Origin of the sequence: Falsiroseomonas sp. E2-1-a20, from assembly GCF_051433195.1 — a bacterium.
Lineage (GTDB): Bacteria > Pseudomonadota > Alphaproteobacteria > Acetobacterales > Acetobacteraceae > Falsiroseomonas.
This window is the reverse complement of sequence record NZ_JBHMFT010000023.1, coordinates 1-54,772: the sequence shown is the minus strand read 5'-3', so window position 1 is coordinate 54,772 and position 54,772 is coordinate 1. Positions and strand designations below refer to the sequence as shown.

Annotated in this window: 54 protein-coding genes (1 of these 54 cut by a window edge); 25 read left to right on the top strand and 29 right to left on the bottom strand. The window is 71.0% G+C overall.

Features of this window, described 5'->3' with window-relative positions:
* A protein-coding gene (locus ACFHPP_RS22545; RefSeq protein WP_437165485.1) for a hypothetical protein crosses the window boundary here: on the bottom strand, window positions 1-137 show its beginning. 187 nt of this gene lie to the left of the window's left edge; 137 of the gene's 324 nt are visible here — the first part of the coding sequence; the start codon lies at window positions 135-137; its stop codon lies beyond the left edge, outside the window.
* A 169-nt stretch (window positions 138-306) separates the two neighbouring features.
* Window positions 307-627, bottom strand: a complete 321-nt coding sequence (locus ACFHPP_RS22540) for a hypothetical protein (protein WP_437165484.1) — start codon at window positions 625-627, stop codon at window positions 307-309.
* Between the two features lie 178 nt (window positions 628-805).
* Here ACFHPP_RS22540 and ACFHPP_RS22535 point away from each other — a divergent pair, with 178 nt between their 5' ends.
* A complete protein-coding gene (locus tag ACFHPP_RS22535) occupies window positions 806-2,773 on the top strand; it encodes a methyl-accepting chemotaxis protein (protein ID WP_437165483.1) in 1,968 nt (655 codons plus the stop codon).
* A gap of 2 nt (window positions 2,774-2,775) precedes the next feature.
* On the opposite strand, the gene ACFHPP_RS22530 is transcribed toward ACFHPP_RS22535, so the two are convergent.
* Entirely contained in the window at window positions 2,776-3,702 is a 927-nt protein-coding gene (locus ACFHPP_RS22530; RefSeq protein WP_437165482.1) for a LysR family transcriptional regulator, read from the bottom strand.
* Window positions 3,703-3,776: 74 nt separating this feature from the next.
* On the opposite strand from ACFHPP_RS22530, the gene ACFHPP_RS22525 reads away from it, so the two are divergent.
* The 4 genes from ACFHPP_RS22525 (at window position 3,777) to ACFHPP_RS22510 (ending at window position 7,846) form a co-directional block, all read left to right on the top strand.
* Window positions 3,777-4,427 (top strand): SDR family NAD(P)-dependent oxidoreductase, encoded by a 651-nt coding sequence (locus tag ACFHPP_RS22525; protein ID WP_437165481.1) that lies wholly within the window; start codon window positions 3,777-3,779, stop codon window positions 4,425-4,427.
* A gap of 13 nt (window positions 4,428-4,440) precedes the next feature.
* A complete protein-coding gene (locus ACFHPP_RS22520) occupies window positions 4,441-5,361 on the top strand; it encodes an MBL fold metallo-hydrolase (RefSeq protein ID WP_437165480.1) in 921 nt (306 codons plus the stop codon).
* Entirely contained in the window at window positions 5,354-6,280 is a 927-nt protein-coding gene (locus ACFHPP_RS22515; RefSeq protein ID WP_437165479.1) for a hypothetical protein, read from the top strand. Before ACFHPP_RS22520 ends, ACFHPP_RS22515 begins: the two co-directional genes overlap by 8 nt.
* Before the next feature lie 63 nt (window positions 6,281-6,343).
* Window positions 6,344-7,846 carry an ABC transporter substrate-binding protein gene (locus tag ACFHPP_RS22510; RefSeq protein WP_437165478.1) on the top strand — a complete coding sequence of 501 codons (1,503 nt, stop codon included), beginning with the start codon at window positions 6,344-6,346 and terminating at the stop codon, window positions 7,844-7,846.
* 59 nt (window positions 7,847-7,905) lie between these two features.
* Here the strand turns inward: ACFHPP_RS22510 and ACFHPP_RS22505 are convergent, their stop codons facing one another.
* Window positions 7,906-8,265: a hypothetical protein gene (locus ACFHPP_RS22505; protein ID WP_437165477.1), complete on the bottom strand. Its 360-nt coding sequence runs from the start codon at window positions 8,263-8,265 to the stop codon at window positions 7,906-7,908.
* Between the two features lie 70 nt (window positions 8,266-8,335).
* Window positions 8,336-8,701, bottom strand: a complete 366-nt coding sequence (locus ACFHPP_RS22500) for a hypothetical protein (RefSeq protein WP_437165476.1) — start codon at window positions 8,699-8,701, stop codon at window positions 8,336-8,338.
* 249 nt (window positions 8,702-8,950) lie between these two features.
* Here ACFHPP_RS22500 and ACFHPP_RS22495 point away from each other — a divergent pair, with 249 nt between their 5' ends.
* The 9 genes from ACFHPP_RS22495 to ACFHPP_RS22455 all read left to right on the top strand — a co-directional run bounded on the left by ACFHPP_RS22495 (window position 8,951) and on the right by ACFHPP_RS22455 (window position 17,598).
* Window positions 8,951-10,216: a glutamate-5-semialdehyde dehydrogenase gene (locus ACFHPP_RS22495; protein ID WP_437165475.1), complete on the top strand. Its 1,266-nt coding sequence runs from the start codon at window positions 8,951-8,953 to the stop codon at window positions 10,214-10,216.
* A 29-nt stretch (window positions 10,217-10,245) separates the two neighbouring features.
* Window positions 10,246-11,100, top strand: a complete 855-nt coding sequence (locus ACFHPP_RS22490) for a 2-keto-4-pentenoate hydratase (RefSeq protein ID WP_437165474.1) — start codon at window positions 10,246-10,248, stop codon at window positions 11,098-11,100.
* Window positions 11,101-11,104: 4 nt separating this feature from the next.
* Window positions 11,105-11,707 carry a nicotinate-nucleotide adenylyltransferase gene (locus ACFHPP_RS22485; protein WP_437165473.1) on the top strand — a complete coding sequence of 201 codons (603 nt, stop codon included), beginning with the start codon at window positions 11,105-11,107 and terminating at the stop codon, window positions 11,705-11,707.
* A gap of 223 nt (window positions 11,708-11,930) precedes the next feature.
* On the top strand, window positions 11,931-12,893 hold the full coding sequence (gene rsfS, locus ACFHPP_RS22480; protein WP_437165472.1) for a ribosome silencing factor: 963 nt from the start codon (window positions 11,931-11,933) through the stop codon (window positions 12,891-12,893).
* On the top strand, window positions 12,877-13,359 hold the full coding sequence (locus ACFHPP_RS22475; protein ID WP_437165471.1) for a 23S rRNA (pseudouridine(1915)-N(3))-methyltransferase RlmH: 483 nt from the start codon (window positions 12,877-12,879) through the stop codon (window positions 13,357-13,359). Before rsfS ends, ACFHPP_RS22475 begins: the two co-directional genes overlap by 17 nt.
* Window positions 13,360-13,390: 31 nt before the next feature.
* Window positions 13,391-14,062: an NnrU family protein gene (locus ACFHPP_RS22470; protein WP_437165470.1), complete on the top strand. Its 672-nt coding sequence runs from the start codon at window positions 13,391-13,393 to the stop codon at window positions 14,060-14,062.
* A 77-nt stretch (window positions 14,063-14,139) separates the two neighbouring features.
* Window positions 14,140-15,000 carry an ion transporter gene (locus ACFHPP_RS22465; protein WP_437165469.1) on the top strand — a complete coding sequence of 287 codons (861 nt, stop codon included), beginning with the start codon at window positions 14,140-14,142 and terminating at the stop codon, window positions 14,998-15,000.
* A 60-nt stretch (window positions 15,001-15,060) separates the two neighbouring features.
* The gene (gene gpmI / locus ACFHPP_RS22460) at window positions 15,061-16,602 is read left to right on the top strand and encodes a 2,3-bisphosphoglycerate-independent phosphoglycerate mutase (protein WP_437165468.1); all 1,542 of its coding nucleotides are present in this window, start codon (window positions 15,061-15,063) and stop codon (window positions 16,600-16,602) included.
* Between the two features lie 399 nt (window positions 16,603-17,001).
* Window positions 17,002-17,598: a putative adhesin gene (locus ACFHPP_RS22455; protein WP_437165467.1), complete on the top strand. Its 597-nt coding sequence runs from the start codon at window positions 17,002-17,004 to the stop codon at window positions 17,596-17,598.
* A gap of 281 nt (window positions 17,599-17,879) precedes the next feature.
* Here the strand turns inward: ACFHPP_RS22455 and ACFHPP_RS22450 are convergent, their stop codons facing one another.
* Together ACFHPP_RS22450 and ACFHPP_RS22445 are read right to left on the bottom strand one after the other, a co-directional pair.
* Window positions 17,880-18,134: a chaperone modulator CbpM gene (locus ACFHPP_RS22450; protein ID WP_437165466.1), complete on the bottom strand. Its 255-nt coding sequence runs from the start codon at window positions 18,132-18,134 to the stop codon at window positions 17,880-17,882.
* The gene (locus tag ACFHPP_RS22445) at window positions 18,131-19,039 is read right to left on the bottom strand and encodes a DnaJ C-terminal domain-containing protein (RefSeq protein ID WP_437165465.1); all 909 of its coding nucleotides are present in this window, start codon (window positions 19,037-19,039) and stop codon (window positions 18,131-18,133) included. The genes ACFHPP_RS22450 and ACFHPP_RS22445 overlap by 4 nt, the downstream gene beginning before the upstream one ends.
* A gap of 132 nt (window positions 19,040-19,171) precedes the next feature.
* Here ACFHPP_RS22445 and ACFHPP_RS22440 point away from each other — a divergent pair, with 132 nt between their 5' ends.
* The 4 genes from ACFHPP_RS22440 to ACFHPP_RS22425 all read left to right on the top strand — a co-directional run bounded on the left by ACFHPP_RS22440 (window position 19,172) and on the right by ACFHPP_RS22425 (window position 23,781).
* Window positions 19,172-20,485, top strand: a complete 1,314-nt coding sequence (locus tag ACFHPP_RS22440; protein WP_437165464.1) for a murein hydrolase activator EnvC family protein — start codon at window positions 19,172-19,174, stop codon at window positions 20,483-20,485.
* A 76-nt stretch (window positions 20,486-20,561) separates the two neighbouring features.
* Window positions 20,562-22,079: a S41 family peptidase gene (locus tag ACFHPP_RS22435; protein ID WP_437165463.1), complete on the top strand. Its 1,518-nt coding sequence runs from the start codon at window positions 20,562-20,564 to the stop codon at window positions 22,077-22,079.
* A gap of 51 nt (window positions 22,080-22,130) precedes the next feature.
* Complete coding sequence (locus ACFHPP_RS22430; RefSeq protein WP_437165462.1) at window positions 22,131-23,270, top strand: divergent polysaccharide deacetylase family protein; 1,140 nt, start codon at window positions 22,131-22,133, stop codon at window positions 23,268-23,270.
* 31 nt (window positions 23,271-23,301) lie between these two features.
* The gene (locus ACFHPP_RS22425; RefSeq protein WP_437165461.1) at window positions 23,302-23,781 is read left to right on the top strand and encodes an RNA pyrophosphohydrolase; all 480 of its coding nucleotides are present in this window, start codon (window positions 23,302-23,304) and stop codon (window positions 23,779-23,781) included.
* A gap of 30 nt (window positions 23,782-23,811) precedes the next feature.
* Here ACFHPP_RS22425 and ACFHPP_RS22420 read toward each other — a convergent pair whose 3' ends face one another.
* The 7 genes from ACFHPP_RS22420 to atpH all read right to left on the bottom strand — a co-directional run bounded on the left by ACFHPP_RS22420 (window position 23,812) and on the right by atpH (window position 30,884).
* Window positions 23,812-24,906, bottom strand: a complete 1,095-nt coding sequence (locus tag ACFHPP_RS22420) for an endo-1,4-beta-xylanase (RefSeq protein ID WP_437165460.1) — start codon at window positions 24,904-24,906, stop codon at window positions 23,812-23,814.
* Between the two features lie 50 nt (window positions 24,907-24,956).
* A complete protein-coding gene (locus tag ACFHPP_RS22415; RefSeq protein ID WP_437165459.1) occupies window positions 24,957-25,820 on the bottom strand; it encodes a ferritin-like domain-containing protein in 864 nt (287 codons plus the stop codon).
* Window positions 25,821-25,896: 76 nt separating this feature from the next.
* Window positions 25,897-26,307 (bottom strand): ATP synthase F1 subunit epsilon, encoded by a 411-nt coding sequence (gene atpC, locus ACFHPP_RS22410; RefSeq protein ID WP_437165458.1) that lies wholly within the window; start codon window positions 26,305-26,307, stop codon window positions 25,897-25,899.
* A 147-nt stretch (window positions 26,308-26,454) separates the two neighbouring features.
* A complete protein-coding gene (atpD, locus tag ACFHPP_RS22405) occupies window positions 26,455-27,885 on the bottom strand; it encodes a F0F1 ATP synthase subunit beta (RefSeq protein WP_437165457.1) in 1,431 nt (476 codons plus the stop codon).
* Between the two features lie 16 nt (window positions 27,886-27,901).
* A complete protein-coding gene (locus ACFHPP_RS22400; protein WP_437165456.1) occupies window positions 27,902-28,789 on the bottom strand; it encodes a F0F1 ATP synthase subunit gamma in 888 nt (295 codons plus the stop codon).
* Between the two features lie 11 nt (window positions 28,790-28,800).
* Window positions 28,801-30,339, bottom strand: coding sequence for a F0F1 ATP synthase subunit alpha (atpA, locus tag ACFHPP_RS22395; RefSeq protein ID WP_437165455.1), 1,539 nt, complete (start codon window positions 30,337-30,339; stop codon window positions 28,801-28,803).
* Entirely contained in the window at window positions 30,339-30,884 is a 546-nt protein-coding gene (gene atpH / locus ACFHPP_RS22390) for an ATP synthase F1 subunit delta (protein WP_437165454.1), read from the bottom strand. The genes atpA and atpH overlap by 1 nt, the downstream gene beginning before the upstream one ends.
* Window positions 30,885-31,123: 239 nt before the next feature.
* Between atpH and ACFHPP_RS22385 the strand changes: the two genes are divergently transcribed.
* Complete coding sequence (locus ACFHPP_RS22385; protein ID WP_437165453.1) at window positions 31,124-32,317, top strand: MFS transporter; 1,194 nt, start codon at window positions 31,124-31,126, stop codon at window positions 32,315-32,317.
* On the opposite strand, the gene ACFHPP_RS22380 is transcribed toward ACFHPP_RS22385, so the two are convergent.
* From ACFHPP_RS22380 to hisC, 3 genes are read right to left on the bottom strand one after another with little or no spacing between them, the layout of a single operon-like run.
* A complete protein-coding gene (locus ACFHPP_RS22380; protein WP_437165452.1) occupies window positions 32,307-32,765 on the bottom strand; it encodes a DUF29 family protein in 459 nt (152 codons plus the stop codon). The genes ACFHPP_RS22385 and ACFHPP_RS22380 overlap by 11 nt on opposite strands.
* A gap of 57 nt (window positions 32,766-32,822) precedes the next feature.
* A complete protein-coding gene (locus tag ACFHPP_RS22375) occupies window positions 32,823-33,710 on the bottom strand; it encodes a prephenate/arogenate dehydrogenase family protein (protein WP_437165451.1) in 888 nt (295 codons plus the stop codon).
* Window positions 33,703-34,788, bottom strand: a complete 1,086-nt coding sequence (gene hisC / locus ACFHPP_RS22370) for a histidinol-phosphate transaminase (RefSeq protein WP_437165450.1) — start codon at window positions 34,786-34,788, stop codon at window positions 33,703-33,705. The genes ACFHPP_RS22375 and hisC overlap by 8 nt, the downstream gene beginning before the upstream one ends.
* A gap of 158 nt (window positions 34,789-34,946) precedes the next feature.
* Between hisC and metX the strand changes: the two genes are divergently transcribed.
* Window positions 34,947-36,086, top strand: a complete 1,140-nt coding sequence (gene metX / locus ACFHPP_RS22365) for a homoserine O-acetyltransferase MetX (protein WP_437165449.1) — start codon at window positions 34,947-34,949, stop codon at window positions 36,084-36,086.
* 16 nt (window positions 36,087-36,102) lie between these two features.
* Here metX and ACFHPP_RS22360 read toward each other — a convergent pair whose 3' ends face one another.
* Entirely contained in the window at window positions 36,103-37,158 is a 1,056-nt protein-coding gene (locus ACFHPP_RS22360; protein ID WP_437165510.1) for an acyltransferase family protein, read from the bottom strand.
* Between the two features lie 300 nt (window positions 37,159-37,458).
* Between ACFHPP_RS22360 and ACFHPP_RS22355 the strand changes: the two genes are divergently transcribed.
* Window positions 37,459-38,490, top strand: coding sequence for an ABC transporter substrate-binding protein (locus tag ACFHPP_RS22355; protein WP_437165448.1), 1,032 nt, complete (start codon window positions 37,459-37,461; stop codon window positions 38,488-38,490).
* 117 nt (window positions 38,491-38,607) lie between these two features.
* On the opposite strand, the gene ACFHPP_RS22350 is transcribed toward ACFHPP_RS22355, so the two are convergent.
* Both ACFHPP_RS22350 and ACFHPP_RS22345 read right to left on the bottom strand, forming a co-directional pair.
* Entirely contained in the window at window positions 38,608-38,739 is a 132-nt protein-coding gene (locus tag ACFHPP_RS22350) for a hypothetical protein (protein WP_430672195.1), read from the bottom strand.
* 32 nt (window positions 38,740-38,771) lie between these two features.
* Entirely contained in the window at window positions 38,772-39,092 is a 321-nt protein-coding gene (locus ACFHPP_RS22345) for a DUF1488 family protein (RefSeq protein WP_437165447.1), read from the bottom strand.
* A gap of 381 nt (window positions 39,093-39,473) precedes the next feature.
* Between ACFHPP_RS22345 and ACFHPP_RS22340 the strand changes: the two genes are divergently transcribed.
* Complete coding sequence (locus ACFHPP_RS22340) at window positions 39,474-41,807, top strand: ATP-binding protein (protein ID WP_437165446.1); 2,334 nt, start codon at window positions 39,474-39,476, stop codon at window positions 41,805-41,807.
* Here ACFHPP_RS22340 and ACFHPP_RS22335 read toward each other — a convergent pair.
* Window positions 41,759-42,952 carry a glycosyltransferase family 4 protein gene (locus tag ACFHPP_RS22335; protein ID WP_437165445.1) on the bottom strand — a complete coding sequence of 398 codons (1,194 nt, stop codon included), beginning with the start codon at window positions 42,950-42,952 and terminating at the stop codon, window positions 41,759-41,761. The two genes, ACFHPP_RS22340 and ACFHPP_RS22335, sit on opposite strands and share 49 nt — an antisense overlap.
* Window positions 42,953-43,113: 161 nt before the next feature.
* On the opposite strand from ACFHPP_RS22335, the gene ACFHPP_RS22330 reads away from it, so the two are divergent.
* Both ACFHPP_RS22330 and ACFHPP_RS22325 read left to right on the top strand, forming a co-directional pair.
* The gene (locus ACFHPP_RS22330; protein WP_437165444.1) at window positions 43,114-44,499 is read left to right on the top strand and encodes a leucyl aminopeptidase family protein; all 1,386 of its coding nucleotides are present in this window, start codon (window positions 43,114-43,116) and stop codon (window positions 44,497-44,499) included.
* 179 nt (window positions 44,500-44,678) lie between these two features.
* Entirely contained in the window at window positions 44,679-45,065 is a 387-nt protein-coding gene (locus ACFHPP_RS22325) for a MarR family transcriptional regulator (protein WP_430672200.1), read from the top strand.
* Between the two features lie 2 nt (window positions 45,066-45,067).
* Here the strand turns inward: ACFHPP_RS22325 and ACFHPP_RS22320 are convergent, their stop codons facing one another.
* The 8 genes from ACFHPP_RS22320 to ACFHPP_RS22285 all read right to left on the bottom strand — a co-directional run bounded on the left by ACFHPP_RS22320 (window position 45,068) and on the right by ACFHPP_RS22285 (window position 53,689).
* Window positions 45,068-46,000 (bottom strand): 2-hydroxyacid dehydrogenase, encoded by a 933-nt coding sequence (locus ACFHPP_RS22320; protein ID WP_437165443.1) that lies wholly within the window; start codon window positions 45,998-46,000, stop codon window positions 45,068-45,070.
* Window positions 46,000-46,464 carry a hypothetical protein gene (locus ACFHPP_RS22315; protein ID WP_437165442.1) on the bottom strand — a complete coding sequence of 155 codons (465 nt, stop codon included), beginning with the start codon at window positions 46,462-46,464 and terminating at the stop codon, window positions 46,000-46,002. The genes ACFHPP_RS22320 and ACFHPP_RS22315 overlap by 1 nt, the downstream gene beginning before the upstream one ends.
* Window positions 46,461-48,065 (bottom strand): ABC transporter ATP-binding protein, encoded by a 1,605-nt coding sequence (locus tag ACFHPP_RS22310; protein ID WP_437165441.1) that lies wholly within the window; start codon window positions 48,063-48,065, stop codon window positions 46,461-46,463. The genes ACFHPP_RS22315 and ACFHPP_RS22310 overlap by 4 nt, the downstream gene beginning before the upstream one ends.
* Window positions 48,062-49,099 carry an ABC transporter permease gene (locus ACFHPP_RS22305; RefSeq protein WP_437165440.1) on the bottom strand — a complete coding sequence of 346 codons (1,038 nt, stop codon included), beginning with the start codon at window positions 49,097-49,099 and terminating at the stop codon, window positions 48,062-48,064. The genes ACFHPP_RS22310 and ACFHPP_RS22305 overlap by 4 nt, the downstream gene beginning before the upstream one ends.
* A 10-nt stretch (window positions 49,100-49,109) precedes the next feature.
* Window positions 49,110-50,219 (bottom strand): microcin C ABC transporter permease YejB, encoded by a 1,110-nt coding sequence (locus ACFHPP_RS22300; RefSeq protein WP_430672205.1) that lies wholly within the window; start codon window positions 50,217-50,219, stop codon window positions 49,110-49,112.
* Between the two features lie 255 nt (window positions 50,220-50,474).
* The gene (locus ACFHPP_RS22295) at window positions 50,475-52,331 is read right to left on the bottom strand and encodes an extracellular solute-binding protein (RefSeq protein ID WP_437165439.1); all 1,857 of its coding nucleotides are present in this window, start codon (window positions 52,329-52,331) and stop codon (window positions 50,475-50,477) included.
* A gap of 45 nt (window positions 52,332-52,376) precedes the next feature.
* A complete protein-coding gene (locus ACFHPP_RS22290; protein ID WP_437165509.1) occupies window positions 52,377-53,159 on the bottom strand; it encodes an inositol monophosphatase family protein in 783 nt (260 codons plus the stop codon).
* Window positions 53,156-53,689 carry a c-type cytochrome gene (locus ACFHPP_RS22285; RefSeq protein WP_437165438.1) on the bottom strand — a complete coding sequence of 178 codons (534 nt, stop codon included), beginning with the start codon at window positions 53,687-53,689 and terminating at the stop codon, window positions 53,156-53,158. The genes ACFHPP_RS22290 and ACFHPP_RS22285 overlap by 4 nt, the downstream gene beginning before the upstream one ends.
* 142 nt (window positions 53,690-53,831) lie before the next feature.
* On the opposite strand from ACFHPP_RS22285, the gene ACFHPP_RS22280 reads away from it, so the two are divergent.
* Window positions 53,832-54,695 (top strand): prephenate dehydratase, encoded by an 864-nt coding sequence (locus ACFHPP_RS22280; protein WP_437165437.1) that lies wholly within the window; start codon window positions 53,832-53,834, stop codon window positions 54,693-54,695.
* Window positions 54,696-54,772: the final 77 nt, after the last annotated feature.

Sequence of the window (54,772 nt, the reverse complement as noted above, 5' to 3'; positions counted from 1 at the left end):
ATGTTGTGGTTCGGGTCACGGCCATGCACGACGATGCTGTCGCCGTCCTGCGTGGTGGTGAGCCATTGCGCCGAGGCGCCCTGCGCAAACCCCGTGGCCAGCAGCGCCGCCGCGGCCATCCGTGTGATGTGGTTCATCGGTCTTCTCCTGTCTCGCATCCTGTTGCGGTACGCGTTTGCGTCCGGAGCCGAAGGTAGTCCGGCCGCATTGCGACAGGGTGTCGTGCCCATCGCGGAGGGTTTCGACGGATGGCGCCTCCGCCGACGCGCACGACACGGACGAAAGCAACGAAATGCCGGGCGCGCCTCAGCGCCAGCCGTAGCGATGGCCGCGCGGCGGCGCGTGCCAGTTGCGCCGCTGCGGTGCGGAATAGGCATGGCCGCGGTGGCGCAGCGGCGTCACGTAGCGCGGGGCCACATGGCGCGGGGCCACGTAGCGCGGGGCCACGTAGCGCGGGGCCGGGCGATGGCTTCGCCGATCATCGTAGCGCCGGTCGCGGTACTGCACCGGCGTGGCGTCAAGAGCCATTTCGGCCACGGGCCGCGGCGGGGTGGCGGGCGCGGCACCCACGGTGCCGGAAGCGAGCAGGCCGAGGCTGAAGGCGGCGGCGAGGAAAAGGCGGCGCATGATGTCCTCCTGGGCGTTCAACGCGGCCAGCATGGCGCCGGGCGCAAGGCGCAATCGGGCCGCGATTGCCGCTTTCCCGAGGCAGATTGCTGCGGAAGGTAACGCCGCTTCACCTGCGCTTAAGCGATGACCCGCAAACTGGAGCGACGTGGCGCGCCATCCCCAGCCGGAGCCTGCAATGCCGAATGCCTTCTCCAAGCCGACGCATCGCCTGACGAGCATCCGGAGCAGGCTCGCACTGGGCTACGGCCTGGTGCTTTGCCTGCTGCTCGGCCTTGCTGGCGTGGCGGTACGGGAGGTCAACGCGATCAACGCCAGCCTCGCCGTCGTCGCCGACGTGAACAGCGTGAAGCAGCGCTTCGCCATCAACTTCCGCGGCAGCGTGCATGACCGTGCGATTTCGCTGCGCGACGTCGTGCTGGTCCGCCTGCCGTCCGAACGCGCCGCGGCGCTGGCGGAGATCGAGAAGCTGGCGGCCGACTACGCCGCCAGTGCGCAGCGCCTCGACGCGATGATGGCGACGGGCGCGGAAGTGACGGAGGATGAACGCCGCATCCTCGCCTCCATCAAGCAGACCGAATCCCGCAGCCTGCCGCTCATCGCCCGCGTCGTGGCCCTGCAGGACGCGGGCGATGGCGCCGGCGCGCAGGCGCTGCTGCTGGACCAGGCGCGTCCGGCCTTCGTCGAATGGCTGGCGCGCATCAACCAGTTCATCGACCTGCAGGAGGCCAAGAACGGCATCGTCGCCGCGCAGGCCCGCAGCCTGGCGAGTGGCTTCCAGGCGCTGATCCTCGGGCTCGTCGGCGCCGGCCTGCTGCTCGGCATCGGCATCGCCGCCTGGTCGATGCGGGCCATGGCACCGCTGCGGGCGCTGGAGGCGGTGATGCGGCGCATGGCCACCGGCGATCTTGCCGCGGACATCCCGGGCCAGGGTCGCCGCGACGAGGTCGGCGCGATGGCCGAAGCGGTGCTGGTGTTCCGCGCCCAGGGGCAGGAGGCGCAACGCCTGCGGGTGGAGCAGGAGGCAGGCCGGGAGGCCGCGCAACAGGCCAAGACCGAATCGCTGCGCGGCATGGCCGACCTGGTGGAGGCCGAGACCTTGAAGGCGATGACCCGCATCGTCGAGCAGGCCAGCGGCCTCGCCGCCGATGCCAGCGCCATGGCGGCCGCGGCGGCGCGGGTGGACCAGAATGCCGGCGCGGTCGGCGCCGCCGCCGATGCCTCGCTGGCCGTGGCGGAAACCGTCGCGGTGGCGGCGGAGGAGCTGACGACCTCGATCCGCAACATCTCCGGCCAGGTGCGGGAGGCCGCCGAGGTGGGCCGCGCCGCCGCCACCGACAGCACCAAGACCGAAGCCGTGATCCTCGACCTGTCCGGCGCCGTCGGCCAGATCGGCGACGTCACCCGACTGATCCAGGAAATCGCCGGCAAGACCAACCTGCTGGCGCTGAACGCGACGATCGAGGCGGCGCGCGCCGGCGATGCCGGCAAGGGCTTCGCCGTGGTGGCCGGGGAGGTGAAGGCGCTGGCGACGCAGACCGCCAAGGCGACGCAGGAAATCAGCCAGCACATCGAGGCGGTGAGCCAGCGCACCGCCGCGGCGGTGGAGACGGTGCGCCGCATCGCGCACTCCGTCGCCCGCATGGACCAGCTCGCGGCAACGCTCGCCGATTCGGTCGGCCAGCAGGACCATGCGACCAGCGCCATCGCGCGCAGCATCGCCGACAGCACCCAGGCGACGCGCGACGTCTCCCGCCGCATCGGCCATGTCTCCACCGATGCGCGCGATGCTGGCACGCGCGCCGAGCGCAGCCGCAAGGAGACGGAGGATCTGGCGGCGGAGGCTCGGGGTCTGACGCATCACGTCGTCAGCATCCTGCGGTCCGCCGTGCCGGAGGTGGACCGCCGCGCGGAGCCGCGCCGGCCGATCGAAGGCAAGGCGACGCTGGTGCTCGGCGGCGCCGGCAGCGTCGTGCAACTGCGCGACATCAGCGAGGGTGGCGTGTGTGTCACCGGCGCCATCGCCGCACCGGTCGGCACGCGCGGCAGCCTGCAGATGGAGGGCCAGGCGCCGCGGACGGTGGAAGTCCGCGGGGTGGAGGGCACCAAGCTGCGGCTCGCCTTCGTGCGGGAGGCCGCCGCCTGACCTCAGACGGCGGCCGGGCTGTTGTGCGCGGCGATGCGGTCGCGCAGCCAGATCTGCGCAGCCGCGTTGCTGTCGCGACGATGCCACAGCATGGAGATCTCGAAGCGGCGCGGCGGGAAGGGCAGCGGGCTGACGGTCAGCGCCGCCGCATTGGCGCAGGCCATGCAAAGGCGGCGCGGCAACGTCGCCACCGCCGGTACCTGCTTCAGCAGCATCGGGATGGACAGGAAATGCGCCGTCGCCATCACCACGCGGCGGCGCTGCCCCAGCCGGTCCAGCTCCTCCTCCACCCAGCTCGTGAAGTCGCCATGCAGCGAGGGGACGATCTGCGGCAGGGCGCAGAACTGCTCCAGCACGATGGGCGCGGCGATGCCGAGACGGGCGCCGTCGAAGACGCAGGCCTGCACTTCCTCGTACAGCACGCGCCCCTCATGCCAGCGCCGCCGCTGTGGCAGCAGGCCGAGTGCCAGGTCGATCTGGCCGGCATCCAGCATCGCCGGTGCCGATTGCCGGTCCACCGGCAGCACCGCGATGCCGAGGTCCCAGCCCGCCGCCGCCACCTCCGCGACGAAGCCGCCGAGCAGCACCGCCGCGGCGTAGTCGCCGGCACCGATGGTGAAGACGCGCCGCCCGGCGGCCGGGTCGAAGGCTTGCGCCGCATCGGGTGACAGCGCGCTGGCGGCCAGCACCAGCGCATCGCGCATCGGCTCCGCCAGGCGTTGCGCGCGGGCGGTGGGTTCCATGCGGCCGCCGCTGCGGATGAACAGCGGATCGCCCACAACCTCCCGCAGCCGCGCCAGGCCATGGCTGACGGCGGATTGGCTCAGGCCGAGCAGGACCGCGGCGCGGGAGACGCTGCGGGTTTCCATCACGGCGTCGAACAGCTTCAGCAGGTTGAGGTCGAGCGCCGCACTATGAATCCGGTTCATGTCGATATGCCGAGGACCGCCGTTGCGCCGGATCATCGCGGGCAAACATGCGGCCTCGCAACAGGAACCTTTCCATGTCCGTACCTGCACACCAGCCGCGCTGCGTCGTCATCGGCTTCGGCCCTGGCCTCGGCGCCGCCATCGCCCGCCGCTTCGCGGCAGAAGGTTTTGCCGTCACCGGCCTGGCGCGCGACCCCGCACGCCATGCGGCCTTGGCCGGCCCCGGCGTCAGCCTCGCCGCGGCCGATGCCGGCGATGCTTCGAGCCTCACGGCGGCGCTGGCGGGTGGGGCAGAGGTGCTGGTCTACAACGCCTATCGCGCCAGCATCGCCATGCCCGGCCCCTCCGCCCTGGCGCCCGCCGATCTCGCCGCCGATCTCGCCGTCAACGTCACCGGCGCGCTGGCCGCCGTGCGGGCGGTGCTGCCCGGCATGCGGGCGGCCGGGCGTGGCAGCCTGCTGCTGACCGGCGGCGGCCTGGCGCTGAGCCCGACCAGCTGGCTGCCCGCCGCCTCCCTCGCCGTGGGCAAGGCCGGGCTGCGCAGCCTGGCCCTGACCCTGCATGCGGAGCTGGCGCCGGAAGGCATCCACGCCGCGACCGTCACCGTCGATGGTCCCGTCGCCGCCGGCACGCCATTCGATCCCGACCGTATCGCCGAGACCTTCTGGCAAATGCACCGCGACCCGCCCGGCGCCTTCCGCGCCGAAGTGGTCTTTCGCGGCTGAGGAGGACACGCCCATGCTGACCCGACGCCGCCTCGGCCTCGCCGCCGCAGGCCTCACCTTCCTGCCGCTGTCCCGCGCCGCCGGCTACACGCCCGGACGCGGCCTGGAGGTCGCGAAATACGACCGGCCCGGGGAGGGTTTGGTGAACTCCTTCCTGCTGATCGGCCCACGCTCCGTCGTCATCATCGACGGCCAGCGCACCCTGGTGGAAGCGCGCCAGGTGGTGGCGCTGGCGCGCGGGCTCGACCTGCCGGTGGAGGCGATCTTCCTGAGCCACGAACACCCGGACCATTGCGGCGGGCTGAAGGCCATCACCGACGCCTTCCCGGAGGCCCCGCTGCTGGCCAGCGAGCCGACGCGGGACTGGCTGGCGCGCAACGGCGCCGGAATGATGGCCTTCATGCGCAGCATCTTCGGCGATCGCGCGCCGGACAGCGTGCCGATGCCGACCCGCGTGCTGCGACCGAACGAGCGCATCACCCTCGCCGGCACCGAGTTCACCGTGGACCAGCTCGGCCCCTGCGAGGCGTCGGAAGGCATGACGATGCTGTATTCCGAGGCCGACAGCCTGCTGGTCGCCGCCGACCTGTTCGGCAACCGCGCCACGCCCTGGCTGCTGGACGGCACCACGCGCGGCTGGATTTCCGAGCTCGAGAAGGCCGCGCCGAAATACCAGGGCGTGCGGACCGCCCTGCCCGGCCATGGCGCCGCCGCGCCGGCCGGCGTGCTGATCGCGGAGCAACTCGCCTATCTCCGCGAGTTCCACGCGCTGGTGCGGGCGGAGATGCAGGGCGGCGTGGTGCCGGATGCCGGAAAGGCGCGCATCCGCGCCGCCGTCATGGCGCGCCATCCCGGCGCACCGCGCGTGGCGCCGCAGCCGAACCTGATCGAGCTGAACGTCGATGCCGTGGCGAAGGAGCTGTCCGGTGGCTGAGTTCCTCTCACGCCGAGCCCTGTTCGCAGTGGCTTCCGGCCTGCTGGCGGCCCCACCCGCGCAGGCGCAACAGGCGCCCGAGATCCTGGCGCGCTTTCCCAGCGGCACCTTCCTGGAAAACCTGGTGGTGCGCGGCGATGGCAGCGTGGTCTTCACCAACTACTTCGTCCGCCGCCTTGAGCTGTGGTCACCCGCCACCGGTGCCGCGACCTTCGCCGAGGTTCCGGCGCATCCGGTCAGCCTCGCGGCATTGCCAGGCGGGGCCATGGCCCTGGTGGTGCACGGCGCGCCGTTCAATGGCGGGCCGGCGGCGATGCGCGGCAGCGGCGCCGTGCTGCTGCTGGATGCCGCCGGCGCGATGCAGCGCCGCATCGCCCTGCCCGAGGCCATCTTTCCGAACGGTGCGCTGCTGCTGGCGCCGGACCGCCTGCTGGTGGCGGACAGCGCGCTGGGGCGGGTGTGGCTGGTGGACCTTGCCAATGGTGGCGCCACGGCGTGGCTGGATCATCCGATGCTGCAACCGGTCGCGGGGCGGCCCTATCCGGGCGTCAACGGCCTCAAGCGCCAGGGCGACGCGCTGCTGCTGTCCAACTCCGCACAGCGCCTGCTGCTGCGCCAGGCGATGGCCGGCGACCGGCCTTCCGGCGCGCCGGAATTGCGGGCGCGCATGGACACGGGGGTGGATGATTTCGCCGTCGCCGCCGATGGCACGATCTACGCCGCGACGCATGCGCGTGGCCTGGCACGACTTGCGGCCGGTGCGGATGCACCCGTCACGCTCCCGGCGCCGGGGGTGGAGGGCAGCACGGCGGTGGCGCTGTCGCCGGATGGGCGCGCCCTGTTCGCGCTCGGCACCGGCGGGCTGCTGGAGGGTGGCCAGGGCGAGGCGGTGCTGGCGCGCATCCCGCTGCCGTTTTGAGCATGGCTTGCCACCGCGGCGGAGAGGCGCAGACTTCCGGCTGAACCAGCCGGAGGCCCCGCCATGCGTCATCTTCGCCTCGCCGCCCTCGCCTTGCCGCTGCTCGCCATGCCCGCCCTTGCGCAGACCACGCTGCGCATCGGCATCGGCGCCGACCCCGCCGTGCTGGACCCGGCGCAGTCCGGCAGCTTCGTCGAACGCGTGGTCTTCGCGGCAATGTGCGACAAGCTGGTCGATATCGGACCGGACCTGCAATTCCGCCCGGAACTCGCCACCGCCTGGGAATGGTCGGCGGATGGCCGCGCGCTGACGCTGACGTTGCGGGAGGGTGCGCGCTTCCAGGATGGCGCGCCGATCGATGCCGCGGCGGTCAAGGCGAACCTCGACCGCTACCGCACCGCGCGCGAAAGCCGCCGGCGCAGCGAGCTGCAGCAGGTGTCGGACGTGCAGGCCGTGGATGCACGCACCGTCCGCCTGGTGCTGTCCGAGCCCTTCGCGCCGCTGCTGTCCGTTCTGTCAGACCGCGCCGGCATGATGCTGTCCCCCGCCGTGCTGCCGATGGCGGAGCGCGTGGGCGAAAACCCGGTCTGTTCAGGCCCCTTCCGCCTGACGCGCCGCATCGCGCAGGACCGCATCGAGATGGAGAAATTCGACGGCCACTGGAACGCCGCGAACATCCATGCGGACCGGCTGGTGTTCCAGCCGATCCCGGACAGCAACGTCCGCCTGCTGAACCTGCGCGCCGGCCAGCTCGACCTGATCGAGCGTGTCGCGCCGGTCGATGTGCCGAGCGTGGAGCGCGATGCGCGGCTGCGCCTGGTGGCGGGGGATTCCATCGCCTACCAGACGATGAGCATCAATGTCGGCAACGGCGCGATGGCGCAGCGGCCGCTCGGCCGCGACCCGCGGGTGCGGGAAGCCTTCGAGCGCAGCATCGACCGCGCGATCATCAACCAGGTGGCGCTGGAAGGCCGCTTCAGCGCCAACAACCAGCCGGAAGCGCCCGGCACGCCCTACCATTTCCCCGACCTCGCCCCGCCGCCGCGCGACCCGGCGCGGGCGCAGGCGCTGCTGCGGCAGGCGGGGCATGAGCGCGTGGCCTTCACGCTGAAGGTGCCGAACCAGCCGGTGGAGGCGCAGGTGGCGGAGATCATCCAGGCCATGGCGCGGGAAGGCGGCTTCGACATCAGCATCGAGACGCTGGAATCCGGCGCCATGGTCGCCGCCACGCGCCGCGGCGACTACGAGGCGGCCATCGCCATCTGGTCCGGCCGGCCCGACCCGGACGGCAACATCGCCTTCTGGCTGGCCTCCGACGGATTCCTGAACTGGGGGAAGTACGCCAATCCGCGCCTGGATGCGCTGCTGGCGCAGGCGCGCGCGGTGACGGATGTGGCGCAGCGCCAGGCGCTGTACCGGCAGGCCGCGGAGATCTGGATGGCCGACCGGCCGCACCTGATGCTGTACCACCACCGCTGGTTCTGGGCGATGCGGCGCGGCGTGGAAGGCTTCGTGCCAAGCCCGGACGGCATCATCCGCTTCGCCGGACTGCGGGTGGCGCGCTGAGGGGCGCACCCCCCCTCACCCAACCCTCTCCCCCCAAAGTGGGAGGAGAGGGCTTTTGGTCAGCCGCGGTCGATGCTGTTCGGCAGGGAGGCGGCGTTGGCCGGGGCGTTCAGCGGCACCCAGACGGTGCGCTGGTTCTCGCCATTGCCGACCGTCACGGCGCGGACGCCCGCGCGGCCCGGCTGGACGAAGCCGTCGTCGAAGTGGCGCACATCGGCACCACCGCCGGCCACGTCGCGTGCCACCACGGCACCACCGCCGACGATGTTTTGCGTCGCATCCGGGCCGTAGACGACGGAGGCGTTCTCGCCGCTGCCAACGACGCGGGGGTAGGACGCGCCATCGGCGAAGGCGGGGGCGGCGAGGCCCAGGGCGCCGGTGGCCAGGATGGCGGCGGCGAAGCGATTGAAGCGGGTCATGTGTCGGTTCCTTTGGTTACGGGTTGGTCGTTCAGGTCGTTCAGCTGCCGACGAAGCCGCCGGAATTTGTTCAGCTGCCGGCGAAGCCGCCGGCCTGGGCCAGGGCGGTGTTCGCGGCGTTGGTGTCGGCGGGCACCCAGGCGGTGGCGGCGTTCTCGCCGCTGCCGATGGTCACCGGCAGCAGGCCGGCGCGGGGCTGCTGGGCGAAGCGGGCGTCCAGGTGGCTGATCTGCACGTCGTTGCCGGTGGCCTGCCGCACGGTCACGGCACCACCACCGACGACGTTCTGCTGCGCATCGGGGCCATGCTGTACGGAAGCATTCTCGCCAGTCCCGACCACGCGGGGATAAGCAAAGCCATCGGCCATCGCGGGGGCTGCCAGAAACAAGGCGCCGGCGGCAAATAGCGCGGGGGCAATGCGGTTGAAGCGGGTCATCTGCGTATTCCTTAACTCGTCTCTGCCGATACCAGGCGCTTCGCTGCGACTGCTGTCTGCGTTACGGCCCAGATGGGGGACTGCCTGTCGATTTCCCCATCGCTTCGACGCATCGCGACCATCACCGCAACGGATGACACGCCCGCGTGATGCGGGGTTGCACCCGCGGCGGTGACGCCAGCGGGCGCGCAGCGCTCGCTTCCCTCCCCCGCGGGCGCGCGCTACCTGTCGGGGCGGGAGAATGCCGCCATGACCGCGCTTGCCGACGAAGCCGCCCGCCTGCTCGAGACCGCCGCCCGCGCCGCCCGCCTCGCCGCGCGGGACCTCGCCGTGGCGCCGCGACCGCAGCGGGATGCGGCGCTGCTCGCTGCCGCCGCCGCGCTTCGGGCGCGGGCGGAGGCGGTGCTGGCGGCGAATGCCGAGGACCTCGCCGCCGCACCCGATCTCACCGCCGCCTTCCGCGACCGCCTGGCGCTGACGCCGGCGCGGGTTGAGGCGATGGCCCGCGCGGTGGAGGAGGTGGCGGCGCTGCCCGATCCGGTCGGTCGCGTGCTGTCGGAATGGACGCGGCCGAACGGCCTGGTGATCCGGCGCGTGGCGCAGCCGCTCGGCGTCATCGGCATGATCTACGAAAGCCGCCCGAATGTCGGCGCCGATGCCGCGGCGCTGTGCCTCAAGGCCGGCAGCGCGGTGATCCTGCGCGGCGGCCGTGAATCGCTGCGCAGCGCGCTGGCGATCCATGGCTGCATGGTGGCCGGGCTGCGCGAGGCCGGGCTGCCGGAGGCCGCGGTGCAGGTGGCGCCGACCTCCGACCGCGGCTTCGTCGCGGCCATGCTGCGGGCGGCGGGGCTGATCGACCTGATCATCCCGCGCGGCGGCAAGGGGCTGGTGGAGCGCGTGCAGCAGGAAGCGCGCGTGCCGGTGCTCGCCCATGCCGAGGGTCTCTGCCACACCTACATCCATGCGGCGGCGGACCCCGCCATGGCGCGCGCCATCCTGGCCAATGCCAAGATGCGCCGCACCGGCGTGTGTGGCGCCACCGAGACCCTGCTGATCGACGCTGGCATCGCGCCGACCCTGCTGCCGCTGCTGGTCGCCGATCTGCGCGCGCTCGGCTGCGACTTTCGGGCCGACGACCGGGCGCGCGAAATCCTGCCCGAGCTGCCGCCGGCGACGGAGGCCGATTTCGCCACCGAATGGCTGGATGCGATCCTGTCCGTGAAGGTGGTCGATGGCGTGCAGGACGCGCTGGACCACATCGCCCGCTTCGGCAGCGAGCATACCGAGGCCATCGTCACGCAGGACGAGGCGGTGGCGACGCGGTTCCTCGGCAGCCTCGCCTCCGCGGTCGGCATGTGGAATGCCTCGACGCAGTTCTGCGACGGCGGCGAATTCGGCTTCGGCGCGGAGATCGGCATCGCCACCGGCCGCCTGCATGCGCGCGGGCCGGTCGGGCCGGAACAGCTCTGCACCTTCCGCTACCAGATGATCGGCAGCGGCCAAACCAGACCCTGAGCCACCCGACCCTAGGCAGGACCAGACGCATGAAAGCCGTCATCGCCGCCGCCCTCGCCCTGCTGGCGCTGCCGGCTGCCGCCGCCTGCCCGGAACCGGCGGAGGTCGCGCGATTGGCCGGCGCCATCCTGGATCGCCGCGCGCCACCGCCGCCGGTCCAGGGCATGGACCTGGCCGATGCGGCCTGCGCGCGGGACCGGCTGGTGGCGCTGCTGGCGCAGCCCTGGGGCGATCGCGTCGGCTGGAAGGTCGGCCTCACCACCCCGGCGGCGCAGGCCCGCTTCGGCGTGCCGCACCCACTCGCCGGCGCCATCTTCCACGGTACGCTGCGCGCGCCATCCGGCGCCGAGATCCCGGCCAACTACGGCATCGCGCCCGCCATCGAGAGCGACCTGCTGGTGCGGGTGCGGGACGAGGGCGTGAACGAGGCCGGCGCCGACCACGTCGCGCTGCTGCGCCACCTGGACCAGGTGATCCCCTTCCTCGAATTGCCCGACCTGGTGCATGGCCCGGCCACCGCCTGGTCCGGGCCGCTGCTGCTGTCGATCAATGTCGGCGCGCGGCTCGGCGTGGTGGGGGACCCGATCGCGGTGCAGGCGACGCCGGATTTCGCCGCGGCGCTGGGCACGATGCAGGTGACACTGAACGAAGGCGGGCGGGAGGTTTCGCGTGCGCCCGGAACGGCGCTGCTCGGCCACCCGCTGGCCGCGCTGTCCTGGCTGGTGGCGGATCTGCGCGCACAGGGGCGGCGGCTGCGGGCGGGGGAGTACGTCTCGCTCGGTGGCTTCTCCCCGCCGCTGCCGGTCCGGGCGGGGCAGGATTACGTTGCGACCTATACCGGGCTGGTGGCGGGGCCGGTTTCCGTGAGCGTGCGGATCCGCTGATCCCGTGACTCTCAATCCCTGGGGGGACCGCCGCCGGCGGCGCATCGGGCTGCTCGGCGGCAGCTTCAACCCGGCGCATGCCGGGCATCTGCACGTGGCGCGCTGCGTGCGGCGGGCGCTGCGGCTGGATGAGGTCTGGCTGATGGTCTCGCCCGGCAATCCGCTGAAGCCGGCGCGTGGCATGGCGCCGTTCCGCGAAAGGCTGGCCTCGGCCCGGCGCATCGCGGATGGAAGGCAGATCCGCGCCACGGGGATCGAGGCGGCGCTCGGCACGCGCTACAGCGTGGATACGCTGCGGCAGTTGCGGCGGCGGTTTCCGCGGGCGCGCTTCGTCTTCGTCATCGGCGCGGACAATCTTTGGCAGTTGCCGCGCTGGCAGGGCTGGCGGGACATCGTGGCGCACACGCCCATCGCCGTGCTGCCGCGGCCGGGCTGGACGCGGCCTGCGCTGGCCGGCCAGGCGGCGCATCTTCTGGCGCGGCACCGCAGGCGGCCTGGCGCGTTGCTGGCTGGGCCGGCGCACGGCCATGCGCCGTGGTGCTTCGTGCCGGCGGCGGAACACGCAGCCTCCGCCACCGCGATCCGCGCCGCGATGCAGGCCGGGTGACGGGCCGCCGCCAGGGAGGCGGCGAAACGCGCCGTGCCGTGCTACAGGGTGCCACAAAGACAAACGACAGGAGGCGGTCATCGCCCGCAAGCCAAAGACACCCGAGTCGAAGACCCGGGACACCACGCCGAAACGCCGCGCCACCCCCGCCGCGGCACCCGCGACGCGCGCGGCAGCGAAGCCGAAATCGAAGCCGAAGGCCGAGACCGCGCCAAAGGCTGCGGTGAAGCCGAAGGCCGCGGCCAAGCCGGCTGCGAAGCCGCGCGCTGCCGCCAAGCCGGCTGCCAAGCCCGCCGCGAAGCCTCGCGCCGCCGCGGCACCGGCCGCCAAGCCGCGCGCCGTTGCCAAGCCGGCTGCAAAGCCCGCCGCGAAGCCCCGCGCCGCCGCGGCACCGGCCGCCAAGCCGCGCGCCACCGCCAAGCCGGCTGCAAAGCCCGCCGCGAAACCCCGCGCCGCCGCGGCACCGGCCGCCAAGCCGCGCGCCACCGCCAAGCCGGCCGCCAAGCCCCGTGCCGCAGCAGCACCGGCCGCCAAGGCACTCCGGGCGACCAAGCCCGCGGCGGCGCCGAAGCCGCGCAGCCGCAAGGCGGCGCCGGAGCCCGATACCATCGACGTCGCCGATGCGATCCCCGCCGCGCCGATGCCCAAGGCCCGCAGCCCGCGCAAGCCGAAGGCCGCGCCTGCCACGACGGATGAGGCAGCCCCCGCCGAGGCCCCTCGCCCCACCCGCGCCCCGCGCGCCGAGCGCCAGAAGGTCGAACCCGCCCTGCTGGACCGCCTGGTCGAGGCGGCGCGAGAAAGCCTGGATGCCGACAAGGCCGAGAACATCCTGGTGCTCGACGTCACCGGCCGCGCCGACTACGCCGACCGCCTGGTGATCGCCACCGCCGAGGCCGACCGCCAGATGCAGGCCATGGCCGTGCACCTGGAGGAGGCCTTCGAGAAGGAGGGCCTGAAGCTGCGCCGCGACAACATCCAGGCCTCGCCGGACTGGGTGCTGATCGATGCCGGGGACCTGGTGATCCACCTGTTCAAGCCGGAAGCCCGCAGCCTCTACGCGCTGGAGCGGATGTGGGGCCCGGACAGCCCCGCGGCCACGCCGGATGCGGAGGAAGACCGCACGCCGCTGCCGGATGATGGCAGCGTGCCGGAAGCCGGCATCGAGGAGGATGACGACGACGTCTAGGGAGTTTCGTCTCCTCGCCATCGGCCGGATGAAGCCGGGGCCGGAGCGCGCGCTGTTCGAACAGCATGCAGCGCGCCTCCGCCCGGGTATTTCGGTGACGGAACTGCCGGAAGGCCAGGGCGGCAACCCCGCCGAGATCCGCCGGCGGGAGGGCACCGCCCTGCTCGCCGCGCTGCCGGAGGCGGCCTTCGCGGTCGCCCTCGACCTCGGCGGCGGGGCACCGACGACGGAGGCGCTGGCCGCCCTGGTCCTGAAGTGGGAGGACACGGCCCGACCGATCTGCTTCCTGATCGGCGGGACGGAAGGCCTGGACCCCGCGGTGCTGGCGCGCGTTGATCACCGCCTGTCGCTCGGCCCGCTGACCTGGCCGCATTTCCTGGTGCGCGGCCTGCTGGCGGAGCAATTGTTCCGGGTGCAGGCGATCCGCACCAATCACCCCTATCATCGGGCCTGGCGGCCTGCTTGAATCGTCGGCGAACCCCGTCGGAGCCGCCGCCATGACGCTTCTCATCCTCGCCGCCCTGTTCTGGATCGGCGTGCATGTCGGCCTGTCCGGCACCGCGCTGCGCGGCAAGGCGGTGGCGGCGGTCGGGGAGAAGCGGTTCATGATCGGCTTCTCCGTGACCTCCGTGGTGGCGATCTTCCTGCTGGTCCAGGCCTGGCAGTCGGCGGAGACGACCTTCCTGTGGTCGGCCGGGCCCGGGCTGCGCTGGGTTCTGGCCGTGCTGATGCTGCCGGCCTTCGTGCTGTTCATGGCCAGCCACAAGCGCAACCCCACCGCCGTCGGCGCCAAGGGCCTGGGGGAGGAGCCGCGCGGCATCCAGCGCATCACGCGCCACCCGATGCTGTGGTCCTTCGCGCTGTGGGCCGCGATCCACATCATCGGCAATGGCGACACCGCCAGCCTTTTGTTCTTCGGCGCCTTCCTGGTGACGGCGCTGGCCGGCATGCCCTCCATCGACGCCAAGCTGGCGGCGCGCGACCCGGAGGCCTGGGCGCGCTTTTCGGCGCGCACCAGCATCATCCCCTTCGCCGCCATCGCCGCGGGCCGCAACCGCCTGGCGCCGGGGGAGATCGGCTGGATGCCGCCGGTGGTGGGCCTCGTGATCTGGGCGGCCTTGCTGCACTTCCACCGCGGCATCTTCGGCGTGCCGGCCGTCCTGATGTAACCCCCAGGGCCCTTGAATCGCGGGCCGCGAACCGCCATTCCCTGCGCCGCCTTTTCCTCCCCCAGGGATCCGAGACGATGCAGGAAGTGATGACCCCGGCCGATGCCGGGGACAGCCGGCGGGCGCGCGCCGCGCGGCTGGTGCTGTCGCCGCTGTTCCAGCGGGTGGTGATCGGGCTGATCATCCTGAACGCCATCACCCTGGGGCTGGAGACATCGGACAGCGTCATGGCGCGGTTCGGCGGGCTGCTGGTGGCCGTGGACACCCTGCTGCTGCTGGTCTTCACCGCCGAGATTGGCTTCCGCATCTACGCCTTCCGCGGCCGCTTCTTCCGCGACCCCTGGGGGCTGTTCGACATCATCGTGGTCGCCATCGCCTGGATGCCGGCGACCGGCCCGCTCTCCGTGCTGCGCGCGCTGCGGGTGCTGCGCGTGCTGCGGCTGATCAGCGCCGTGCCCTCGATGCGCCATGTGGTGGAGGCGATGCTGGCCGCGCTGCCCGGCATGGGCAGCATCGTGCTGCTGATGGGGCTGATCTTCTACGTCTTCGGCGTGATGGCCACCAAGCTGTACGGCGATATCCTGCCGGAGCGCTTCGGCTCGCTGGGCCTCACCCTCTACACCCTGTTCCAGATGATGACGCTGGAGAGCTGGTCCGAGGCCAATGTCCGCCCGATCCTGGCGGTGCAGCCGCTGGCCTGGCTGTTCTTCGTGCCCTTCATCCTGATCGCGACCTTCGTGGTGCTGAACCTGTTCATCGGCGTCATCGTCGACAGCATCCAGACCCTGCGCGCCCAGCGCGAGAGCGTCGATGTCGCCGCGACCCAGGCCGCGGCCGACGCGGCGCGCAGCGAACAGCACCTGGACAGCCAGATGCTGCTGGCCGAGATCCGCGCATTGCGGGCGGAGATGGCGGAGTTGCGCGCGGCCCGACGTTGACCCTTCTGGCCTGCGGGCGGTAGGCAGGCCGCACCGCCACAGCCGCCGGATGCCCCGCCCATGCCCGCACCCGCCCACCGCCCCGTCATGCTGGCGATCCTGGACGGCTGGGGCTGGCGGGAGGAGGTGGCGGACAATGCCGTGCAGCAGGCCCATACGCCCCACTTCGATGCGCTGTGGCAGGCCGGCCCGCGCGCCTTCCTGCGCACCTCCGGCCTCGATGTCGGGCTGCCGGAAGGGCAGATGGGCAATTCGGAAGTCGGGCACCTGAACATCGGCGCCGGCCGCGTGGTGATGCAGGACCTGGTCCGCATCGATGCCGCCTGCGCCGATGGCAGCCTCGCCACGCTGCCCAACCTGGTCGCCCTGGTCGAGCGGACGAAGGCGGCCGGCGGCGTGCTGCACCTGATGGGCCTGCTGTCCGAGGGCGGCGTGCACAGCAAGCAGGACCACGCGCTGGCGCTGGCCCGTGTCGCGACGCAGGCCGGGCTGGAGGTGCGCGTGCATGGCTGGACCGATGGCCGCGACGTGGCCCCCACTTCGGCCCCCGAATCGGTGGCACGCTTCGAGGCGGCGCTGCCGGAGGGCGCCCGCATCGCCACGATCTGCGGCCGCTACTTCGCCATGGACCGCGACAATCGCTGGGACCGCGTGCGCCAGGCGCATGACGTGATGGTGGCGGCGAAGGGCGCGCGCCACGCCACGGCGCAGGCGGCCATCACCGCCGGCCACTCAGCCGGCAAGACCGACGAGTTCCTGCATGCCGCCGCCATCGGCGACTATCGCGGCATGAACCACGGCGACGGCGTACTGTGCTTCAATTTCCGCGCCGACCGGGTGCGGGAGATCATGGCCGCCCTGCTCGACCCGTCCTTCTCCGGCTTCGAGGCCGACCCCACCATGCGCTTCGCCGCCTGCGCCGGCATGACGGATTACGGCAGCGCGCTGGCCCCCTTCCTGCCGGCGCTGTTCCCGCCGCAATCCATGCAGGACATCCTGGCCGCCGTGGTCTCCGCCGCCGGGCTGCGCCAGCTGCACATGGCGGAGACCGAGAAGTATCCGCACGTCACCTACTTCCTGAACGGCGGCGAGGAGAGGCCCTATCCCGGGGAGGACCGCATCATGGTCGCCTCCCCCCAGGTCGCCACCTACGACCTGCAGCCGGAGATGTCGGCGCCGGAGCTGACCGACAAATGCGTCGCCGCGATCAACTCGGGCAAATACGACCTGATCGTGCTGAACTTCGCCAATGCCGACATGGTCGGCCATTCCGGCAGCCTGCCGGCCGCCATCAGGGCCTGCGAGGCGGTGGACCAGGGCCTCGGCCGCATCGCCGCGGCCATCGGCGCCGCCGGCGGCCGCCTGCTGGTCACGGCCGACCACGGCAATGCGGAGCTGATGCGCGACCCGGTGACCGGCGGCCCGCACACCGCCCACACCACCAACCCGGTGCCGGTGCTGCTCTTGGGTGCCCCCGCCGGTTCCAGCCTGTCCGACGGACGCCTGGCCGACATCGCGCCGACGCTGCTGGCCCTGCTCGGCGTGGCGCAGCCGGCGGCGATGACCGGGCGCTCGCTGGTTTGCGTGGGCAGACGGCCGTAAGCCAGGCGGAACGCAGGTGTTGCCAGGCCCAACTCACCGGGACACGGAGGTCGTACACGCTGAAGTTGTGAAACCTCCTCAGTTTTTGTTGCGCAGATGCCTCAGCTCCTGCTACAGCAATGATACATAATGTGGAATGAAGAGCGCGACACAACCATAGGTTGCAGTCCGTGCCGGGCTTTGGTGCACCCGGTGATCTGCATCTCCCGAGGGGATTCGAACTGAGCGGGAGGCTCCCTCAGGGCAGCGCCGGCTTCTGATCGTCGGGTAACATCGATAATGAGGAAGATGCAGCCGGGTATCGGGTGTGCAATCGGCAGGAATGATTTGTGCGATCGGGCTGCCGTCGGACTGCTACTCAGAAATTATTCTCATCGCCGGGAATGACAAGGAGGGGCCATGCCAATCGCGCAACTGGGAAGCAAGTGGGAACGTCACTACAAGGCGGGCTCCAGAGCGTCCGAGGCATACCTCGTCTCCCACGGAAGCTACAGCGAAAACGGTTTCACCGACCTCGTTTCGCCGTCCAACATTCATTTCTACGTTTTCCAAAGCCACACCATGTATACCGTGGAAATTCTTCAGATATTTGATTTCAAGGCGCGCATCAAAACCTCGGACGAAGGTATTGTTTCGTGCAAGCGAAAAATCGCGACCTCCATCATGGGCGCGAGGGCGCGATGCTGGAATTATTATCTGGCGCCGTGGGACAAGAAAAACTACGATCAGTTCAAGGATTACTGGATGAGGGGAAGTGGGCCCGATGCCGACCTCATCATCATGGAGCCAACGACCGGATCGCTCGGAGAATCCCTGTTCGGCAGCCATGACTCGAACATGAATGAATTGCTGAGCTGCCTGAACAGTCATGGACTGGCGTATCAGACAATCCATTTTCTCTGTTGCCGCTCCGTGGCAGGCGCCACGCCCAGGGCCGAGCCGGGTTCGACGACACCCCTTTACAAATCCTCGAACCCGTATTGGCCTGGCCTGTAGATGACATTGTAGAAACGGGTCGGGGCGGCACGGCGGGCGTTGATCACCACCTGGGATATCGACCAGACGGACCTGCGGATGATTTGCCGCGCCAACGCCACGGAACCCGTGCGAGCCGCCTCCGCGGCGCGAAGTCCGCCAGCATCCAGAACTGCTGCACGGCACCGACAAAAGTGCCGGAGGTGGTCAGCGCCGAAGGCTTGGCCAGGTGTCGAGGCGTCGCTGCACCCATGCTGGAACGCTTCAATCGTTCCCCACCAGCCAGACGCCGGAATCATGCATCAGACCTCTCCCAGCCGCCGCCGCAGCGCGTAGATCTGGTCCAGCAGCGACAGCACCAGCGGCAGCGCCTCCTCATCCACGGCCAGGTCCTCGCGCAGTTCCAGGATCAGCCGCACCCGCTCCACGTCGATGTCCTGGAAGCGCAGCTCGCCGGCCTCGGCATCGGCGCGGACGTATCCGGCGGCGACCCAGTCGCGCAGCTCCTCCGGCTGCAGGTGCCCGAAGCGGGCGCAGACCAACTCCAGCGTCATCATGGCGCGGCCTCCATCCCCCGGCGCGGGTCCTCCAGGTGTTCCGGCTGCCAGTCGCGCAGGAAGGCCTCCAGCGCCGCATCCGGCCTGCCCACCACAACGCGCAGCGTCAGCAGCAGATCGCCGGCCGGCTTGCCGCCCTGGGCGGGCACGCCCTTGCCCCGCAGGCGGATCTGCCGGCCGGTGTCACTGGCCGGCGGCAGGGTGACGCGCAGCGCGCCGCCGGGCGCCGGCACCGTCACCGCGCCGCCCAGCACCGCCTCCCGCAGCGTCACCGGCAGGTCCATGTGCAGGTCCTGGCCCCCGCGGCGGAGGAAGGGGTGGTCCTCCACCTCCAGCTCGATCACGGCATTGCCGGCCGGGCCACCATTGCGGCCAGGGCCGCCCTGGCCGCGCAGCCGCAAGGATTGGCCCGTCGTGACGCCCGGCGGGATGCGGACGCTGAGGCGGCGCCCATCCGGCAGAACCAGTTCCTCCGTCGCGCCCAGCATCGCGGACAGGAACGGCACGCGCAGCCGGTAGCTTTCGTCACGGCCGGGCCGCGGTGCCGATTCGGCGGCCTGGCGGGCGGCGAACATGTCCGCGAACAGGTCCTCGAAGACACCGGCATCGGTGAAGGGCTCGTAGCGGTGGCCCTGCGCGGCATCCGCATGTCGGCGCCAGCCGCCGGCGGGTGCCGCCTCCTGGCCCTCGGCGTCGATCTCGCCGCGGTCGAAGCGCGCGCGCGTCTCCGGGTCCGACAGGATGGCGTTGGCGGCGGAGGCGGCCTTGAAGCGTGCCTCCGCCTCCGGCTTGCCGGGGTTCAGGTCGGGGTGGTTCTGCCGCGCCAGCTTGCGGTAGGCCCGCTTGATCGCCTCCGGCGTCGCGTCCCGCGGCACGCCCAGGACCTTGTAGGGATCTTCGGCCATTGCGACCCTTCGTGATCTGACGCGGAGATGGTGGGGCCAGGTCGCCGCGCGTGGCAAAGCACCTTGTCGCGCAGTGGGCGCGGGGTTGTCCCGCCGGACTGGCGAGCGCTAAGCAGCAAGGGGGTGCCGCATTTGAGGGGTTCGAGGGATCAGGGGGCCGGCCGGGGTCACGGCCGGGCGCTTCGTCCGCTGGCCACGGCGCTTGCGCTGCTGTCCGTGCTGGCGTTGTCCGCGCCCGCCTCCGCCCAGCCCACCGCGCGCGACCTGCGCGCCGCCGAACAGGCGGCGGAGGAACGCCGCGCCGAGGCCGAGGCCGCCGCCACCCGCGCCCGCAACCTGGCGGAGGAGGAGGTGGCGCTGGCGGCCCGGCGCGTCGAACTCGCCGCCCTGGCGCAGGCGGCGGAGGCCGAGGTGGCGGAGGTATCGGCGCGCCTGGAAGCGGCGCAGGAAGATGGCGCACGGGCGGCGCGGCAGATCGCGGACCGTGCCGCGGCATTGCGGCCCCTGCTGCCGGTGATGCTGCGGCTGTCGCTGTATCCGGCGGAGACGGTGCTGGCGATTCCCGGCGAGCCGGAAGATGCGCTGCGCGGTGCCCTGGTGCTGCGCGGCCTGATCCGCCGCATGGAGGAGGAAGCCGCCGCGCTGCGCCAGGCGCAGACGGAAGCGCAGCAGGCCGAATGGCTGGCGGCGCGCGAAGCCATGGCGCTGGCCGAGGCCGAGGCCGCGGCGCGGGAGGCCGTGGCGGGACTCGAGGCGGAACTGGCCGTGGCTCGCACCCGCCGCGGCGAGGCCGAGGCGGCGGAGGAACGCGCCGCCACCCAGGCCGCCGCCGCCGCGGCACGGGCCGGCGACCTGGCCGATGTGCTGGCCCGCCTGGAGCGGGACCGGGAGCGGCGGGAGGCCCGGGCCCGCGCCAACGCCGCCGCGCGCGCCGCCGAACAGGCGCGCCAGGCAGCGGAGGCGGAGCGGGAACAGCGCCTGGCCGCGGCCCGCCCGGCCCCGCGCCCGTCGGCACCGGACGCACCGGAGCGCCCGGCCGCGGGCCGGCAGGCGGCGGTTCCCGTGCCGTCCGGCGGCCGGGCACTGCCCGTCAGGGGCCGCATCGTGACCAGTTGGGGGCAGGCGGCGCCGGGCGGGCCGCATCGCGGGCTCACCTATGCGGCGGCCGGTGGCGCCCGCGTGGTGTCCCCCTGCAACGGGCGCGCGGTCTATGCCGCGCCTTTTCGATCCTTCGGCCTTCTGTTGATTGTGGATTGCGGAGGGGGCTACCATTTCGTGCTGGCCGGCATGGATCGGCTCGACGCGGCGGCCGGGCAGCGGCTACTGGCGGGAGAGCCGATCGGCGTGCTGGGCGGCGCTGGCGGTTCGGGCGGTTCCCTCTATGTGGAGTTGCGGCGAAACGGGCAGCCGGTGGATCCGCGGCCGTGGTTTGCGGCGCGGGGTTAACCTTCGGGTCATCTCCCGGGGGCATGTTGGTCAGGTCGGCGGCCCCGGGGCCGCGACCCAAGGATCGGGTGGTCGCATGAGCGACGTGTCTGGAAACAAGGATGTCTCTGGAAACAACGGGGACCGGGGCAACAACGGCAGGATGCCGAATGCGGGCCAGGCTGTGCTGATGCAACCGGCGAAGCCCTCCCGCAGGCGCCGGCTCGGCGTCGCGGGTGCGGTCACGGCGGCCTTCCTGGCCGGTGCGGTGGTCGGCCCCATGGTCGCGGTGCCCGGCATGCAGGCCTGGGCGCAGGAAGGCGGCCGCGCCGAGACCTACCGGCTGCTGAACCTGTTCGGCGACGTGTTCGAGCGCATCCGCGCCGAATACGTGGTGCCGGTGACGGATCGCGACGTGATCGAGAGCGCCATCAACGGCATGCTCCAGGGACTCGACCCGCATTCCTCCTACATGAACCCGCGGTCCTTCCGGGACATGCAGGTGCAGACGCGCGGCGAATTCGGCGGCCTCGGCATCGAGGTGACGCAGGAAGGCGGCTACGTGAAGGTGATCAGCCCGATCGACGACACGCCGGCCTCCCGCGCCGGGGTCAAGCCGGGCGACCTCATCACCCATCTGAACGGCCAGTCCACCCAGGGCCTGTCGCTGCAGGACGCGGTGGAACAGATGCGCGGCGAGCGCGGCAGTTCCATCCGCCTGACCATCCGGCGCGAGGGCGAGGCCCGGCCGGTGGAAATCTCCCTGACCCGCGACGTGATCCGCCCGCAGGTGGCGCGCTTCCGGCTGGAAGGCAACGACATCGCCTATATCCGGCTGTCCTCCTTCAACGAGCGCACCGAATCGGCGCTGCGCAATGCCATGACCACCATGCGCAACCAGGCCGGCAACAACCTGCGCGGCCTGGTGCTGGACCTGCGCAACAACCCGGGCGGCCTGCTCGACCAGGCGGTGCAGGTGACGGATGATTTCCTCGACCAGGGGGAGATCGTCTCCACCCGTGCCCGCCGGCCGGAGGATGCGCAGCGCTGGAATGCCCGTCCGGGCGACATCGCCCAGGGTCTGCCCATCGTGGTGCTGGTCAATTCCGGCTCCGCCAGCGCGTCGGAAATCGTCGCCGGCGCCCTGCAGGACCATCGCCGCGCCGTCGTCATGGGCGTGAAGTCGTTCGGCAAGGGCAGCGTGCAGACCGTCATGCCGATCCCCGGCAACGGCGCCATCCGCCTGACCACCGCGCGCTACTACACGCCCTCCGGCCGCTCGATCCAGGCGACCGGGATCGAGCCGGATATCGAGGTGCTGGCCAGCCGTCCGGACCCGAACATCACGGCGCGGGAGCGTGACCGCGAATCCGACCTGCGGCGGTCGCTGCGCAACGACAATGACAGCAGCGTGGACCCGACCCCGCCGCCGCCCCTGCCGGCGCTGAACCTGCCGGCCGGCGTGGTGGACCGCGTGGTGCGCCAGCCCGCCGAGGGCGCCGCGGCCTTCGATCCGACCAAGCCGGAAACCGACCACCAGTTGCAGCAGGCGGTCCAGTTGCTGCGCAACATCGCCGCCGCCCCCGGCACCCCGCAGCGCCGTGCGCAACGCTGACCCTGGCGCATCGCTGAGGGAGACACCGCGTCGGGCCGCGCTGCGCCGGCCGTGACTCGCGGCCGCCGGGCCCTGGGGGCGTTCTGGGCGGTCGTTGTGCTGGCCCTCGTTGCGGGGACCGGCACGCTGCAATGGCTGGGGCCGCCTGATGCAGCCAGCGTCGCGGCGCCAGCGACCCCGGCGGCCGCCGACCCGGCGCCGCCGGCACCCGCCGCGACCGTGGTTGCCGAACCGTTCATCGAAGCCCCGGTGCCAGCCGCCGCCGAGCCCATCGCCGCAACCGGAGCCCCGGTGCGGACCGAACCGCCAGCCGCCCCGGCCCCACCGCCGCTGGTCACGCCGGTCGCCATGCCGCAACAGGGCGCCGCCGAGCCCCGGATCGCGGAGCCCGAGCCCGAAATGCTGGAGCGGACCCGCGCCGGGCTGGTGCCGAAGCTGGGGCCGGATGGCCGCACCTCCATCCGCCACTATGCCCGCCCCTTCGACCGGGACGCGGAACGCCGCCCGCGCATCGGCCTGATCATCGGCAATATGGGCCTGTTCGCCCAGCATTCGGAGGAAGCCATCCGCCGGCTGCCCGGCGCCGTCACCCTCGCCTTCAGCCCCTACGCCCAGCGCCCCGAGCCGCTGCTGGAACGCGCCCGGGCGCGCGGGATGGAGGTGCTGACGGCGCTGCCGCTGGAGCCGGCCGGCTACGGCCAGTTCGCCGACCCCGGCGACCGCGCCCTGCTGACCGGCCGGCCGGTGGAGGAAAATCTGGAACGGCTGGACTGGGCGCTGTCCCGCATGCAGGGCCAGGTCGGCGCCATCGGCGCGCTCGGCCGGCTGCGCGGCGAGCGTTTCGCCGCCAATGCCGAATTGCTCGGCATTATCCAGGCGGCGCTGACCACCCGCGGGCTTCTCTATATCGACCCGCGCCCAGGCGCCCCCACCCCGGCGCGTGCCTTCGGCCGCACGGTGGACCTGATCCTCGACGAACCCTCCGAGACCCGCAGCGAGGTCGAACGCCGCCTGACGGAGCTGGAAGCACTGGCGTTGCGCAACGGCTCCGCCCTCGGCCTGCTCGGCAACCCGACGCCCTTCTTCACCGCCGCCATCCTGGCCTGGTCCGCGGGGCTCGAGGATCGCGGCGCGGTGCTGGCGCCGGTCACCGTGCTGCTGCGGCGACCCGGCACGCAGGCGGCGCGTTGAGGGACGCGGCGCCACCAGCTACAAGCCCGGCATGAGCCTCCCCTACCGCACCAATGTCGGCGCCGTCCTGTTCAACCGCGACGGCCGCGTGCTGGTGGCCCGCCGTGCCGACATGCCCAACGCCGAAGGCCGCGCCGGCGGGTGGCAATTGCCGCAGGGTGGCGTCGATGCGGGGGAGGATCTGCGCCTCGCCGTGCTGCGCGAGCTGGCCGAGGAAATCGGCACCGACCGCGCCGAGATCATCGCCGAGCACCCGGAGTGGCTGAGCTACGACTTCCCGCCGGAGCTGCGATCCATGCGGATGGCGCAGAAATACCGCGGCCAGCGGCAGCGCTGGTTCGCGCTGCGGTTCCTCGGCGAGGATGCCGATATCCGGCTCGACGCCGACCCGCATCCGGAATTCGACGCCTGGCGCTGGGCCGGGCTTGCCGAACTGCCGGACCTCGCCGTGTCCTTCAAGCGCGACATCTACCTCGAACTGGTGCGCGAATTTTCCCGATTCGCCGGCTGAGGCGTCAGCCGACGCATTGTCCCCTCGGCGTCAGCCGACGCCCTGGCCCAGAAACGCGCGGGCCAGGGCGCGCCACATCTGCTTGCGGTTCAGCTCCCAGTCATAGGGCAGGCCGCGATGCACGTCGCCGGGGTCCAGCGCCACCGCCTGTTCCCGGTGCAGCCAGGACCAGCGGTCGCTGATGCCCCAGGTCAGCAGGGTGCGCGCCCCGCCCTCGAAGGCGGCGGAGGCGAAGGCGTGGCTGCGCAGCGCGACCGAGGCATCGCGGGCGACGAAATCGCCGACCGGCGGCCGCACCTCCCGCACGTCCATCTCCGTGATCAGCACCTGCAGGTCCAGCGCGCGGATGTCGCGGACGAAGCGCGCGAAGATGGCGGGGTTGAACGCCTCCCGCATCTGCAGATGGGCCTGGATGCCGACGGCGTCGAGCGGCACGTTGCGGTCACGCAGGCTGCGCAGCAGGCGCAGCAGCCGGCGCCGCTTTTCCTCGGCCGAGGGGCTGTCCGCCTCCACGCCATAGTCGTTCAGGGTCAGGCGCAGCGTGGCATCGCGCTGCCTTGCGGCGCGCAGCGCCATCGGGATGTAGTCGGGGCCGAGCGCCCGCAGCCAGGGCGTGCTGCGCAGGTCGCCGCTGTTGCCGGCCGGTTCCGGCACGTCGGAACCCGGCGGGTTGGCGACGGGCTCGTTCACCACGTCCCAGTCGCGGATTCGGGCGCGGGTGTGCGTCAGCACACGGTCGAAATGCGCCTCCATCACCCCCTGGGCGCGGGCGCGGCTCTCGGCCAGGACCGGCGGCACCCAGGCCGGCAGCGAATTGTGCCAGACCAGCGCATGGCCGCGCAGCGGCTTGCGGAAGTGTTCCGCCCAGCTCAGCAGCGCATCGAGCTTGGCGAAGTCGAAGCGGCCGGCCTCCGGTTGCAGGCTCTCGAACTTGGCCTCGTATTCCGGCACCAGGATGCCGGCCTCCTGCGCCACCAGGGCTGCGAATTGCGGCTCCTCCGCGATCAGCTGCGCGGTGACGGCGCAGCCATAGGTGAAGCCGCGCGACTGCGCGATCTCGGCCAGCGGCCGATCCGGCGCGCTGGCGGGCGTGAAGGATTGCGCCTGTGCGGCCCGGGAAGCCACGAGGGGCGCCACGAGCAGGGGGGCGAGCGCCCGGCGGGACAGCGGCAAGGTCAGGCGGCCATCGCCGGGGTGGTGGCACCCGTGGTCGGCGCCGGCCTGGCCAGCAGCGCCTGGTAGCGGCCGCAGCGCCAGGCCATCAGCCGCCAGGCGCCCTTCGCCGCGAGCAGCGACATCCGCCCGCGCGGTTGCAGTCCGACCGACTTGAACACCATGCCCATGCCCCGCTCGATGTGCCGGAAGCGGTAATAGGCCATGGCGCGGCCCATGTATCCCGCAATGCAACGATCATGGCTGTAGGGGGTGTCGATCGCCTCGTTGCCGCAGTGGAAGGCGAAGGCGAGTTCATCGTCCTCCGATTCGCCGATCCGGCCGGCGGCGACCCGCAGCCGTTGCAGGAAGGACAGCTTCTCCCGGCCCAGGTAGCGCTTCATATGGTCGTAGAACAGCTTGAAGTGGCGGTATTCATCCGCCGCGATCAGCTTGCAGACTTCCTTGAGCACCGGCTCATCCGTCGCCTCGCCAAGCGCGGTGTAGTAGCTGCTGGTGCCGGTCTCGACCATGCAGCGGGCAATCAGCTCACCGGTGCGGGAGCCGCGAATGGAGGCATCGGCCTTGATGTCGATCTTGTAGCCGGCGCGATATCGGGCAAAGGCCTGTTCGAAATCCCAGCTAGGATCGGCCAGCATCGCCCATTTGCCGAGCGCATCGCCATGCTGGACCTCCTCCTCCGCCCAATGGGCGGCGGCCTGGTGGAAGTCCGGGTCGTCGTGGAAGACGGATTGCAGGTACAGCGCGTAGTCGTCGCCATTGCGCTCGACCATCGCGGCGGCCTTCACCAGCGGCACGATCTCTGGATCGAGCCGGGCGGGGTCGAACTGGTCCCAGCCGATCTGCTCGATACGCCAGTGCTTCATGCCGCCAATCGCCCCCGGTTCAGTCCGCCGCTTAATGTCTTGCGGCGGGGAGGCAGTTTCAAGCGCCCCGCCTGGCTTACGCCGCTTCGGCTGCCTGGGCCATGGCGCGCGCCGAAAGCAGGCGCGCCATGGTGGCGTCGCGCTTTTCCGGCGTGTCCATGGCGGCGGCGGTGTAGGCCGCCTCGGCCTCCCGCAGCTTGGTCTCGGCCGCGGCCTTGGAAAGCTGCGCGACCGGCACGGCGTCGTCCGCCAGCACGGTGCAGCGCTCCGGCGTCACTTCGGCGAAGCCACCGCCGACGAACAGCCGCTCGGTGATCTGTCCGCCTTCGGTCACGGCGATGATGCCGCCGCGGAGGGTGACGATCATCGGCGCATGGCCGGGCAGCACGCCCATCTCGCCTTCCGCCGCCGGCAGCACCGCCATCTCCACGGCGCGGCTCAGCAGCAGCTTCTCGGGGGAGACGAGTTCGAACTGGAAGGTGGCCATGGCGCTACCCCATCAAATCCAACAAAGGCGGCCCGCGATACGCGGGCCGAGGCCGCGAATGCGGCCCGCCGCCAATGCGGCGAGCCAAGGCCGCGGATGCGGCCGCCCGGCGCCTGAGGGCTGAAAACCAGACGATCGAAGACGCTGCTACGCAGCAGCCTTCAACGTCTCACCCTTTTTGACAGCGTCTTCGATCGTGCCGACCATGTAGAAGGCGGCTTCCGGCAGGTGGTCGTACTCGCCGGCGCAGATCGCGGCGAAGGAGCGCACCGTGTCCTCGAGCTTCACGAAGACGCCCGGCGAGCCGGTGAAGACTTCCGCGACGTGGAAGGGCTGGCTGAGGAAGCGCTGCAGCTTGCGGGCGCGGGCGACGACGAGCTTGTCCTCCTCGGACAGCTCATCCATGCCCAGGATGGCGATGATGTCCTGCAGCGACTTGTAGGTCTGCAGGATGCGCTGCACCTCGCGCGCCGTCCGGTAATGCTCCTCGCCCACCACGCGGGGGTCGAGCGCGCGGCTGGTGCTGTCCAGCGGGTCGACCGCCGGGAAGATGCCGAGCTCGGCGATGGAACGGTTCAGCGTCGTGGTCGCGTCCAGGTGGGCGAAGGAGGTCGCCGGCGCCGGGTCGGTCAGGTCGTCCGCGGGAACGTAGATGGCCTGCACCGAGGTGATGGAGCCCTTCTTGGTGCTGGTGATGCGTTCCTGCAGCGCGCCCATGTCGGTGGCCAGCGTCGGCTGGTAGCCCACCGCGGAGGGAATGCGGCCCAGCAGCGCGGAGACTTCGGCGCCGGCCTGGGTGAAGCGGAAGATGTTGTCGATGAAGAACAACACGTCCTGGCCCTGCTCGTCGCGGAAATACTCCGCCATGGACAGGCCGGACAGCGCCACGCGCGCACGTGCACCCGGCGGCTCGTTCATCTGGCCATAGACCAGCGCCACCTTGGAGCCTTCGGTGGAGCCGTTCTCGCCGAGCTTGATGACGCCCGCATCCACCATCTCGTGGTACAGGTCGTTGCCCTCGCGGGTGCGCTCGCCGACGCCGGCGAAGACGGACACGCCGCCATGGCCCTTGGCGATGTTGTTGATCAGTTCCTGGATGGTGACGGTCTTACCGACGCCGGCGCCGCCGAACAGGCCGATCTTGCCGCCCTTGATGTAGGGCGCCAGCAGGTCGATCACCTTGATGCCCGTCACCAGGATTTCCGCCGAGGTCGCCTGGTCCTCGAAGGACGGCGCCGCGCGGTGGATGGTGTAGGACTTGGTGTGGCCGACCGGGCCGCGCTCGTCGATCGGCTCGCCGATGACGTTCAGGATGCGGCCCAGCGTCTCGTTGCCCACGGGCACGGAGATGCCGGCGCCCGTGTCGACCACTTCGGTGCCGCGCACCAGGCCGTCCGTGGTGTCCATGGCGATGGTGCGCACGGTGCGCTCGCCCAGGTGCTGCGCGACTTCGAGGACCAGGGTGCGATCCTCGATCTTCAGCGTCAGGGCGTTCAAAATGGCGGGCAGTTCGGCCGGGAACTGCACGTCCACGACGGCGCCCAGAACCTGGGTCACCTTGCCGACATTGTTCTTCATCTGTGCGATTCCCTGCTCAAACAGCTTCAGCACCGGAGATGATCTCGATCAGCTCCCGGGTGATGTTGGCCTGTCGCGTGCGGTTGTAGTTCAGCGTCAGCTTGTTGATCATCTCGCCCGCATTGCGGGTGGCATTGTCCATCGCCGTCATCTGGCTGCCGAAGAAGCCGGCCGAATTCTCCAGCATCGCGCGGTAGATCTGGATGGCGAGGTTCTGCGGCAACAGCGTCGCGAGGATTTCCTCCTCGTTCGGCTCGTACTCATACAACGGCTGCGCGCCGGAAGGCGCCGCATCGGACTCGACCGCCGGCAGCAAGGCCGGGATCAGCTGCTGGCCGGTCGGCACCTGGCTGATGACGCTGCGGAAGCGGTTGTAGACCAGCGTGCAGACATCGAACTCGCCGGCTTCCTGCATCGCGGTAATGCGCAGCGCGATCTCCTGCGCATCGGCGAAGTCGACGCGCTTCTTGCCGGCCATGGAGATCTCGCCGGTGATGCGGCTGGCGTATTCCCGCTTCAGGTAGGCCGCGCCCTTGCGCCCCACCGCCAGCACCTTGACCGTCTTGCCGGCCGCTTCCAGTTCGCGGATGCGGGTGCGGGCGAAGCGCCCGACATTGGTGTTGAAGGCGCCCGCGAGGCCGCGATCGCCCGTCACCACCACCAGCAGATGCACCTGGTCGGACCCGCTGCCCACCAGCATCTTCGGCGCATCCGGGCTGCCTGCGACGGAGGCGCCGAGCGAGGCCAGCATGCGCTCCATGCGTTCCGCATAGGGGCGCGCCGCCTCGGCCTGCGACTGCGCACGGCGCAGCTTCGCCGCCGCGACCATCTTCATCGCCTGCGTAATCTTGCGCGTGCTCTTCACCGAGGTGATGCGCGCGCGAAGGGCCTTGAGGCTCGCCATGTCGCGCTATCTCAGCCGAAGGACTTGGCGAAGCTGTCGAGGAAGGCGACCAGCTTGGCCTCGGTCTCCTTCTTGATCTCGCGCTCGGTGCGGATCGAGGGCAGGATTTCCGGCGACTGCGACTTGAGGCCGGACAGCATCTGCCGCTCGAACTCGCCCACCTTGTTCACCGGGACCTTGTCCAGGTAGCCACGCGTGCCGGCGAAGATCGCGGCCACCTGCTCCTCGACCGGAACCGGCTTGTACTGCGGCTGCTTCAGCAATTCGGTCAGGCGGGCACCACGGGCCAACAGGGCCTGCGTCGTCGCGTCCAGGTCGGAGGCGAACTGGGCGAAGGCCGCCATCTCGCGGTACTGCGCCAGGTCCAGCTTAATCTTGCCGGCCACCTGCTTCATCGCCTTGATCTGCGCCGAGGAGCCGACGCGGGAGACGCTGAGGCCGACGTTCACGGCGGGGCGGATGCCCTTGAAGAACAGTTCCGTCTCCAGGAAGATCTGCCCGTCCGTGATCGAGATCACGTTGGTCGGGATGTAGGCGGAGACGTCGCCGGCCTGCGTCTCGATGACCGGCAGCGCGGTCAGCGACCCGGCGCCGAAATCGTCGTTCATCTTCGCGGCCCGCTCCAGCAGGCGGCTGTGCAGGTAGAACACGTCGCCCGGATAGGCCTCGCGGCCCGGCGGGCGGCGCAGCAGCAGCGACATCTGGCGGTAGGCGACGGCCTGCTTCGACAGATCGTCGTAGAAAATGACCGCGTGCATCGCGTTGTCGCGGAAATATTCGCCCAACGTGCAGCCGGTGTAGGGCGCCAGGAACTGCATCGGCGCCGGATCGGAGGCCGTCGCGGCGACGATGATGGAGTATTCCATCGCGCCGTTCTCTTCCAGCGTCTTCACCAGCTGGGCGACAGTGGAGCGCTTCTGGCCGACCGCGACGTAGATGCAGAACAGCTTCTTGCTGTCATCATCGCCCGCGGCCTCGTTGGCCACCTTCTGGTTGATGATGGTGTCCAGGATGACGGCGGTCTTGCCGGTCTGGCGGTCACCGATGATCAGCTCGCGCTGGCCTCGGCCGATCGGGATCAGGGCGTCGATCGCCTTGATGCCGGTCTGCATCGGCTCATGCACCGACTTCCGCGGAATGATGCCGGGCGCCTTCACCTCGACGCGCATGCGCTTCTCGATGGCGATCGGGCCCTTGCCGTCGATCGGGTTGCCCAGCGCGTCGACGACGCGGCCGAGGAAACCCTTGCCGACGCCGACGTCCACGATCTCGCCGGTGCGGGAGACGGTGTCGCCTTCCTTCACGCCCTTGTCGTCGCCGAAAATGACGACGCCGACATTGTCGGTCTCGAGGTTCAGCGCCATGCCCTTGATGCCGGCGCCGGGGAATTCCACCAGCTCACCGGCCATGACGTTCTGCAGGCCGAAGACGCGGGCGATGCCGTCGCCCACGGTCAGCACGGTGCCGACTTCGGCGACATTGGCTTCGGCGTCGAAGCCGGAGATCTGAGCCTTCAGGATCTCCGAGATTTCGGCAGGACGGATATCCATCAGGCGGCCCCCTTCATGGCGTACTGCAGGCGCTGCAGCTTGGACTTGAGAGAATTGTCGTACAGGCGCGAGCCGATCCGGACCACGAGACCACCCAGCAGGGTCGGGTCCACGAGTTCCTTCAACTGCACGCCGGAATACCCGGCCTCCGTCAGCCGCGCGACGATCTGCGAGCGCTGCGTGTCGGTGAGGCCATGGGCGGTGGAGACGGTGGCGATCTGCTGGCCGCGACGGGTCGCGAGCAGCGCGCCGAAGCTGGCGGCGACTTCCGGCAACTGCGCCAGGCGGCGATTGACGATCATCACGCCGAGCAGGTTGCGCACTTCCGTGCCGATGCCGGCCCGGTCGAGCACCGCGAAGATGGCGCGCTTCTGTTCCGCGCTGTCGAGCCGCGGGTCGGCCACGAAGGACCGGAAGCCGGCATCGCCCTCCCAGAGCTGGAACAAATTGTCGAGGTCCGTCGCGATGCGGTCCGCGGCGCCGGGTTCCTTCGCGCGCAGATCGTCGACGATGCCGAGCAGCGCGAGCGCATAGCGCTCCGACAACCCGGTGGGGTTCGGGGTCCTGGCAGTGCCAGATGCGACGTCTGTCGTTGCGGAGGCCAAGGGGATCCCGGTCCTGTCTCTGGTCGGAGCGTAAACCTACGGCGCGCGGGTCCGGGGGACAGGTGTGACAGTCCCCTTTGTGCGGCGGCGGCGCCTTAGCATGCGCATTGCGGTGCGGCAACTCATCTCGCGCCGTCCGGGTCGTTCCCAGGCCGCGTCCGACGCGCCAGGATCGGCCGATGGCGCAGCGTTTCGACGGGTGGCGGGTGGTGGCGGGGGCCTTCGTGCTGGCCGTCTTCGCCTGGGGAATCGGCTTCTACGGCCCGGGGATCTACATCGCGACACTGGCGCAGGGCCGCGGCTGGTCGATCGGGCTGCTGTCGGCGGCGGTGACCTGGCATTTTCTCGTCGCGGCCGCGCTGGTGGCGCAACTGCCGGAGTTGCACCGGCGCTGGGGCGTGGCGGCGGTGACCCGGGCTGGGGCGGTGGCCTCGGCGGCCGGGCTGCTGGGATGGGGATTCGGTCACCTGCCCTGGCTGATCTTCGGCGCGGCGACGCTGACCGGCATGGGCTGGGCGCTGACCAGCGGGGCGGCGATCAACGCCATGATCTCCCCCTGGTTCGAGCGGCGCCGGCCGGCGGCGCTGGCCATGGCCTATAACGGCGCCAGCGTCGGCGGCATCCTGATGACGCCGCTTTGGGCCTGGCTGATCGCGGGCTGGGGGTTCGGTGTCGCCACCGCCGTCATTGCAGCCGCGCTGCTGGGCGTGGCCTGGCCGCTGGCGGCGCGGGTGCTGGGGCGCGGGCCGGCGGAGTCCGGGCAATACGCGGATGGCGATGCCGCGCCGCCGCCTGTCCGGCCTGCCCCGCCGGCGCGCAGCCGCGGCACGCTGGTGCGGGACCGGGTGTTCCGCGGCCTGTCGCTGGCCTTCGCCATCGGGCTGTTCGCGCAGATGGGGCTGGTGACGCACCTGGTGTCCCTGCTGGTCCCGGCCCTCGGCGTGCGCGGGGCAGGGCTGGCGATGGCGGTGGTCACGGTCTTCGCCGTCCTCGGCCGCACCGTGACAGGCTGGGTGCTGCCCGGCGGTCCTCGCCGGCGCTGGGCGGCGGCCGCCACCTTCGCGGTGCAGATGGCGGGCAGCCTGGCGCTGCTGGTGGCGGGAGATTCCGTGCCGATGCTGCTGCTGGGCTGCGCGCTGTTCGGCCTCGGCGTCGGCAATTTGCTGTCGCTGCCGCCGCTGATCGCCCAGGCGGAGTTTCCGGCCGCCGATGTCGGGCGGGTAGTGGCGCTGATGCAGGCGATCAACCAGGCCTTCTACGCCTTCGCCCCGGCCGGCTTCGGGCTGCTGCGGGAGGTGGCCTCCGCGGAGGCGGCGCTGTGGGTTACGGTGGCGCTGCAGGGGCTGGCGGCGGTGCTGGTGCTCAGGCGGTGAGGCGGGCCAGCAGGCGGGCGATGTCGCGGTTCCGTCCCAGCAGTTCCTCCAGCACGAAGGGCAGTGGCGGCATGTCGGGCAGGTGGACCCCGCCGATCGCCAACTTGCCGGCTGCGAAATCCCAGGAATCCTCCCAGACCTGATCAAGCCGCGGCCGTTGCGCCATGCTGGGCGCGTAGATGCGGCCGGCCGTCGTCAGCGCGGCCCGCGCCTCGACGCACCACTGCGCCACCGGGTCCCGATCCGCCGAAAAGGCGGCGAGGATGAGATGCGTCAGCGCCACCCGAAGCTGGCTCTCGACGGCGTGGAGTTCGATGCGCCTCACGCTCTCGATCTCCTCGGCCACGTTCGCCCAGTCCAGCCCGTTCACCCGTTCCCCGCGCGCCATGCGGCGCAGCAGGTCGGCTTGTTGCTCGGACCAGAGCAGGATGTCGCCGTCGCAGGACATAGGCGAAGATATGGGCAGACCGAGTGGGAAAGCTACCGCCTCCCGCGCCTCGCGGCGCTAGGCCTGCTTGCGCTCGATCAGCCCGCGCCGGATCTTCCGCCCGCGCTGGATGCGGTCCTCGATGAAGCCCGCCTCGCCCCAGCGCACGGCGCGGCCCAGCGCATGCGCGTCCTCCGTGAACCGCGCCAGCATCTCCAGCAGCGCCTCCCGGTTGTTCAGGAAGACGTCGCGCCACATCGTCGGGTCGCTCGATGCGATGCGGGTGAAGTCGCGGAAGCCGGAGGCGGCGAATTTCAGCACCTGCTCCTTCGTCTCCTCCGCCAGGTCGTCGGCGGTGGAGCAGATGGTGAAGGCCAGCAGGTGCGGCAGGTGGCTGACGATGGCGACGACCTTGTCATGCGTCGCCGCATCCATGGTTTCGATCATGCTGCCGGCGCGGCGCCACATCTCCCGCACCTTCTCGACCGCCTCCGGGTCGGTGCCGGGGCGGGGCGTCAGGATGACGTAGCGGCCCTGGAACAGCTCCGGGAAGCCGGCATCCGGGCCGGAGTGTTCCGTGCCGGCCATCGGATGCCCCGGCACCAGGTGCACGCCGCGCGGCAACAGCGGGCCGAGATCCCGCAGCACGCTCATCTTGGTGGAGCCGACATCGGTGAGGATGGCGCCCGGCTTCAGATGCGGCGCGACCTGCGCCATCACCTCCGCATTGGCGCCGACCGGCACGCAGAACACCACGCAGTCGGCGCCCTCGACGGCCTTCGCAGGGTCCGCCTCCACCACATCGGCGATGCCGAGTTCGCGGACGCGGTCCAGCGTCGCCGGTGTCTTGGCATGCGCCACCACCGTGCGCGCGATGTCGCCGCGTTCGCGCGCCACCCGCGCCAGGGAGGAGCCGATCAGCCCGACGCCGAGCAGGCAGAGCCGCTCGAAAAGAGGCTCAGCCATGCCGGGTGAATTCGGTCAGCGCCTCGGTGACGGCCTGGCATTCCTCGGCGGTGCCGATGGTGATGCGAAGACATGGGGCGAGCCCGTAGGAGCCCATCGCCCGCACGATCAGCCCGCGAGACCGCAGATGCGCATCGGCCGCCCCGGCGCGCGCGGCATCCCCGAAATCGACGAGGAGAAAATTGCCCTCGCTCGGCCAGACCTTGAGGCCCGCCGCCTGCAACGCCGCGGCCACCTTGCCGCGCCATTCGGTGTTGTGCGCGACGGACGTCTCGACCCAGCCCGGCTCCGCCAGCGCCGCGATGCCAGCCTGCATGGCGGCGCCGCTGACGTTGAACGGCCCGCGCACGCGCCCCAGCACGTCCACCACCGCCGCAGGCGCGTAGCACCAGCCGAGCCGCATCCCGCCGAGGCCGAAGATCTTGGAGAAGGTGCGCGTCATCACCGTGTTGTCGCCGGCATCGACCAGCGCCTGGCCCGGGTCGTAGTCCGGCCGCGTCACGTACTCGGCATAGGCGGCATCAAGCACCAGCAGCACGTCGCCCGGCAGGCCGCGCCGCAGCCGCACCAGCTCGGATTGCGGCAGGATGCTGCCGGTCGGGTTGTTCGGGTTGGCCAGGAACAGCAGCTTGGTGCGCGGCCCGACGGCGGCCAGCAGGCCGTCCACATCCGCCACCAGGTCGCGCTCCGGCACCTTGATGACGCGGCAGCCGGCCCAGCGCCCGGCCAGGTCGTACATCAGGAAGCCATGCGCGGACATGACGATCTCCGTCCCCTCCCCGCCATAGGCCAGGATGAGCAGGGTCAGGATCTCGTCGGAGCCGTTGCCGCAGACGATGCGAGAGGGCTCCAGGCCGAAGCGTGCGCCGATTGCCTCCCGCAGCGCGGTCGCGCCGCCATCGGGGTAGCGGTGCGCGTCCTTCGCCGCGCCGGCGATGGCGGCGATGGCGGCGGGGGGCGGGCCGAAGGCGCCCTCGTTGGAGGACAGCTTGATGATGCGGTTCACCCCCGGCACCTTCGATTCGCCGCCGACATAGGGCTCCACCGAGAGGATGGACGGGCGCGGCATGACGGTCATCGGGGCGTGTCCGGAAGCGAAGGTTAAGCCTGTTGCATAGACGCGGCGGAAGGCGCCGCCAAGGCAGGACGGGCGCCGCCAAGGCGGGCCGCACACGCGCCAGTTGCCGCGCGGGGGCGGCGGCCCTATTCGTGGCGCGGAAATCCTGTCCGGGACACATGACCCAGGCCGTCGCCCCCGCCCCGCAGATCGACCACCAGCGCGCGGTCTTCGCCGAGGGCCTGGCGCTCGACTCCGGTGCGGTGCTGGCGCCGCTGGCGGTGGCCTACCGCACCTATGGCAAGCTGAACCCCCAGCGCAGCAACGCCGTGCTGGTCTGCCATGCCCTGACCGGCGACCAGTATGTGGCGGAACCGCACCCCATCACCGGCAAGCCGGGCTGGTGGGAGGCGGTGGTCGGGCCGGGCCGGCCGGTGGACACTGACCGTTTCTTCGTGATCTGCGCCAATGTCCTCGGCGGCTGCATGGGCTCCTCCGGCCCCGCCGAGCCGATGCCGGGCACGGGGCGGCCCTACGGCACGGATTTCCCCTCCATCACCATCCGCGACATGGTGCGCGCCCAGAAGCTGCTGGTGGACCGGCTCGGCATCGGGCGGCTGCTGGCGGTGGTCGGTGGCTCGATGGGCGGCATGCAGGTGCTGGAATGGGCCGCGACCTTCCCCGAGATGGTTGTCGCCGCCGCGCCCATCGCCTGCGCCGCCTATCATTCGGCGCAGAACATCGCCTTCCACGAAGTCGGCCGCGCCGCCATCCATGGCGACCCGGACTGGGTCGGCGGCCGCTACTGGGAGGATGGGCGCATCCCGGCCAAGGGCCTGTCCGTAGCCCGCATGGTCGCCCACATCACCTACCTGTCGGAGGCCGCGCTGGGCCGGAAGTTCGGCCGCCGGCTGCGCGGAGCCTCGGCGCTCACCTTCCTCGAGGACGTGTTCGAAGTGGAAAGCTACCTGCGCCACCAGGGCAGCACCTTCGTCACCCGCTTCGACGCCAACAGCTACCTGACCATCACCCGCGCCATGGACTACTTCGACATGGCGACGGAACATGGCGGCGACCTGGCCGCCGCGTTCCGCGGCACCGCCACGCGCTTCCTGGTCGCGTCCTTCAGCAGCGACTGGCTGTTCCCGACCGAGGAATCCCGCGCCCTGGTGCGCGCCCTGAACGCCGCGGCGGCCAACACCTCCTTCGTCGAGATCGCCACCGACAAGGGCCACGACGCCTTCCTGCTGGACGAGCCGGTGTTCCACCGGGCGTTGGGCGGCTTCCTGCGCGGGGCGGCGGAGCGCGTCGGGGTCTGACCGTGCGCCGGCGGCTTCAGGCGCGGCTTTCGGCAGCCCCAACCGGCCGCTGGTTCAGGGCATCACGCGGCGCGGTCCGCGCGCCGAGCAGCAGGTCGAACAGGCCGGTCAGGTGCCGGGTGCCCAGCGCGTGCACGCCGACCAGCAGCGCGGTGGCCAGGACCGGCGTGGCGACCCAGAACAGCGGATAGGGGACCGGCTCGCCAAGGTGCTGGAAAGCCTCCCAGGCCACCACCAGCACCACGCTGTGGGTCAGGAACAGGAAGAAGCTGTGCCGGCTCAGCCGCGCCAGCCAGCCACCCAGCCGCGTGCCGACCAGCAGCGAGGCCGCGGGCCAGACCAGTAGCGGGGCGGCCATGCCCAGCCACACGGTGTTCTCCTCCCGCGTCTCGACCACGAAGGCGCAGGCGGCGACGAACAGCGCCAGGCAGGGCCATGCGAACCGGTCCCACGCCTGCAGGTTCCAGCGGTGTACCGCCGCAAGACCGCCCAGGTAGAAGGTCACCAGCATTTCCGTCCGCAGCACCAGTTCCTTGTCCAGGTTCTCCAGCGCCACGACCAGGACCAGCGCCAGGCCGAGCCAGGGCGCACGACGCAGCAGCCAGCCGAGCAGGGGCGCCAGCAGCGCCAGGACGAACAGGTCGCGCAGGAAGTTCAGGGGGTAGTTCACCGGCGGCGCCGCCAGCCCAAGCGTCGCATCGAGCATCGTCGCCCAGTCGAACGGGACCAGCTGGGTGGAGATCGATACATCGAACTGGACCTGCAGCAGCACGACCATCGCCACCAGCGGCAGGTTGAAGGCCAGGAACGGCACCAGCAGCGTGCGCACCTTCTTCTGGACCAGCTTCCCATAATCCAGGTCCAGCCCGGACCGGAACAGCAGGTAGCCGGACACCACCGTCAGCACCGGGACGGAACAGCGGAACATCGCGTGCTGGAAGAAGGCCTTGACCCAGGCAAAGGTACCCGGTTCCAGTTCCGAGATCGGAACATATGGAGGCACGTGCAGAAGGACCACGCCGAAGATCAGGACGAAGCGCAGGATGGAGATGCGCTGGCCGGTCGGGTTCACACTCAATATCGGGCTCCAGCCGCTGATGTCCTGGTCGCGACTCGCGGTGGCGGCGGCTGTGCCATGACTGGGGCCGCATGTCGCTTGAACAGCGCGCGAGCGCCGGCCGGCGCGGCTTGAGCCTGTGGTCCTGCCGCTTTCCGCGCCAGAATGCTGGGCGGCCTGCCTGCAACCGCGGCGGCATCGGCGAACTTGCGAGGATCAGGTCCTGGCACACCACTTGCTGCCAGGTCCTTCGCCGGATCCTTCGCCGGCGGCCCGCGTATCCCCGCGGTCCCGGTCTCGAAAGGGTCTCGCCGCATGAGCCTGTCCCGCCGCCAACTCGGCCTCGCCGCCGGTGTCTCCCTCCTCGCCACCCCGCGCATCGGCCACGGGCAGGCCGCCCTGCCACGGGTGAAGTACCAGGTGGACTGGGCGTTCCAGGGGCCCAACGCCTTCATGCTGTTCGGCCGCCAGCGCAACTTCTTCCGCGACGCCGGCATCGACATCCAGATCGACCGCGGCTTCGGCTCCGGCCGCGTCCCGATCGACGTCGCCGGCGGCGCCTACGAGATCGCGCAGGCCGACATCAACCCGGTGATCAAGTTCATCGCCGAGAACCCGAACGCCGGCCTGGTCGTCGTCGGCGTGTTCGGCGACCGCAGCCTGCTCTGCGCCACCGTCCGCGCCGAGGGCCCGATCCGCACGCCGAAGGATTTCGAAGGCCGCACCCTGGCCGCGCCGGACAGCGACGCCGGCCGCCAGATCTTTCCCGCCTTCGCCCGCGCCGCCGGCTTCGACGCGTCCAAGGTCAACTGGCTGACGGTGCGACCCGAGCTGCGGGAGCCGATGCTGGTGCAGGGACGGGCGGAGGGCATCACCCGGGCCGCCACCAGTACCGGCATGTCGCTGAAGGCGCTGGGCATGGATTGGCCGCAGCAGCGCATCCTCTGGTACCGCGATTTCGGCCTGCCGCTGTACGGCACCTGCTGGCTGACCACGCGGGACTATGCGCGGCGCAACCCGGAGCTGGTGCGCGCCGTGGTGCGCGGCGGCATCCGGTCCCTGCAGGCCGCCTATGCCGACCCGGCCGCCTGCATCGCCGGGCTGAAGGCGGCGGAGCCGCTGACCGACGTTGCGATCGAGGCCGAGCGGCAGGAGGTCTCATTCCGGGAGCAGATCGCCTCGCCCCACGTCACCGCCAACGGCCTGTCCTCCGTCGTGCCCTCCCGCTTCCAGCTCGGCCTCGCGGCGGTGGAGGAAGCCTATGGCATGACGCCGAAGCTGAAGCCGGAGGATGTCTATACCGACGCCTTCCTGCCGCCCACGGCGGAACGCCGTCTCGTTGCCTGAAGGCGGAACGCCGTCTCGTTGCCTGAAGGCGGAACGCCGTCTCGTTGCCTGAAGGCGGAACGCCGTCTCGTTGCCTGAAGGCGGAACGCCGCCTGGTGGCCTGACGGCGGCCGGAGGTCAGCTCCCCTTGGCGGGGGGGGCCTTCTTGGTCGGCTCGCGGGTGAAGGCGGAGGCCGGGGCGGCTTCCGGCTTCTTCGCCGCCTTCGGTTTCTTGGCTTCGCGGTTGGAGCGGAGCTGGCCCTTGGCCATGGCGGTCGTCCTTGTCTCGGGTGTCGGTGAATTCAGTCAGGCCGGGCGGCCTCGGCCGCATCGTCGATGTCGTCCGACCAGATGTTCAAAAGGCCGGAGGCAGCATCGGATCGGGCACGGTGCTTGTCCAGCGCGATCGCCTCGATCTTCGGCCGCACCGTCTCGAAACACTTCATCAGGTCGGCCGGCTTGAAGCGGCGCATTTCGCTGATGTCCTGCAGCGCGTTCATGGAAATCGCGCAGGGCACCAGCCGGTCCTCGTCCAGCACCTCGAACAGCACGCGGCGGCCATCCCAGCGCGGTGCGGGAATTTCGACGCGGGACGCAGGCTGGCCGGGCTGGGGGTCGCTCATCGCAGGTCGCTCCTAGGCCGGGTGCCGCCACGGCGGCACCGCCGTCGTTCACCGGCGCCGTTCCGGCTACTCAACAGCCTTTGCATATGGCGACGCGCAGGCGGTTTGACATGGCCCGGGTCCGACAAAAGACCCGCGCGTCCGGACCGGGGAGGCGGTTCTGCCGGATGCCCCCGCTTGCGCGGCGTCAAGCCAGGGGGCATGGGAAGGGTGCGGCAAGCCGGAATGCCGCCGCACCCTCGCCGCATTGCCGCCACACCCTCCAGCAGTCCGGAGCCAGCCTGCTTGGACACGGCCGCGCCTCGCCCCCCTGCGTCCGAGCCAGGCCGATCGGAGCCGGCGGAAGCACGCCCGGCGGGCGGCACGGCCCGATTGTACCCGGTGCGCCGGCACCTGGCGCTGTTCGCCGCGGCCCTGGCACTGCCCATCCTGGTCTTCGTCGCCGCCCTCTCGACCCGTTTCGCCACCGCGGAGCGGCACCGGCTGGAGGATGCGGCCCTCGATACCGCGCGCGCCGTGGCGCTGGCGGTGGACCGCGACCTCAACGGCATGGCGGCGACCCTGAACCTGCTGGCCCTGTCGCCGCAGTTGCGCGCCGGGGACCTCGCGGACTTCCATCGCCAGGCCATCGAGCTGCGCGAGCGGCTGGGCGTGACGACCGTGCTGCGCGACGCGACCGGCCGGCAGATCCTGAACGCCTGGCAGCCGGAGGGTGCGGCGCCGCCCACCAACTCGCCACTGCCGAGCCCGAAGCCGGATGCGGACCGCGTCGTGGTGACCGACCTGTTCGAGGGCGTGGCCGTGCAGATGCCGATGTTCGCGGTGGAACTGCCGGTGCCGGTGCCTGTGCCGGTGGAGGGCTGGGCCGCCCCGCTGTTCCTCAGCCTCAGCGCGCCCGCGGCCCGCATCCGCCAGGTGCTGGAGGACCGCCAGGCGCCGGAAGGCTGGACGCTTGCCGTGGTGGATGGCGCCGGCCGCATCCTGGCGCGCAACGCGCGGCACGATGACTTCGTCGGCCAATCCGCCACCGCCGACCTGCAGGCCAACACCACCGGGTGGGAGGGCACCTGGCGCGGCACCACGGCCGAGGGCACGGCGGTCCTGGGCACCTATGCGCGCTCCGCCATCGCCGGCTGGCGCATCGCCGTCGGCGTGCCGGATGCGGTGCTGACCGGGCCGCTGCGCCGCACGCTGCTGCTGCTCGGCGGGGTCGGCGCGGCCCTGGCCGCGGTCTCCGTGATGCTGGCGCTGCTGGTCGCGCACCGCATTGCCCACCCGATGCGCCTGCTCGCCGCCCAGGCGGTGGCGATGGGGCGGGGGGAACAGGTGGCGCCGGTGCCGACGCGGGTCGACGAGGTCGCCGGCATCAGCGCCGCCCTCGCCGAGGCGGCCCGCAGCCTGCATGGCCGGGAGGAGGATCTGCGCCGGCTGAACGATGCGCTGGAAGCCCGCGTCGGCGAGCGCACCCGCGACCTGGCGGAAACCAACGCCCGGCTGATGGCCGCCGCCGCCGGCCGCGCCCGGGCGGAAGCGCAGCTGCGGCAGTCGCAGAAGATGGAGGCGGTGGGCCGGCTGACCGGCGGCGTCGCGCATGATTTCAACAACCTGCTGACCGTGGTGCTGGGCAACCTGGCGCTCGCCCGCCGTCGCCTGGGCGAGTTGCCCTGCACGCCGGCGGAGGAGCCGGTGCAGGATCGGCTGCGCCGCAGCCTCGACAACGCGGCGGAAGGCGCGAACCGGGCCGCGGCGCTGACCCAGCGGCTGCTCGCCTTCTCCCGCCAGCAGCCGCTGGCGCCGGAGGTGGTGGATGCCAACCGGCTGGTGGCCGGCATGTCCGACCTGCTGCGCCGCACCCTGGGCGAGGACATCGAGATCGAGACCGTGCTGGCCGGCGGATTGTGGCGCACCCATGCCGACCCGAACCAGCTGGAATCCTCGCTGCTGAACCTGGCGGTGAATGCGCGCGACGCCATGACCGCCGGCGGCAAGCTGACCATCGAGACCGCGAACGTCCACCTGGACGAGGCCTATGTCGCGGGGCGGGAGGATCTGGTGCCCGGGCAGTATGTGGCGATCTGCGTCACCGACACCGGCACCGGCATGTCCGCCGATGTCATCAGCCGGGCCTTCGAGCCGTTCTTCACCACCAAGCCGGTCGGCCAGGGCACCGGGCTCGGGCTGAGCCAGGTGTATGGCTTCGCCCGGCAATCCGGCGGTCATGCCGCGATCTACAGCGAACCCGGGCAGGGCAGCACGGTGAAGCTGTACCTGCCCCGGCTGCGCGATGCGGAGGCCGCCGCCCTGCCGCCTCCGCCGGAGATCCCGCGCCCGGTCTCCGACGTCGCCCATTTCGGCGGCGCCGTGCTCGTGGTCGAGGATGAATCGATGGTGCGGGACTTCGCCGTGACGGCGCTGGAGGAGGCGGGCTACCGCGTGCTCGCCGCCGCCGATGGCCCGACCGCCCTGGCGCTGCTGGAGGCCCACCCCGAGGTGACGCTGCTGTTCACCGACGTGGTGCTGGCCGGTCCGATGAACGGGCGCGAAGTGGCCGCGGCGGCGCTGGCCCGCCGTCCGCTGCTGCCGGTGCTGTTCACCACCGGCTACACGCGCAACGCCATCATCCACCAGGGCCGGCTGGACGAGGGCGTCAATTTCCTCGGCAAGCCCTACACCGCCGTGGCGCTGCTGGACCGGGTGGGCCGGCTGCTGGCCTGACGGTTGGACGGCGCCCGGTTCGGAACGGGGCTGGATTGCTGCTCCGGACGCAGGACGCGGGCCAGGCCGCCGACCAGGGCCTCGGCGGCGCCGGTCCAGTCGGCCTGCGCGGCGCCGACCGCGGCGGCCTCGCGCCGCAGCGATTCGAGCCGGGCCGGGTCGAGCAGCCCGGCCAGCGCCTCGGCCAGCGCCGCCGCATCCACCGCGGCGGCCAGCACGCCACCCGCGCCGGGCCGCACCTGTTCGCGCAGCCCACCGACCGGGGTTGCGACCACCGGAACCCCCATGGCCAGCGCCTGCGGCACGACGCCGGACTGGCTGGCCTCGCGATAGGGCAGCACCACCGCGTCCGCGGCTGCCAGCAGGTCCGGGATTTCCGATTCCGGCACCCAGCGGCGCTCGAACTGCACGCCGGGCAACTCCGCGAGACCGGCCCCGGCCTCACCCTCGCCGACCACGCGCAGGCTCACCCCCGGATGGGCGCCGTGCAGGATGCGGAAGGCGTCGCGCAGCAGGTCCAGGCCCTTGTAGGTCTGCAGGCGGCCGAAGAACAGCAGCCGAAGCTGTCCCGGCGGGTTGGCGGGCCTGGCGGTGCGCGCGGGCGCGGCGCCGGTGAGCAGCGCGGGCAGTGGCATGCGGATCAGCGGCAGCCCTGGCGCACGGGCCGCGAGCGATGCGGCGACGGTGTCGGACAGGGCCACGGCGGCGCGCGCGCTGCGCAGTTCCCGGCCCAGCCGCCAGTCCCAGGCCCAGGCCGGGTCGCCCGGATGCGGCGCCGCGTCGTGGATGACGGGGACGTAGGCGGGCCGCCTTTGGGCCGGCTGCGCCAGTCCAGGTGCCACCAAAGGAGTCCAGAGATGCGCCATGCTGGACACCACGACATCGGCCTCCTGCGCCGCCGCCAGGAACCGCCGGCGCAACAGCGGAAGCCGGGCGAGGCCGGTGGCGAAGCCGGTCAGGTCACGGTAGGTGTCGACCATGGCAATCGGCCGGCGCAGCGCCTCGAAATCGCCCAGCATTTCGCCCTGCGCGGACAACGACAGGCGCAGGTCGATCTCCGGGCGTGCCGCCAGGGCGCGCGCCAGCCCGAGCGTGAATTGTGCCCCACCGCCGCGACGGCCCCAGTACCAAAGCAATATCCGCATGTAGCGGCGGTATCATCGCGAGGCGACGCGGAGAAATTAACTAATCGGGAGGCTGTCCGATTCCGGTAGTGTTTCGGATCTTCTGCGAAACTATCACGGAATATTGTTCTGCCTGATCGTGAAAGCGGAACTTCATGCCAACCAAATCAACTGGAGGTTTCATGCTGCCCGGCCTTGTCACATCCGCTGAATCCGCGCTGCCGCTTCATGCCGTCGCCCCGGCCAGCCTGCCGGCGCTGCTGGATCGATTGCCGCCGATCGCCGCCAACTTCCTTCGGGCCAGCGGCTTCACCGGCCGGGCGCAGGAATGGCAGCTTCTCCCGGGCGAATCCGGGCTGGCCGGCGCCGTGCTCGGCCTGGGCGAGGACCAATCGGCCGCCGGCAGCCCCTGGGCCTTCGGCGCCCTGCCCTTCGCGCTGCCCGAGGACTCGACCTGGCGGATCGAGGGGGCGCCGGACCCGGTGGCGGCGACCCTCGGCTGGTGTCTCGGCGCCTACCGCTTCACCGGGCTGAAATCGAAGCCGGGGCGGCGGCCGGCGCAGTTGCTGGCGATGCCCGGCACCGAAGCGGCGCAGCAGCAGGCCGCCGCCATCCACGCCGGGCGCGACCTGGTGAACCAGCCGGCCAACCACCTGGGCCCGGCCGAACTGGCGGACGCCGTGGGCCGCCTCGCCGCCGCCCATGACGCCGCCTTCGAGGTGATCTCGGGCGAGGCGCTGGAAACTGGCTTCCCCGCCGTCGCTGCCGTGGGCCAGGGCAGTCCGCGGGCGCCGCGCGTCGCCGTCCTGCGCTGGCAGGGCGCCGCCGATGGCCCGCTGGTGGCGCTGTGCGGCAAGGGCGTGTGCTTCGACAGCGGCGGGCTGGACCTGAAGCCGGCCGCCGGCATGCTGCGCATGAAGAAGGACATGGGCGGCGCCGCGGCGATGATCGCGACGGCGGAGATGCTGATGCGCGCCCGCGCGCCGATCCGCCTGCTGCTGCTGGTGGGCGCGGTGGAAAACAGCGTCTCCGGCACCTCGTTCCGGCCGCTCGACGTCATCCGCACCCGGAAGGGGCTGACGGTGGAGATCGGCAACACCGACGCAGAGGGCCGCCTGGTGCTGGCGGACCTGCTGGCCTACGCGGCCGAACAGCAGCCGGACCTGCTGCTGGACGCGGCGACATTGACCGGCGCGGCCCGTGTCGCGCTGGGGCCGGACCTGCCCGCCCTGTTCTGCAACGAAAACAGTTTGACCCAAGCGGTGCTGCAGGCCGGTTTGGCGAATCACGATCCCGTGTGGCAGCTCCCGCTCGCGGAAAACTACGTTTCGTGGCTGGACAGTCCCGTTGCGGACCTGAACAACGTCAGCAGCAAGCCAATGGCGGGCGCCGTGGTCGCGGCCCTGTTCCTGCGGCATTTCGTGCCGAAGGAGGTCCGTTGGGCCCATCTGGACCTGTATGCGTGGAACGACTCGGGGCGCCCCGGACGCCCGGAGGGTGGCGAAATCCAGGCGGCGCGTGCGCTGTCCGCGGCGATCTCGGCGCTTGCTGCCGCGCAACACCGGTAGACCGGTAACGAATTCGAGATGGAACAGGAACTTTCTGGCTCGCGGCGCTCTGACAAGGGCATGTCGGAGCAGCACCCTTCGCGAGGCGGGACAACATCGGGCGTGCCACTGGCCGAAGCGGCGTCGCAGACAAGGCGGCGTCAGCCAGCCGCGGGCACGCCGAATAAGGATTAGACAGAATGGCCAACCAAGCATCTTCCGACCAGCTGGTGGGGATCCTGCGCGACACGGTCGTGGCGCTGGTGCGCCGCGATGGGCCGGACCTATCGGCCCGCCAACTGGGCGTCTTCCTGACGGTCTACCTGACGGACGGCCCCCACACCGTCCGCGGCCTGGCGGCCGAGCTGAACGTTTCGAAGCCTGCCATCACCCGCGCACTCGACCGGCTGGGAGAGCTCGACCTGGCGCGTCGGAAGGTCGACCCGATGGACCGCCGCAGCGTGCTGGTCCAGCGCACCCTCAAGGGTGCCGCCTTCCTGCGCGACATGCGCAGCATCATGACGCAGGCGGAGCAGACGGCGCGGGAGACGGTGGTGGCCGACAACGACGCCCGCAAGACCGGCTGAAATCAGTAGCCGGCGGCGAAGTCCACAAGGTTCAGCAGCGGCTCGCCGGCTCTGGCGCGCCGGAGGTTCTCGACCACCTGCGGCGCGGCGCTTTCGGGGATGGTGATGCTGGCCGCGTGCGGGGTCATCACCACACGCGGATGCGCCCAGTAGGGGTGGTCCGCCGGCAGCGGTTCCGGCGCGAAGACGTCGAGCGCGGCACCGGCCACCTGTCCTGATTCAAGCGCCGCCAGCAGATCCGCGTCCACCACATGCCCGCCCCGGGCCCCGTTGATGACGAAGGCGCCACGCGGCAGCAGGCCGAGCAGGCGAGCGTCGACGATGCCACGGGTTTCCGGCGTCAGCGGCAGCAGGCAGACCAGGATGCGGCTGCGCGCCGCCATGGCCGCCAGGCCCTCCGCCCCGTGGAAGGTCTCGACCCCCGCCACCTGCTTCGGACGCCGCGACCAGCCCATCACCGGGAAGCCGAGGCCGCGCAGCAACCCCGCGGCATGGGTGCCAAGCTCGCCCAGGCCGAGGAAGCCGACCGGGGTTTCGGCCGTCACCGGGGCCGGCAGTTCGTGCCAGACCTTCTCGCGTTGCAGGTCCCGGTAGTCCAGGTCCTGGCGGTGGAAGCGCAGCACGTTCAGCAGCACCCACTCGCCCATCTGGCTGGTCAGCATGCGGTCCACGAGCCGCGCCACCGGAATGCCCGGCGGCGGCCCCGGCGGGCGCAGCAGATGGTCCACGCCGGCGCCCATGGAGACGATGAGGCGCAGGTTCGGGTAGCGCCGCAGCTCCGCCATGTCATGCGCCGTCCAGACCACCGCGGCCTCGATCGCGGCCAGGTCGCCGGAATCGGGGAACATGCGGATCTCGAGGCCGGGGTCCAGCGCCAGCAGCGCATCGCGCCACATCGCCATGGCGGCGGGCTTGGTGGACAGCAGCACGGCCATCAGGCGGCATCCTTCGCCGAATTGGTTTCCCGGAAGACCAGCCGCGCGAAGCCGCGCCAGTCGTCGCGCCGGGCCGCGGCGAATTTCCGGCCGTCCGGCAGTTCGGCGTAAAGGCTGAGCACGCCCTTGGCCCAGAGCGCGTCGAAATGCTCGTCCGATTGCAGGGCCCAGGCGGTGGCGCGCTCGAACACGCCGTCGCGGATGCGCGGCTGCACCTTGGACAGCCACCACCAGCAGCCCACCGCCAGGATCGCGCCGCCCAGGTAGTAGTGCACCAGCGCGGTGCCGGCGAAGGAGGTCACCAGGATGGTCGCGGCCGGCCAGATGTTCTCGCCGTAGCGATACACCGGGCTGCCGGGCGAGTTCATCTTGCGGATATGCACGCCGAGCTTCACCTGCTGCGCATCCAGCAACTGCTTCAGCCGGTCCAGCGGCGGCATCACCGCATCTTCCGCCTCGCTCATTGCCGCACATCCCCAGGCGTGGCGGCCAGGTCGAAGGCGGCGGCCATCAGGGCGCGCGTGTAGGGCTGTTGCGGCGCCTCGACAACCGCCTGCGCCTCGCCTTCCTCCACCACCCGTCCGTCCTTCAGCACGATGATGCGGTGCGCCAGCGCGCGCACCACGCGCAGGTCGTGCGAGATGAACAAATAAGCCAGCTTGTGCCGCGCCTGCAGGTCCCGCAGCAGGTCCACCACCTGCGCCTGGACCGAGACATCCAGCGCGCTGGTCGGCTCGTCCAGCACCACCAGCCGCGGCTTCAGCACCAGGGCGCGGGCGATGGCGATGCGCTGGCGCTGGCCGCCGCTGAACTCATGCGGGTAGCGGGCGAGCATGGAGGCATCGAGGCCCACCTCCTCCAGCACCGCGCCCACGCGCTTTTCCGAGTCGCGCGGCGAAAGGTTTTCGTGGACGCGCAGCCCCTCGCCGATGATCTCCGCCACCGTCATGCGCGGCGACAGGCTGCCATAGGGGTCCTGGAAGACGATCTGCATGCGCCGCCGCAGCGGGCGCAGCTGCTTGCGGGACAGGCCCTGGATGCCGCTGCCCTCGAAGGTGATCGGCCCCTCGCTGGATTCGAGGCGGAGCAGGGCCAGGCCGAGCGTCGTCTTGCCGCTGCCGCTCTCGCCCACCAGGCCCACCGTCTCACCCTCACGGATGGAAAGGGAAACACCGTCCACCGCCTTCACCTGGCCGACGGTGCGCCGCAGGAGGCCGGCCCGGATCGGGAAGTGGACCTTCACCTGCTCGCCCTGGAGCAGCGTCTCCGCACCCGGCGCCACCGGCTGCGGGCGGCCGCGCGGCTGGGTGGCCAGCAGCATCCTGGTGTAGTCGTGCTGCGGGTCGCCGAAGATCTCGGCCACCGGCCCGGTCTCCACCGCCTCCCCATGCCGCATCACCACCACGCGGTCGGCGTGGCGGCGGACGATCTGGAGGTCGTGCGTGATCAGCAGCACGGCCATGGACAGCCGGCGCTTCAGGTCGGCCAGCAGTTCCAGGATCTGCGCCTGGATGGTGACGTCGAGCGCCGTGGTCGGCTCGTCCGCGATCAGCAGCGCCGGATCGTTGGCCAGCGCCACCGCGATCATCACCCGCTGCCGCTGGCCACCGGACAACTGGTGCGGATAGGCGTTGAGGCGCGCCTCCGCCTGCGGGAAGCCGGCCCGCGTCAGCAGCTCCACCACCCGGGCGCGCAGCGCATCGCCGGACAGGTTGCGATGCAGGGTCACCGCCTCCGACACCTGGCGACCCACCGTGTGCAGCGGGTTCAGCGAGGTCATCGGCTCCTGGAACACCATCCCGGCGACGCCGCCGCGCAGCCGCCGCAGCGCCTCCCCCTGCGCCGAGAGCACATCCGTGCCGTCCAGCGTGATGCGGCCTTCCGGGTTGTGGCCGGCGCCGGCGAGCAGCCGCAGGCAGGACAGCGCGGTGACGGACTTGCCGCTGCCGCTCTCGCCGACCAGCGCCACCGTCTCCCCCCGCGCCACGGTGAAGGACACGCCCCTCACCACGCGCTTGGGGCCGAAGGCAACCGAAAGGTCCTGCACGTCCAGCAGGGGCGTCATGTGGCGCCACCCGGCAGCTTGCGCGGGTCGAAGGCATCGCGCACCGCCTCGCCCACGAAGATCAGCAGTGTCAGCATCCCGCCGAGCACGAAGAAGCCGGTGATCGCCAGCCACGGCGCCTGGAGGTTGTTCTTGCCCTGGTTCACCAGCTCCCCCAGCGAGGGCGAGCCCGGCGGCAGGCCGAACCCGAGAAAATCCAGGCTGGCCAGCACGGTGACCGATCCCGAGAGGATGAACGGCAGAAACGTCAGCGTCGCCACCATCGCGTTGGGCAGGATGTGGCGCGTCATCAGCGCCGCGTCGGAGACGCCAAGCGCCCGCGCCGCCCGCACATAGTCCAGGTTGCGGCCGCGCAGGAATTCCGCCCGCACCACGCCGGTCAGGCTCATCCAGGAGAACAGCAGCAGGAAGACCAGCAGGGTCAGGAAGCTCGGCTCGATGACGCTTGCCAGGATGATGAGCAGGTACAGTTGCGGCATCCCCGACCAGACCTCGATGAAGCGCTGGAAGCCGAGATCGACCCAGCCGCCGTAATACCCCTGCACCGCCCCCGCCGCGATCCCGACCACGGAGCTGACAAGGGTCAGCGTGAAGCCGAACAGCACCGACAGGCGGAAGCCGTAGATCACCCGCGCCAGCACGTCCCGGCTCTGGTCATCCGTGCCGAGCCAGTTCTTCGCGGAGGGCGGCGCCGGCGAGGGCTGGCCCACGTCGCGCACCACGGAATCATGCCGGTAGGGGATCAGCGGCCAGATCGCCCAGCCGCCGCGCTCCTCGAACTCCGCCCGCAATTCCGGGTCGTGCCAATCCATGGTGATGGGAAGGCCGTCCGGCAGCACGTCGCTCTCGGCGTAGCCGCCGACCGCCACCGGGAACAGCCAGCGATCCTCGATGCGCGCCACCAGCGGCCGGTCATTCGCCAGGAATTCCGCGAACAGGGTGAGCAGGAACAGCACCAGGAAGATCCACATCGACCAGTAGCCGCGACGGTTCGCCTTGAAGTTGGCGATGCGGCGCTGCGTGATCGGGGTCATGCTTGGTTGCTCACCGGCGCGCCTCGAAATCGATGCGCGGATCGACCACGGTGTACATCACGTCGCCCACGATCTGCAGGATCAGGCCGAGCAGCGTGAAGATGTACAGCGTGCCGAACATGATCGGGTAGTCACGCCGGATCGCCGCCTCGAACCCCAACAGCCCCAACCCATCCAGCGAGAACACGATCTCCACCAGCAGCGCGCCGGTGAACAGGATGCTGATGAAGGCCGCCGGGAAGCCGGCGATGATCAGCAGCATCGCGTTGCGGAAGACATGGCCGTACAGGATGCGGGTTTCCGTGTTGCCCTTGGCGCGGGCGGTGACGACGTAGTGCTTGCCGATCTCGTCCAGGAACGCGTTCTTGGTCAGCATCGTCAGCCCGGCAAAGCCGCCGATCACCAGCGCCAGCGTCGGCAGCGCCATGTGCCAGGCATAATCCAGCGCCCGCTGCCAGAACGGCCACAACTCCGACCCCGAACTCGACAGGCCGCGCAACGGGAACCACTGCAGGAAGGACCCGCCGGCGAACAGCACCACCAGCAGGATCGCGAACAGGAAGCCCGGAATCGCATAGCCCACCAGCACCACGCCGCTGGTCCAGATATCGAACCGCGTGCCGTCCTTCACGGCCTTGCGGATGCCGAGCGGGATCGACACCAGGTAGATGATCAGCGTCGACCACAGCCCCAGCGAGATCGAGACCGGCATCTTCTCCAAGATCAGGTCCACAACCGGCCGATCGCGGAACAGGCTGCGGCCGAAATCGAAGGTGAGATACCCCGCCATCATCTCGCCGAAGCGCACATGCGCCGGCTTGTCGAAGCCGAAGATCTGCTCGATCTCCGCCACGATCGCCGGGTCCAGCCCCCGCGCCCCGCGATAGGTGCCGACCGGCCCCTCCCCCGACCCGCCCGGCCCGGCCCCACCCGGCGCCCGCGTCTCCCCCGGACCCTCCCCGGTCAGGCGCCCAAGCGTCTGCCCCTCGCCCCGCAACTCCGCCAGCATCTGCTCCACCGGCCCACCCGGCGCGAACTGCACGACCGCGAAATTGATCAGGATGATGCCGAGCAGGGTCGGCACCACGAGCAACAGGCGACGGAGGATGTAGGCGGCCATGGGTTGCGCCTAGCGGCCCGCAAGGAGGGCTCCGCCCTCCCTGCACCCACCCGCCAAGGGGCAGCGGCCCCTTGGAACCCTCTGAATCATGAGCAGAAAGGGAGAGGGGCCGGAGCGCGCGACGAACAGGCGGTCCTGCCGTGCCCCTCTCCCTTTCTGCTCAAGGTCCCGGCGGTCCAGGTGGCCCTGCCACCTGGTCGGGGGGTGCCGGGGGGCGGACAGCCCCCTGGCGAACCACAAGCGCCCCATGCCCGCCTACAGCGCCCGGCGCGCGTTGGTCAGGGCCGTCTCGCGCGCGGAGTCGACCCACCAGGTGTCCAGGCCGAGGCCGTAGCGCGGGTTGCGTTCGGGGCGGCCGAACTTGTCCCAGAAGGCGATGCGGAAGCTTCGGCTGTGCCAGTTCGGGATCATGAAGTTGTTCCACAACAGCACGCGGTCCAGCGCGCGGGTGCGGGCGATGAGTTGGTCGCGGTCCGGCGCGTTGATGACCAGTTCGACCAGTTCGTCGATCACCGGGTCGCAGATGCCGGCGATGTTCTGGCTGCCGTTCTCGCGCGCCTTGGCGCAGGTGAAGAAGTCGCGCTGTTCGTTGCCGGGGGACAGGGACTGGCCGATGACGTCGACGGTCATGTCGTAGTCAAAGGCATCCGTGCGCGCCTGGTACTGCGAGGGATCCACGGTGCGGACGCGCACGCTCATGCCGATGCGTTCCAGCGCCTGGACATAGGGCAGCGCGATGCGTTCGAAGGTGGCGCCCTGCAGCAGGATCTCGAATTCGAAGGGCTGGCCCTGCGGCCCGACCAGGCGCCGGTTCTGCACGCGCCAGCCGGCTTCCTGCAACAGGCGCAAGGCGTTGCGCAGTCCCTCGCGGTTGTTGCCTGAGCCATCGGTGACGGGAAGCTTGTACTCGGCGGTGAAGACCTCCGGCGGGATGCGGCCGCGGAAGGGCTCCAGCACCGCGAGTTCCGCGCCCGTCGGCAGGCCGGAGGAGGCCAGTTCCGAGTTCGAGAAGTAGGATTGCGTCCGCGTGTAGGTGCCGAAGAACAGGTTGCGGTTCATCCACTCGTAGTCGAACAACTCGATCAGCGCGCGGCGCACCCGGGCGTCCTGGAACAGCGGCCGGCGCAGGTTCACGGCAAAGGCCTGCATGCCGGTGGGCAATTCGTGGCGCAGCTCGTCCTGCTTGGCGAGGCCCACGCGCATCGCCGGGAAGTCGTAGCCGGTGGCCCAGTCGCGGGCGCTGTTTTCCGTGCGGAAATCGATCTGCCCGGCCTTGAAGGCTTCCAGCGCCACGGTGGTGTCGCGGAAATACTCGAAGCGCTGCCGGTCGAAGTTCTGCGTGCCCTTCTGCGAGGGGATGTCGCGCGCCCACCAATCCGGCACGCGGGCATAGACAAGGCTGCGCCCGGCCTCGAAGCGTTCCAGCCGATAGGGGCCGGAGCCCAGCGGCGGGTCGAGCAGGGGGCGGGTGAAGTCGCGGCCTTCCCACCAATGCGCCGGCAGCACCGGCATCTGGCCGAGGATCAGGCCGAGTTCGCGGTTCTCGGTGCTGCGGAAGCGGAAGGTCGCGCGGCGCTCGCCCTCGGCCACCACCTCCGTCACGTCGCCCCAGTAGGACCGGAAGAAGGGGCGGCCATGGGTGCGCAGGGCGTTGAGGGTGAAGACCACGTCGGCGGCGGTGACCGGCCTGCCGTCATGCCAGCGCGCCGCCGGGTTCAGGTCGAAGCTGATCGACAGGCGGTCCGCCGGCAGGTCGATCCACTGCGCCAGGTAGGGGTATTCGGTGCTGGCCTCATGCGTGCTGTTCGCCAGCAGCGTGTCGTAGATCAGGTTCAGCCCGACCGCGGGCGTGCCGCGCAGCACGAACTGGTTGAAGGTGTCGAAGGACCCCAGCGCGGTCAGCGCGATCTCGCCGCCCTTGGGCGCCGCGGGGTTCACCCAGGGAAAGTGCGGGAAATCCGCCGGCAGGGCGGGCTCGCCCAGCAGCGACAGCGCGTGGGTGCGGATCGCCTCGCCCGGGGCGGCGCTGCCGCCGGCGGGGGTGACGGCATGCAGGGCGCCCGGCGCGAGGCCGAGGGCGGCGGAGAGGGTCAGCAGGTCGCGTCGGCGCATGGCAGGTAGTTTGGGGGTTCCCCCCCGCCACCGCAACCGCGCGCCTCAGCCGGCGAGCAGGCGCGAGGCTTCGGGCAGCATGGCGGGGTCGCCCAGCGCCAGCACGGTGCCGTCGCCATCCAGGCGCAGCGGGCGGCCGGACCAGTCGGTGCAACTGCCGCCGGCTCCCTCGATGACCGGCACCAGCGCCGCCCAGTCCCAGGGCTTCATGGTGGCATCCACCACCGCATCCACCAGGCCGAGCGCCAGCAGACCGTAGGCGTAGCAATCCCCGCCCCAGGTGGTGCGCCGCGCCGCGGCCTTCACGGCGGCGAAACGCGGCGCGGTGGCCGCATCGAACATGTCGGGCGAGGTGCAGGACAGTTCGGCCTCGGCCAGGGCCGGGCAGGGCCGGCAGCGCGGGGTGCCGCCGAAGCCGGATCGGAAGGTGGTGGGCTGGCCCGCCACGCCGATCCAGCGCTCCCCCGTGGTCGGCTGGTCGATCAGGCCGAGCACCGGGACGCCGTGGTGCAGCAGGCCGATCAGCGTGCCGAACAATAGCCGGCCAGTGACGAAGGCGCGGGTGCCGTCGATCGGGTCCAGCACCCAGACCCATTCGGCATCCGGGTTGGTCTCGCCATATTCCTCGCCGATCACGCCGTGGCCGGGCAGGTTCACGGCGAGCAGGGCGCGGATGGCGCGTTCCGCGGCGCGATCCGCCTCCGTCACCGGGCTGGCATCGCCCTTGGCCTCGACCAGCAGGGCGGAGCGGAACAGCGGGCGGATGACGGCACCGGCCGCCTCCGCCGCGGCTTCGGCGATGGCGACGAAATCCGCGGCCTGGCTCAGGGCAGCGGCGCCGGTTCGGGCGACAGGGTCCGCAAGAAGGCGATGAGATCGGCGCGCTGGCTGGTGCTGGACATGCCGGCATAGGCCATGCGCGTGCCCGGCATCGCGGCCGAGGGACGCGCGATGAACGCGTTCAGTGCCTCGTAGTCCCAGGGCTTGCCGGCCAGGGCGCGGTTGGCGGCGGAGTAGTTGAAGCCCTCCACGGCCGCGTGATCCCGGTTGACGATGGCCCACAGGTTCGGCCCGACGCCGTTCGGCCCGCCCTGGACGAAGTTGTGGCACGACGCGCAAGCCCGCTGCGCCAGCTGGCGCCCGGTGTCCGCATTCGCCGCGGCCAGCAGCGGCCCGATCGGCTCCAACGCCGGGGCTGCCGGGGCGGCCGCGGCGGCGGGTTCCGGTGTCGCCACCTGGATGGCGCTGGTTTCCAGTCGGCGCGGACTGACGATGGCCCCGCCGATGACGCCGGACACCATGAACACGACGCCAGCCGTCAGCACGGCGGCAAAAACCTTGTTGGCTTCCAGACTCATCCGGGAGTGGACCCTTCGTAAGCGCAATGCGGACCTGCCCCGGCGACTTGCGCCCGGCCCGGCCTGCCGTAAAACCTGCCGGACAATATAGGCGCGCCCCGGTGACGACAACCCGCGGTGCTTGCAGGACCACCGATCCGCCATGAGCATCTCCGAAGCCGACATCATCGCCTTCCAGGGCCAGCCGGGCGCCTATTCCGACCTCGCCTGCCGCCAGGCCTATCCGGGCTGGACCACCCTGCCCTGCGCCAGCTTCGAGGCAGCGATCGAGGCGGTGCGCGAGCATCGCGCGGGCCTGGCGATGCTGCCCTGCGAGAATTCGCTCGCCGGCCGGGTGCCGGACATCCACCGCCTGCTGCCGGACAGCGGCCTGCATGTGGTGGGCGAGCACTTCGAACGGGTGGAGCATTGCCTGCTGGCGCCCAAGGGCGCCTCCATCGCCACGCTGAAGCGCGCCCACAGCCACCCGGTGGCGCTCGGCCAGGTGCTGAAGCTGCTGAAGGAGCTGCGCCTGACACCGGTGATCGAGGCCGATACCGCCGGGGCGGCCGGGCTGATAGCGGAGCGCGGTGGGGTGGAGGATGCGGCGATCGCCTCCGAACTGGCGGCGCAGATCTACGGGCTGGAGGTGCTGCGGAAGAATGTGGAGGACGCGGCGCACAACACCACGCGCTTCTACGTCTGCTCCCGCACGCCCTTGGCCCCACCCTTCCCGGAGGGCGACTGGGTGACCTCCTTCGTCTTCCGCGTCCGCAACATCCCGGCGGCGCTGTACAAGGCACTGGGCGGCTTCGCGACCAACGGCGTGAACATGACCAAGCTGGAAAGCTACATGGTCGGCGGCGCCTTCACCGCGACGCAGTTCCTGGCCGATGTCGATGGCCGGCCGGACGAGCCAGGCCTGGCACGGGCGCTGGAGGAGCTTTCCTATTTCTCGGCCGACCTGCGGGTTCTCGGCACCTACCGCGCGCATCCGCTGCGGCTGGCGCAGCGGGAGGGCAACTGAAGGCCGCCGCGCTGGACGCAGAAAACCCCCGAGGCGCGGGCCCCGGGGGTTGTCTTTTGCTCAGGATCCGGCGTGGC

Bases quoted from the DNA above. Each gene is read 5' to 3' on its own strand.
- ACFHPP_RS22540 (WP_437165484.1), bottom strand. From the start codon at position 627: ATGCGCCGCCTTTTCCTCGCCGCCGCCTTCAGCCTCGGCCTGCTCGCT.
- ACFHPP_RS22535 (WP_437165483.1), top strand. From the start codon at position 806: ATGCCGAATGCCTTCTCCAAGCCGACGCATCGCCTGACGAGCATCCGG.
- ACFHPP_RS22530 (WP_437165482.1), bottom strand. From the start codon at position 3,702: ATGAACCGGATTCATAGTGCGGCGCTCGACCTCAACCTGCTGAAGCTG.
- ACFHPP_RS22525 (WP_437165481.1), top strand. From the start codon at position 3,777: ATGTCCGTACCTGCACACCAGCCGCGCTGCGTCGTCATCGGCTTCGGC.
- ACFHPP_RS22520 (WP_437165480.1), top strand. From the start codon at position 4,441: ATGCTGACCCGACGCCGCCTCGGCCTCGCCGCCGCAGGCCTCACCTTC.
- ACFHPP_RS22510 (WP_437165478.1), top strand. From the start codon at position 6,344: ATGCGTCATCTTCGCCTCGCCGCCCTCGCCTTGCCGCTGCTCGCCATG.
- ACFHPP_RS22505 (WP_437165477.1), bottom strand. From the start codon at position 8,265: ATGACCCGCTTCAATCGCTTCGCCGCCGCCATCCTGGCCACCGGCGCC.
- ACFHPP_RS22500 (WP_437165476.1), bottom strand. From the start codon at position 8,701: ATGACCCGCTTCAACCGCATTGCCCCCGCGCTATTTGCCGCCGGCGCC.
- ACFHPP_RS22495 (WP_437165475.1), top strand. From the start codon at position 8,951: ATGACCGCGCTTGCCGACGAAGCCGCCCGCCTGCTCGAGACCGCCGCC.
- ACFHPP_RS22490 (WP_437165474.1), top strand. From the start codon at position 10,246: ATGAAAGCCGTCATCGCCGCCGCCCTCGCCCTGCTGGCGCTGCCGGCT.
- ACFHPP_RS22475 (WP_437165471.1), top strand. From the start codon at position 12,877: ATGACGACGACGTCTAGGGAGTTTCGTCTCCTCGCCATCGGCCGGATG.
- ACFHPP_RS22470 (WP_437165470.1), top strand. From the start codon at position 13,391: ATGACGCTTCTCATCCTCGCCGCCCTGTTCTGGATCGGCGTGCATGTC.
- ACFHPP_RS22465 (WP_437165469.1), top strand. From the start codon at position 14,140: ATGCAGGAAGTGATGACCCCGGCCGATGCCGGGGACAGCCGGCGGGCG.
- gpmI (WP_437165468.1), top strand. From the start codon at position 15,061: ATGCCCGCACCCGCCCACCGCCCCGTCATGCTGGCGATCCTGGACGGC.
- ACFHPP_RS22455 (WP_437165467.1), top strand. From the start codon at position 17,002: ATGCCAATCGCGCAACTGGGAAGCAAGTGGGAACGTCACTACAAGGCG.
- ACFHPP_RS22450 (WP_437165466.1), bottom strand. From the start codon at position 18,134: ATGATGACGCTGGAGTTGGTCTGCGCCCGCTTCGGGCACCTGCAGCCG.
- ACFHPP_RS22445 (WP_437165465.1), bottom strand. From the start codon at position 19,039: ATGGCCGAAGATCCCTACAAGGTCCTGGGCGTGCCGCGGGACGCGACG.
- ACFHPP_RS22435 (WP_437165463.1), top strand. From the start codon at position 20,562: ATGAGCGACGTGTCTGGAAACAAGGATGTCTCTGGAAACAACGGGGAC.
- ACFHPP_RS22425 (WP_437165461.1), top strand. From the start codon at position 23,302: ATGAGCCTCCCCTACCGCACCAATGTCGGCGCCGTCCTGTTCAACCGC.
- ACFHPP_RS22415 (WP_437165459.1), bottom strand. From the start codon at position 25,820: ATGAAGCACTGGCGTATCGAGCAGATCGGCTGGGACCAGTTCGACCCC.
- atpC (WP_437165458.1), bottom strand. From the start codon at position 26,307: ATGGCCACCTTCCAGTTCGAACTCGTCTCCCCCGAGAAGCTGCTGCTG.
- atpD (WP_437165457.1), bottom strand. From the start codon at position 27,885: ATGAAGAACAATGTCGGCAAGGTGACCCAGGTTCTGGGCGCCGTCGTG.
- ACFHPP_RS22400 (WP_437165456.1), bottom strand. From the start codon at position 28,789: ATGGCGAGCCTCAAGGCCCTTCGCGCGCGCATCACCTCGGTGAAGAGC.
- atpA (WP_437165455.1), bottom strand. From the start codon at position 30,339: ATGGATATCCGTCCTGCCGAAATCTCGGAGATCCTGAAGGCTCAGATC.
- ACFHPP_RS22385 (WP_437165453.1), top strand. From the start codon at position 31,124: ATGGCGCAGCGTTTCGACGGGTGGCGGGTGGTGGCGGGGGCCTTCGTG.
- ACFHPP_RS22380 (WP_437165452.1), bottom strand. From the start codon at position 32,765: ATGTCCTGCGACGGCGACATCCTGCTCTGGTCCGAGCAACAAGCCGAC.
- ACFHPP_RS22375 (WP_437165451.1), bottom strand. From the start codon at position 33,710: ATGGCTGAGCCTCTTTTCGAGCGGCTCTGCCTGCTCGGCGTCGGGCTG.
- hisC (WP_437165450.1), bottom strand. From the start codon at position 34,788: ATGACCGTCATGCCGCGCCCGTCCATCCTCTCGGTGGAGCCCTATGTC.
- metX (WP_437165449.1), top strand. From the start codon at position 34,947: ATGACCCAGGCCGTCGCCCCCGCCCCGCAGATCGACCACCAGCGCGCG.
- ACFHPP_RS22355 (WP_437165448.1), top strand. From the start codon at position 37,459: ATGAGCCTGTCCCGCCGCCAACTCGGCCTCGCCGCCGGTGTCTCCCTC.
- ACFHPP_RS22350 (WP_430672195.1), bottom strand. From the start codon at position 38,739: ATGGCCAAGGGCCAGCTCCGCTCCAACCGCGAAGCCAAGAAACCGAAG.
- ACFHPP_RS22345 (WP_437165447.1), bottom strand. From the start codon at position 39,092: ATGAGCGACCCCCAGCCCGGCCAGCCTGCGTCCCGCGTCGAAATTCCC.
- ACFHPP_RS22335 (WP_437165445.1), bottom strand. From the start codon at position 42,952: ATGCGGATATTGCTTTGGTACTGGGGCCGTCGCGGCGGTGGGGCACAA.
- ACFHPP_RS22330 (WP_437165444.1), top strand. From the start codon at position 43,114: ATGCTGCCCGGCCTTGTCACATCCGCTGAATCCGCGCTGCCGCTTCAT.
- ACFHPP_RS22325 (WP_430672200.1), top strand. From the start codon at position 44,679: ATGGCCAACCAAGCATCTTCCGACCAGCTGGTGGGGATCCTGCGCGAC.
- ACFHPP_RS22320 (WP_437165443.1), bottom strand. From the start codon at position 46,000: ATGGCCGTGCTGCTGTCCACCAAGCCCGCCGCCATGGCGATGTGGCGC.
- ACFHPP_RS22315 (WP_437165442.1), bottom strand. From the start codon at position 46,464: ATGAGCGAGGCGGAAGATGCGGTGATGCCGCCGCTGGACCGGCTGAAG.
- ACFHPP_RS22310 (WP_437165441.1), bottom strand. From the start codon at position 48,065: ATGACGCCCCTGCTGGACGTGCAGGACCTTTCGGTTGCCTTCGGCCCC.
- ACFHPP_RS22305 (WP_437165440.1), bottom strand. From the start codon at position 49,099: ATGACCCCGATCACGCAGCGCCGCATCGCCAACTTCAAGGCGAACCGT.
- ACFHPP_RS22300 (WP_430672205.1), bottom strand. From the start codon at position 50,219: ATGGCCGCCTACATCCTCCGTCGCCTGTTGCTCGTGGTGCCGACCCTG.
- ACFHPP_RS22295 (WP_437165439.1), bottom strand. From the start codon at position 52,331: ATGCGCCGACGCGACCTGCTGACCCTCTCCGCCGCCCTCGGCCTCGCG.
- ACFHPP_RS22285 (WP_437165438.1), bottom strand. From the start codon at position 53,689: ATGAGTCTGGAAGCCAACAAGGTTTTTGCCGCCGTGCTGACGGCTGGC.
- ACFHPP_RS22280 (WP_437165437.1), top strand. From the start codon at position 53,832: ATGAGCATCTCCGAAGCCGACATCATCGCCTTCCAGGGCCAGCCGGGC.